The 57,671-nt window shown below is 48.3% G+C and carries 41 protein-coding genes and 2 rRNA genes (2 of these 43 cut by a window edge); 20 read left to right on the top strand and 23 right to left on the bottom strand.

Going from position 1 to position 57,671, the window contains the following annotated elements; all coding sequences use genetic code 11:
- From EL628_RS27965 to EL628_RS27975, 3 genes are all read left to right on the top strand, one after another.
- Positions 1-748, top strand: partial view of an APC family permease gene (locus tag EL628_RS27965; RefSeq protein WP_126583264.1) — the 3' end only. 845 nt of this gene lie to the left of the window's left edge; 748 of the gene's 1,593 nt are visible here — the last part of the coding sequence; its start codon lies off the left edge, out of view; it ends in the stop codon at positions 746-748.
- A gap of 592 nt (positions 749-1,340) precedes the next feature.
- Positions 1,341-2,267, top strand: a complete 927-nt coding sequence (locus tag EL628_RS27970; protein WP_126583265.1) for a class I SAM-dependent methyltransferase — start codon at positions 1,341-1,343, stop codon at positions 2,265-2,267.
- 351 nt (positions 2,268-2,618) lie between these two features.
- On the top strand, positions 2,619-3,518 hold the full coding sequence (locus EL628_RS27975; protein ID WP_126583266.1) for a DUF7452 domain-containing protein: 900 nt from the start codon (positions 2,619-2,621) through the stop codon (positions 3,516-3,518).
- 120 nt (positions 3,519-3,638) lie between these two features.
- Here the strand turns inward: EL628_RS27975 and EL628_RS27980 are convergent, their stop codons facing one another.
- From EL628_RS27980 to EL628_RS27990, 3 genes are all read right to left on the bottom strand, one after another.
- Positions 3,639-3,848, bottom strand: coding sequence for a hypothetical protein (locus EL628_RS27980; protein ID WP_126583267.1), 210 nt, complete (start codon positions 3,846-3,848; stop codon positions 3,639-3,641).
- Positions 3,849-4,236: 388 nt separating this feature from the next.
- On the bottom strand, positions 4,237-7,344 hold the full coding sequence (locus EL628_RS27985; RefSeq protein ID WP_126583268.1) for a hypothetical protein: 3,108 nt from the start codon (positions 7,342-7,344) through the stop codon (positions 4,237-4,239).
- A 184-nt stretch (positions 7,345-7,528) separates the two neighbouring features.
- Positions 7,529-8,920, bottom strand: a complete 1,392-nt coding sequence (locus tag EL628_RS27990) for a substrate-binding domain-containing protein (protein WP_126583269.1) — start codon at positions 8,918-8,920, stop codon at positions 7,529-7,531.
- Positions 8,921-9,184: 264 nt separating this feature from the next.
- Between EL628_RS27990 and EL628_RS27995 the strand changes: the two genes are divergently transcribed.
- From EL628_RS27995 to EL628_RS28010, 4 genes are all read left to right on the top strand, one after another.
- Positions 9,185-9,721: a DUF1697 domain-containing protein gene (locus tag EL628_RS27995; RefSeq protein ID WP_126583270.1), complete on the top strand. Its 537-nt coding sequence runs from the start codon at positions 9,185-9,187 to the stop codon at positions 9,719-9,721.
- 240 nt (positions 9,722-9,961) lie between these two features.
- Entirely contained in the window at positions 9,962-10,432 is a 471-nt protein-coding gene (locus EL628_RS28000) for a group II truncated hemoglobin (RefSeq protein ID WP_126583271.1), read from the top strand.
- 276 nt (positions 10,433-10,708) lie between these two features.
- Entirely contained in the window at positions 10,709-12,469 is a 1,761-nt protein-coding gene (locus EL628_RS28005) for an NAD(P)/FAD-dependent oxidoreductase (protein ID WP_126583272.1), read from the top strand.
- Positions 12,470-12,476: 7 nt separating this feature from the next.
- A complete protein-coding gene (locus EL628_RS28010; RefSeq protein ID WP_126583273.1) occupies positions 12,477-13,844 on the top strand; it encodes a spermidine synthase family protein in 1,368 nt (455 codons plus the stop codon).
- Between the two features lie 131 nt (positions 13,845-13,975).
- Here EL628_RS28010 and EL628_RS28015 read toward each other — a convergent pair whose 3' ends face one another.
- A complete protein-coding gene (locus EL628_RS28015) occupies positions 13,976-14,806 on the bottom strand; it encodes an LLM class flavin-dependent oxidoreductase (protein ID WP_161975835.1) in 831 nt (276 codons plus the stop codon).
- A 409-nt stretch (positions 14,807-15,215) separates the two neighbouring features.
- Between EL628_RS28015 and EL628_RS28020 the strand changes: the two genes are divergently transcribed.
- From EL628_RS28020 to EL628_RS28030, 3 genes are read left to right on the top strand one after another with little or no spacing between them, the layout of a single operon-like run.
- Positions 15,216-15,971, top strand: a complete 756-nt coding sequence (locus EL628_RS28020; protein ID WP_126583275.1) for a glycosyltransferase family 2 protein — start codon at positions 15,216-15,218, stop codon at positions 15,969-15,971.
- Positions 15,968-16,972, top strand: coding sequence for a radical SAM protein (locus EL628_RS28025; protein WP_126583276.1), 1,005 nt, complete (start codon positions 15,968-15,970; stop codon positions 16,970-16,972). The genes EL628_RS28020 and EL628_RS28025 overlap by 4 nt, the downstream gene beginning before the upstream one ends.
- A complete protein-coding gene (locus EL628_RS28030; protein WP_126583277.1) occupies positions 16,972-17,424 on the top strand; it encodes a hypothetical protein in 453 nt (150 codons plus the stop codon). The genes EL628_RS28025 and EL628_RS28030 overlap by 1 nt, the downstream gene beginning before the upstream one ends.
- A gap of 242 nt (positions 17,425-17,666) precedes the next feature.
- Here EL628_RS28030 and EL628_RS28035 read toward each other — a convergent pair whose 3' ends face one another.
- From EL628_RS28035 to EL628_RS28070, 8 genes are all read right to left on the bottom strand, one after another.
- Positions 17,667-18,413 (bottom strand): sugar phosphate isomerase/epimerase family protein, encoded by a 747-nt coding sequence (locus tag EL628_RS28035; protein ID WP_161975836.1) that lies wholly within the window; start codon positions 18,411-18,413, stop codon positions 17,667-17,669.
- Positions 18,414-18,680: 267 nt separating this feature from the next.
- Positions 18,681-21,635: ribosomal RNA gene (locus EL628_RS28040) — 23S ribosomal RNA — on the bottom strand.
- A 254-nt stretch (positions 21,636-21,889) separates the two neighbouring features.
- Positions 21,890-23,368, bottom strand: a 16S ribosomal RNA gene (locus EL628_RS28045).
- Together the 16S and 23S rRNA genes form the textbook arrangement of a ribosomal RNA operon.
- Positions 23,369-24,107: 739 nt before the next feature.
- Entirely contained in the window at positions 24,108-26,468 is a 2,361-nt protein-coding gene (locus EL628_RS28050; protein ID WP_126583279.1) for a phosphoketolase family protein, read from the bottom strand.
- 584 nt (positions 26,469-27,052) lie between these two features.
- On the bottom strand, positions 27,053-27,793 hold the full coding sequence (locus tag EL628_RS28055) for a response regulator transcription factor (RefSeq protein ID WP_126583280.1): 741 nt from the start codon (positions 27,791-27,793) through the stop codon (positions 27,053-27,055).
- Positions 27,794-27,833: 40 nt separating this feature from the next.
- Positions 27,834-28,661: a sensor histidine kinase gene (locus EL628_RS28060; protein ID WP_126583281.1), complete on the bottom strand. Its 828-nt coding sequence runs from the start codon at positions 28,659-28,661 to the stop codon at positions 27,834-27,836.
- A 308-nt stretch (positions 28,662-28,969) separates the two neighbouring features.
- On the bottom strand, positions 28,970-29,620 hold the full coding sequence (locus EL628_RS28065; RefSeq protein WP_126583282.1) for a DoxX family membrane protein: 651 nt from the start codon (positions 29,618-29,620) through the stop codon (positions 28,970-28,972).
- Positions 29,621-29,907: 287 nt separating this feature from the next.
- Positions 29,908-30,147, bottom strand: coding sequence for a helix-turn-helix domain-containing protein (locus EL628_RS28070; protein ID WP_245994509.1), 240 nt, complete (start codon positions 30,145-30,147; stop codon positions 29,908-29,910).
- Between the two features lie 407 nt (positions 30,148-30,554).
- Here EL628_RS28070 and EL628_RS28075 point away from each other — a divergent pair, with 407 nt between their 5' ends.
- Positions 30,555-31,187 carry a LysE/ArgO family amino acid transporter gene (locus EL628_RS28075; protein WP_126583284.1) on the top strand — a complete coding sequence of 211 codons (633 nt, stop codon included), beginning with the start codon at positions 30,555-30,557 and terminating at the stop codon, positions 31,185-31,187.
- 94 nt (positions 31,188-31,281) lie between these two features.
- On the opposite strand, the gene EL628_RS28080 is transcribed toward EL628_RS28075, so the two are convergent.
- Positions 31,282-32,259 carry a COX15/CtaA family protein gene (locus EL628_RS28080; protein ID WP_161975837.1) on the bottom strand — a complete coding sequence of 326 codons (978 nt, stop codon included), beginning with the start codon at positions 32,257-32,259 and terminating at the stop codon, positions 31,282-31,284.
- A gap of 241 nt (positions 32,260-32,500) precedes the next feature.
- On the opposite strand from EL628_RS28080, the gene msrB reads away from it, so the two are divergent.
- Positions 32,501-32,911, top strand: coding sequence for a peptide-methionine (R)-S-oxide reductase MsrB (gene msrB / locus EL628_RS28085; protein ID WP_126583286.1), 411 nt, complete (start codon positions 32,501-32,503; stop codon positions 32,909-32,911).
- Between the two features lie 152 nt (positions 32,912-33,063).
- Here msrB and EL628_RS28090 read toward each other — a convergent pair whose 3' ends face one another.
- Both EL628_RS28090 and EL628_RS28095 read right to left on the bottom strand, forming a co-directional pair.
- Positions 33,064-34,206 (bottom strand): hypothetical protein, encoded by a 1,143-nt coding sequence (locus tag EL628_RS28090; RefSeq protein WP_126583287.1) that lies wholly within the window; start codon positions 34,204-34,206, stop codon positions 33,064-33,066.
- A 307-nt stretch (positions 34,207-34,513) separates the two neighbouring features.
- Positions 34,514-35,497 (bottom strand): DUF4352 domain-containing protein, encoded by a 984-nt coding sequence (locus tag EL628_RS28095; RefSeq protein WP_126583288.1) that lies wholly within the window; start codon positions 35,495-35,497, stop codon positions 34,514-34,516.
- Between the two features lie 349 nt (positions 35,498-35,846).
- Here EL628_RS28095 and EL628_RS28100 point away from each other — a divergent pair, with 349 nt between their 5' ends.
- The 4 genes from EL628_RS28100 (at position 35,847) to EL628_RS28115 (ending at position 41,964) form a co-directional block, all read left to right on the top strand.
- Positions 35,847-37,301, top strand: coding sequence for a hypothetical protein (locus tag EL628_RS28100; protein WP_126583289.1), 1,455 nt, complete (start codon positions 35,847-35,849; stop codon positions 37,299-37,301).
- Positions 37,302-37,521: 220 nt separating this feature from the next.
- Positions 37,522-39,426, top strand: coding sequence for a serine/threonine-protein kinase (locus tag EL628_RS28105; protein ID WP_126583290.1), 1,905 nt, complete (start codon positions 37,522-37,524; stop codon positions 39,424-39,426).
- A gap of 156 nt (positions 39,427-39,582) precedes the next feature.
- Complete coding sequence (locus EL628_RS28110) at positions 39,583-40,776, top strand: DUF4097 family beta strand repeat-containing protein (protein WP_126583291.1); 1,194 nt, start codon at positions 39,583-39,585, stop codon at positions 40,774-40,776.
- A 207-nt stretch (positions 40,777-40,983) separates the two neighbouring features.
- Positions 40,984-41,964 (top strand): 2-hydroxyacid dehydrogenase, encoded by a 981-nt coding sequence (locus EL628_RS28115; RefSeq protein ID WP_126583292.1) that lies wholly within the window; start codon positions 40,984-40,986, stop codon positions 41,962-41,964.
- Positions 41,965-42,036: 72 nt separating this feature from the next.
- On the opposite strand, the gene EL628_RS28120 is transcribed toward EL628_RS28115, so the two are convergent.
- The 6 genes from EL628_RS28120 to EL628_RS28145 all read right to left on the bottom strand — a co-directional run bounded on the left by EL628_RS28120 (position 42,037) and on the right by EL628_RS28145 (position 49,380).
- On the bottom strand, positions 42,037-43,617 hold the full coding sequence (locus EL628_RS28120) for an ABC transporter ATP-binding protein (protein WP_126583293.1): 1,581 nt from the start codon (positions 43,615-43,617) through the stop codon (positions 42,037-42,039).
- Positions 43,618-43,629: 12 nt separating this feature from the next.
- Positions 43,630-44,577: an ABC transporter permease gene (locus EL628_RS28125; protein ID WP_126583294.1), complete on the bottom strand. Its 948-nt coding sequence runs from the start codon at positions 44,575-44,577 to the stop codon at positions 43,630-43,632.
- Between the two features lie 2 nt (positions 44,578-44,579).
- The gene (locus EL628_RS28130) at positions 44,580-45,902 is read right to left on the bottom strand and encodes an ABC transporter permease (protein ID WP_126583295.1); all 1,323 of its coding nucleotides are present in this window, start codon (positions 45,900-45,902) and stop codon (positions 44,580-44,582) included.
- A gap of 203 nt (positions 45,903-46,105) precedes the next feature.
- On the bottom strand, positions 46,106-47,164 hold the full coding sequence (locus EL628_RS28135; RefSeq protein WP_161975839.1) for a BMP family lipoprotein: 1,059 nt from the start codon (positions 47,162-47,164) through the stop codon (positions 46,106-46,108).
- Positions 47,165-47,695: 531 nt separating this feature from the next.
- The gene (locus EL628_RS28140) at positions 47,696-48,652 is read right to left on the bottom strand and encodes a phytanoyl-CoA dioxygenase family protein (protein ID WP_126583297.1); all 957 of its coding nucleotides are present in this window, start codon (positions 48,650-48,652) and stop codon (positions 47,696-47,698) included.
- A gap of 146 nt (positions 48,653-48,798) precedes the next feature.
- Positions 48,799-49,380, bottom strand: a complete 582-nt coding sequence (locus EL628_RS28145) for an HNH endonuclease (protein ID WP_218029015.1) — start codon at positions 49,378-49,380, stop codon at positions 48,799-48,801.
- A gap of 142 nt (positions 49,381-49,522) precedes the next feature.
- Between EL628_RS28145 and EL628_RS28150 the strand changes: the two genes are divergently transcribed.
- The 4 genes from EL628_RS28150 (at position 49,523) to EL628_RS28165 (ending at position 54,099) form a co-directional block, all read left to right on the top strand.
- Complete coding sequence (locus tag EL628_RS28150; RefSeq protein ID WP_161975840.1) at positions 49,523-50,383, top strand: helix-turn-helix domain-containing protein; 861 nt, start codon at positions 49,523-49,525, stop codon at positions 50,381-50,383.
- A gap of 562 nt (positions 50,384-50,945) precedes the next feature.
- Positions 50,946-52,217: an ABC transporter substrate-binding protein gene (locus EL628_RS28155; protein ID WP_161975841.1), complete on the top strand. Its 1,272-nt coding sequence runs from the start codon at positions 50,946-50,948 to the stop codon at positions 52,215-52,217.
- Positions 52,214-53,200, top strand: coding sequence for a carbohydrate ABC transporter permease (locus EL628_RS28160; protein ID WP_126583300.1), 987 nt, complete (start codon positions 52,214-52,216; stop codon positions 53,198-53,200). The genes EL628_RS28155 and EL628_RS28160 overlap by 4 nt, the downstream gene beginning before the upstream one ends.
- Before the next feature lie 32 nt (positions 53,201-53,232).
- On the top strand, positions 53,233-54,099 hold the full coding sequence (locus EL628_RS28165) for a carbohydrate ABC transporter permease (protein ID WP_126583642.1): 867 nt from the start codon (positions 53,233-53,235) through the stop codon (positions 54,097-54,099).
- 51 nt (positions 54,100-54,150) lie between these two features.
- On the opposite strand, the gene EL628_RS28170 is transcribed toward EL628_RS28165, so the two are convergent.
- On the bottom strand, positions 54,151-54,816 hold the full coding sequence (locus tag EL628_RS28170) for a class I SAM-dependent methyltransferase (protein WP_161975842.1): 666 nt from the start codon (positions 54,814-54,816) through the stop codon (positions 54,151-54,153).
- Positions 54,817-54,997: 181 nt separating this feature from the next.
- Positions 54,998-57,671: the 3' portion of a VPS10 domain-containing protein gene (locus EL628_RS28175; protein ID WP_126583302.1), read on the bottom strand. The gene runs 389 nt beyond the window's last position; only the last 2,674 of its 3,063 coding nucleotides appear in the window; its start codon lies off the right edge, out of view — the gene reads right to left on this strand; its stop codon occupies positions 54,998-55,000.

A 57,671-nucleotide genomic window follows, 5' to 3' on the forward strand; every position in this document is an offset into this window, starting at 1 on the left:
GTTAAACAATGCCTCTGGTTTCCTGGCTTCCTTCCAGTTAGTTGCGACTATCCTGCCAGCGCCTGTTGCGGTGACTCTGGGTGCACTCGTAGCTCTGGGTGCGATTATTGCGGTTGCCTCTAGCGGTGGCTCGTGGCTTATTGGTGCCGATCGCACGATGGCCATCTCTGCCCTGGATCGCAATGCTCCAGCTTTCATTGGACGCTTCAGTAGCCGGTACGGAACGCCTATTGTGGTGAATACGATGTCGGGCATCGTGGCCACAATTGCAATGGGGGCCGCAATTGCAATCACTGCATTCTCTACCGATCCTAATATTGGAACATTGTTTAGTCTCGTGATGGGCTTCTCAATCTCTACCAGCACGCTCTCTTATCTCTTTATCTTCCCTGCCTACCTGATCCTCAAGTACAAATATCCCAACGTGAAACGCGTCTATGAGGTCCCCTTTGGGAAGTTGGGAGCCTGGATTGTGACACTCTTGCCATTCGCGTATGCAGCCCTGGCCAGCTACTATCTCTTGATTCCAACAGACGCTACTATCAGCAAGTATACAGGTATTACCCGCCTGACCTACGAACTTACTCAGTTCTCACCGCTTATCTTTATTGTCTTGCTCACCATTGTCTTCTTTATCTTAGGGCAAAGAGAGAAGAAGAATAAGTTTGTAGAAATCGAACTGAATCTGGACAGTGTACAGCTTAATGAACCAATTCTGGAGGGCAATGCTGCCGCTTTAGGAGATTAAAAGTCGAAAATCGTTATTACCCTGACGGAATATACGCAACGTATTCATAGACAGTATAAGATGAAAAGGACTGTATTCCGCTTCATCTCATACTGCCAACAGCCTCTTCTCATCTCTTGAGAGGAGGCTGTTCTGGTACTGAAACGACCAGATGACTGGCTGAGGCTTATCCCTGTCAAATCCAGTGAGATCGGAATGCTCACTCAAGCACCAGCTCATTTTTTTTTGAGCTTCCAGCACAACGTTATGCTTCGCTCAACGACGTTTTCACCAGGATGGAAAAAAATGCCCACCTCCTTGAACAAGCTTTGATGTATCAGAAAAAGGGTAATTTACTTTTATAGTAGATCAGATATGGAACATAATTATAACTACTTATTTAAACTCTATATCCCGCCGCCATATGTTTCTATTTTTTGAACTATTTGACATTAATAATCATTTTTGATTAGAATGGAAATGTATATTTGCTATCAAGCTCTTATCCAAACTCGAGAGGATTGATGATGCTTCAATACAAGTGGCACAAAAGAGCTATCTATGATCTCTATATCATCCTCTCCTCTATGATGGAAGGAAACCAACTCTTATTATGGCTTTTCGTTTATTTGGTAAAAAGAAACTTCCTGCCGCACAAACGACTTCTCGTCTGACCTCTCTTCCTCAAACAATTGCCCAAGAAGACCCAATACAATCTAAAGAGAAGATCATTAGCGGTCGGCGCTTCCTTTCTAATGAAGATTATGTCTTTCCGAAGGATTTTCCTGAAAGTGAACGCTTGAACTTTCAGCATTTTTTCTTGCGCAGCCTCTTAAAAGGAAATTATGCAGCTCCATTCTCAGTGAGTGCAAGAGCAATCCTGGATGTAGGGTGTGGAACGGGGATCTGGGTTCGTGAGCTTGCCCAGGAGTTCCCAAACGCTCATGTGACGGGGGTAGATCTTGAGGTTTCTACAATTAGCGCATCAAGTCTACTGAATTGCCACTATGTATCTGCGAATGTTGTACAGGGCCTTCCATTCCCAGATCAACAGTTCGATTTTGTCCACCAGCGCCTTCTCGTCGCCGCCCTGCCAGCCAAAGATTGGCCTCGCGCTGTCTCTGAACTCGTCCGTGTGACAAAGAAGGGTGGCTGGGTTGAGCTTGTCGATGCTGCCGATGCGTTTGTGAAAACTGGTCCTCTGACGGAGAAAATGATGGGCTGGTGGCGTCTTGCTGGAGCAAAAACCGGTTTTGATGCCTCACAACTTACGCGCCTGGATCTCTTTCTGCTCAATGCTGGTCTGCAATCTGTCAAACAAGAAGTGGTTCCCGTTCCTCTGTCATGGGGAGGACATGTTGGCGACTTGATGGGGAAGGACATGCTGGCAATCTTTGGGAATCTCAGGGCACTCGTCTGCACACGTCTCCAGCTTGTTTCTCAAAAAGAATTCGACCAGACATTAGATGCACTTCCAACGGAATGGGCTGCCTATCAGACGCAATTTCACTTCTTTGTTGCGTATGGACAGAAAGTCTAAGCACCCATTCATCTCTTACCTGAACAGATTCTAGCGTCTCAGCCAGATAGACTCTACCTTTCCAGACATAGCCAGGAAGTAGATCTGTTAGCCATACTGCAAGAGGTATGTACTTTTTTCTGATGGAGATTGCAGTATGGCCCTCTTCTTTCGCTGCTATGCCGATTCTTTTTTACTACACCTTTCCAATTCTATCTACACCTCTCCAACTAAAGTAGTATTCTTGCCTCCTGCAAGAGAATACACCTCTAGTTGCATCACCTTCTCTCTCCTATACGCTACACTAAGGCCATCGAGATAAACAATCTCACAAAGATACATACAAACTTTTATGCAACTGAGAGGAATACAATGCTAGAATTACACCAAAAACGCTCTTTATCATGGATGCAGCGAATGAGCTTAGTAGCGCTCGCTGGTATCTTGCTCTCTCTACTCATCACACTAACCCAGACACATCTGGCACATGCCTGTGCCATTAACAATGGCTGTTTTAATGTCCTGGATGGAGTTGTGAGTGAAAACACGCCTTATGAATCTCTCTTAGACATCAACTCGTCCGTTGTCAACAATAATCCAGCGGCCGCCATTATTGTCACTCCTAATGTGACACCATTCGGTGATTTTGAGGAGACGCTTCTCAATGAGGACAATATTGGAGTGTATTACCACGCGGGAACGTGGTCCATCTTCAATCAAGACCATACCAATATTCAGCAACTCTCATCTTTCAACGTCTATGCGACTACAGACCCCAAAGGGAGCCTTGTTCATACAGCCAGCGCTGCCAATATCAGCAGTTATATTACCTATATTGACAACCCTTTGACCAATAACCACCCTGATTTAGAGCTCTTTGTAACGCCTAACTGGAGTGGAGCGTTCGATGATCATCCTCTAGGTGTCTGGTACGATGGCATTAAATGGAGCATCTTCCATGAGGATCTGACACCCATAAGCAGCAATGAGTCATTCAATGTCGCCATCAAACCCAAAAATAGTGGGAAGGCCTTCATCCATACAGCCACGGCTGCCAATACCAGCAGCTACCAGACCTGTATCAATAACCCTATCGTCAATAACAACGTGAGTTTACTCTTGCATGTCACACCAGATTGGACGACAGGCCCAGTCTATACGAATAGCAATTACGCCGTTGCCTACAATCAATTCACGAATGAATGGTGCATCGAGAGTATCAATCTCAAACCGATTCCAGTCGGAACTGCCTTTAACGTCTTCTCCAATTAACATAAAATCTCCCTCAGGTGCCGCCTCCCACAATCGTGGGAGACGGCACCTGAGGGAGATTTTGGGGCAGGAGACAGGCAGGAGTCCGAAGGTTACACAGTCCTCGTTTCAAAACGAGCATCAGCCCAACAGTTCAAGTTGGAAATGCTGAAATCCTCGAGCAGACTCGCTCTCTTCACGCTCAAAGGTGAGATAATAGATGATATCATGCTCTGCGGTTGGTTGAATAACGCTCGTTACCTGAGCCACACGATTGATATCCTGGCTCTCATCATCGATAACACGGACAAGATCCCCTACCGCGTGGGGTGAAAAAGAATTTGTTGCCATACCATCCTCTTTAATAACATGCACATAAAATAGAAAAACTGCATGCCAAACAATAGTGACTATAAAATTATTCTCTCCGCATCCAGGCAGGGGTCAACTTCATATCTTCAGATTGTACACTATTTCAGGTATTTTGATGAGAGGTGAGACAGGGCAGATTTTTTTGAGGCGTCAATCTGGGGTTGGGTGAGATGAAACACGAAGACATGAGTATGAGACAGAATTCTGCCCCTTTGCATATGCCAATGTTATGCCAATGTATGGGCCACCTATCCTCCTCTGGTAGAGAAGACCTCCTGATGAGCGAAAGGACTTCAACCAGTGTTTCGTCTTTCTCATCAGGAGGCGTTGATAGGTAAGGGCGGTTACTCACCCCTTACGACTAACATCAGTTCACAGGAGTCACGGCTGCATAGCTGGTGCCAATGCGGAACTCGTCAAATGAGCTCTGATTGGTGCCATCACCGCCATAGTAGGTGAGACTCTGGAATGTTACAGCCAGATTCGAGGTAGCCTGAGCATTGGCGCTGCTGGGAGCACCATTGCCCAATGAGCCAGGATTGACAAACAGACTTGCGCTGGTGTTAGAGCTAAAGTCGATACGCAAGACCAGAATGGCCGTCTGCCCAACCTGAACCTGAACATTGCTATTGAAGACCGTCCCACCCAGTCGCACGCCCCAGTAGCGTAAGCCCCCGGAATTAGAGGCCGAGCCAAAGTAGCCAAAGCCAATCGACGAACTGGCACAGCCTGTACACCAGCTAATGCCAGAGTTATGGAGCGTCAATGAGTTCTCCTGATCATCGCTGGCATCTTTTCGTATCAGGGCACTCACCCAGAGAGTTGAACCCGACTGACCAATCAGACCATTTGTCAGATATGTGCTGAATGGTCCAGTTGCGCTCACATTCAAACTGCGACCAGCAGACTCATAGCTTAGCCCACCAGTTGCATAGTTTCCGGATGTCTTTAGCGTTGAGAAAGAGAGCGCCGAACCTGAACTTACATTGTAGCCAGGAACCGTCGTTTTTCCACTCTGCTCGGTCCAGGCGCCAGACCAGCCTGTGCCTGTATTCTGACCCTGAAGCGCACCAGTGCTTCCGCTGAATGGATCGGAGGCCAGGAGGGTTCCGCTGCCTCCACCACTGCCACCAGAACTTACACTCACATTGGTAAAGGTTGAGCTATTGAGCAGGCTGGAGTTATGAGCGGTTACCGCCAGACCAACGTAAGCACTACTCCCCATTGTCACGGTATCAGAACCGATCTGCGTCCAGATGCTGCCATCGCTGGAGATCGAGCCCGTAAAGGTTGTGCCACTGCGCACCAGTCTGACCCAGTACGGAGCCGTCGTGGTTCCATTATTAGTGTTGCTACTACTTCCACCAGTCGTTGTGCGCCGTTGGAACGCAGCTCCATTGCTAGAAGTCAGAGCCATAAAGGCATGTGCAGAGGAATCAGTGAGCGTTTCACGAATCATCACGCCAGCTTTGGCCCAGCCATCAGTATTCTGAACGCCTGTAACCTTAGCGGTGATCGTACCATCACCATTAAGAGGCTGATACACATACCGGAAACCATCGTTGCTGCCCCAGATATCGCTGCCCGAACCAGTAACTGTAAAGGTTCCACCTGTATAAGAGGCCGAACCGGTCTGGCCCACTGAACCAATATCTTGCGTCTGCCAGGGTGAAGGCAGACCTGGTGTTGGCGTTGGTGTCTGAGTAGGTGTCTGCGTTGGCGTTGGTGTAGGAGTGCTCCCACCTGAAACGTTTACACCATTCTGCACAATCGAATCAATGGCCTGGAGCTTGGGAGTAGAATCTAGAACGGTAGGGATGGCCAGCCCATAATTTCCACTTGAAGAGTCAAAGTACATCAACAACTCGCCACCAGCCTGGGTAAACAGAGTCTGAGCCTGAATCTCCATCGCCGTTGCACGTGGATCAAGATTGGCCTGCTTCTGCAAACTACTGATATTGTCTCCACCAATCTGAAAACCACCCTCATAAGCAATATCATGCAGACCATAGGCACGCGTAAAGGTGACGTCGGTAACCACCGTTCCATTCACTACACCATCATCAAGTCCTGAATTATACATGTCGTCAATGGTACTGGCACTGGCATTTTTCACACCGCTGTATGCAGCCCCTCCCCCTCCATAAAGGAAGTAGTTCACTGGATGAGGATTTGAAACATGCTGCCCATCGGCGTTATTGTAGTAATTATTCAGGAATGATAGCTCCACATTCGCTGTATCCTGTGCGTTTCCATACTGCCACTCCAGGATTGGTCGAATCTGTGGATTGCTGTTGGGAGGCATAGCGGCATCTCCAAAGGTCGAACGAAAGATATCGCTCATCTGCTTGATCCGTAAAGCAATACGGCGCCATGCCCACGTCCAGTCGCCTGTATTTCCATCATAATTGAGCGGGGAGCCACCAGCATTGACCTCGGCTACCCCTGCATCATGATTCTGATGCATCTGGAGGAATGACCCATTCCAGAGCTCATTGCTGTTCTCAATATAGAGATGCAAAGAAGCATTCAAAGGCGCATGAACCGGGTTGCTCTGGGAGCTGGAATAGACCGATCCATTCGCGTCGCTTCCGTATTTAAACAGCTTCGCCAGTTGGGTAATGTAATCATTGGTCGCCAGCTCGGGAATGTTAATATAAGCATCCTTGCCCGTCTCATTGCAGAGCTGAATCACATACTCCCAGGAAGCCTGCCCCTCCTGACTATTCTGTGGCAATCTGCGATCCGACCAGTTTGACTCAAGCGAACCATTGGTATTCGTGGTATCCATAAAACGAATCGCCTGGAAACGACCGACAAAGTTTTTAATGGCAGCCGTAAAGGTGGTACTAAAACTATAGCTGGTTGTAGCCCCCGGCGAGGTAGGGCGCATCAGCTGAACATTGGTAACACCTGTATTGATGGCACTGCTACTATTCCGCTGGGTATTGGTAAAGTTCAGACGTGGGGAGCTCTCACCATCAATCGAGACGGTCGCAGTCGTTGTATTGCTATTCGCATCATATACCTGATTCGTAATCGAACCAGCTACCAGCGAAAGCGAAAGGGTCGCCTTCCCGTTAAAACGGACAGCGTAACTTCCGGTTGTGTGGATGAGAAAGCCGCCGTCCCATAAGAAAGCAGCAAAATCACCTTGTGGCCAGCCATTGGCATCTACGGATGGAGGAGCACTCTGCCCAGGAGCCGCCTCTAAGCGCCAGGTTTTAAAGGCATCAGCAAACAGGAAATCGCCATTCGAATCACCTGACCAGGCTAGATTCACCCCAACCGCAGGATAGACCGTCGCAGCAGGGACAGACTGTTGCTTTCCACTGGCCAGAGCCGGAGAATGCTCTACAAACAGCCAGAGACTGGTACTCCCAAAGGAGAGAAGGAAGAAAGAGAGAAGGAGAAACACCCATCCAGTGGGTTTTCTTTTAGCAATCATGCCAGAACAGTCAATGCTACCTTGCATTATGGTATTCCTTTCCTATCGCAAAAACTCATCTTTGAAGTTTTTCCAACGAATTGCTTACCCGAAAAACAGATTGCCTCCTTTCTTATGAGCACTACAAGACAGGTCGACATGACAACACTTCATTATGTTGTATATATCAAAGAGGCCTTAGAGAAGGCCACAGAAGATGTCTCCTGGATAGTTAATGCTTCAGGCGGTCAAAATAATCCTTTTGAAATTGATGGCTTTGGAGATGTGGTTGCTCCAGTCGGGCAGTTGTCGTCAAAGCGGAAAGTCTCGCTTCTTTCGGCTGCGCATCTGTAGAAGTTCGAGCTATCAGATGTGACTGAAGTGCGGTATATGGCGCGATGGTCTCTCCACGCAAACCTCGTAAGAGTTGTTGAGCCATCTCCGCACCAATCTCTTCCAGCGGTGGACAAAGACTCGTTAGGCCAAGCTCACATGAAGGGCCAATATCATCAAAACCAATCAATCCAAAATCAATACCTGCTTGCTTATCAATCTCAACGGCTGCTTGCAATACCCCATGGGCAATTGAGTCGGTTGGAGCAATGATTCCAGGCTGCCGGCCAGACATACGTGCGAGAGAACCATTGGCAAGTTCCTTAAAAAGAGCTCGCCCTTCTGTCAGACCAACGAGCATGCCTTCTCTCAACGAAGGTGGATGATCTTTCTCCTGTTTATCTTGTTGCCGGATCAAAAACATTTCATCCGGCAACCCCGCAGCCTGCAAGGCCGCCTGGGCACCACGCAACCTCTCTGCTGTCCACCACTCATTCCAACAGTCAAGAAAGATTAAGGGACTATACCCCATCTGTAGCAGATGTTGCGACGCCTGATACCCTGCCTGCATGCTATCATAACTGGTATGAGGTAATGAACTCTGGCCTGTATGCCAGCCATGCAGAACGACTGGAATCTGAGTCGTATCAAGAAACTCCGACACTCTTGCCGAGACACGTTGGATATCAACAACGTTCACGATTGCTAAAGCCTCAACACCATTGAGTAGTAAGGTGAGCATTCCTTCTTCCAGAGTCGCAAGTTGCTGATCTGGTCCAGTGAAGCGCTGAAGAAAATGGACGCGACCACCTGCCAGCGAAAAAGCTCGCTCCAGCGCTCGCACCACACGAGACGACCAATCATATAAACTATCTTTATCATACGGAACTACGGGGAAATCAGCGGCAATTATTCCGAGAATAGGGGCGTTACGACGATCAGGTAGACCTTCAACGGCTGGTCGAGGTGTTGCAAATGGTGTCAACAACATCTCCTGAGAGAGATCCTGCACTTGCATGTTTGCCTGTGCCATCAGTCGTACCTGTGCATCTTTTGTCACAAACGTCCCTCTTCGAGACTCCGCACGGATGAAGCCATTCTCGATTAAGAGGTCTATCGCATGCTCAATTGTAGGTAGCCCCACGCCATATTCTTCCGCCAATTTAAGACGACTGGGCAGAAGCATATCCGCAGGCCAGATTCCATGGAGAATCTTTGTTCTGATGTCCTGCTCAATACGACGATAGACAGGAATAGCAGCAAGCCGCTGTACGCGTTTCCCCTGTGTCATAGCTTCCTTATTCTCTATACAACCTGGTATATATAACTATGTATATAAATATATATAGTCAAATGCCGCGTTTGTCAAGTGGTCGCGCAATCCTTTTCACTCTTCACTTTGTCGTCATCCTTCTTTTGGAGTATCTCCCATCTTTTTGACCTCCTCTCGCTCAATAAAATGATATAATAAAGATGCATTACTCTTTTTTGCATCGTTTTACCGATAAAACATCAGGGTGAAGATAAGAATTAGATAGAAACGCAAGGATGAAAGATGACAATATTTCTGGCGCTTTTTCGCGGTATCAATGTCAACGGACGAGTTGTCAAAATGGATATGTTGAAAGAACTTCATGCTTCCCTGGGCTTTACGGATGTCATCACCTATATTCAAAGCGGCAATGTGATCTTCACGAGCAACGAGACGGATAGCTTAACGCTTACTCAAAGGATTGAAGAGGGGTTTCAACAAAAATTTGGTTTTCGCTCATCAGTGATCATACGTACGGTAGACGAGTTGCAGCAGATCATCGATAACACTCCTTTTCATGATCAGCCTGAAAAAGAACCCAAATGGATTGTGGTTACTTTTTTTTCTTCGCCTCCTCGCGAGGATGCTGTGGAGCAATTTCAAAAGCTCTACCAGGGTCCTGAGGAGCTCTATCTCAAAGGTCGTGATCTGTATACATACTATCCCGAGAGCATTGGACACTCAAAACTTCCAGCTCATCAACTGAGCAAAATATTGCAGGCCGATGGCACTGCTCGCAATTGGAATACCATCCTGAAACTCCAGAAATTGATGGCATAAGTACCTTTTGCTTACGCATTCCTGTTTCAACAGAGCGACCACTACAGACAGGCTACATTTGTTGTTTGCTTCCTACCTTAATAAAGACCCTATAAAGAGAAACAGGGCATTTCCTGTAGAAATCACCAGTGACAAAGGGTTCAAGATCAGCAATAATGGTCATGGCGAACTTCCAGTCATTATTGTGCTCTTCATCAGCACATGAAGAGCTATTCAGAAGAAAGAGATGGAATATATTCTATGACCCTGGAGAAGACTCCTCCTACTTTATATGAATGGGCTGGTGGAGATGAAGCATTCAAACGACTGACTTCGACTTTCTATGGCAAAGTACTTGAAGACCCCCTGTTGGAACCGCTCTTTGGTACCATGGCTCAAGAGCATCCAGAACGAGTCGCATGGTGCCTGAGTGAGGTGTTCGGTGGGCCAAAGACCTATACAGAGCAACGTGGAGGTCATCGCCACCTGATTCAGCAACATCTTCACCGCCATCTCAGCGAACAGCAACGAGCCCGCTGGGTTAGCCTCTTATTAGAGACCGCAGACGAGATCGGGCTCCCATCAGATCCTGAGTTCCGAGCCGCCTTTGTCAGCTATATTGAATGGGGCAGCCGCATTGCCCTCTCAGTCTCACAATCTGATGGTGAAATTACTGAAGATCTGGACCCTATGCCCCAATGGAATTGGATTGTAAAACCGTTTCAGGATTAAATATCCACAGACAAACAGCTCACTTCTTCTGTTCAGGAAATAAGTGAGCTGTTTGTCTGCCTGTTTGAAGCCGTACGCTATTCATCAGCAACCTTCAACGCTCCCTAAACGTCTCAGCATCAGCAAACACTCTGGAAAATTGATTGATAGATGTAAATTTTCTTTCATTTCTGCGTGCAAGAGAGAGACCCATTCTCAATCACTGTGTTCATGCTCAACAGTACGTATGTCCTTACAACAGGTCATCCATAATAATTCCGATAGAAAGGATACGTGATGCGCTTTCTTTTACATCGTGGTATCATTGGCCTCCTCGCGGGCCTGCTGAGTAGTATCGCTTTAAGCGTGACCATTACGCCTTCATGGGTGGGTGTCTTGCTTGGGCTTCTGTTTGGGGGCTGCTACTCCCTCTTCTTTCGCCCCACCCCACGCGCCTATGGTGATAGCCTGATGGTTGCAACTGGCCTTGGAATAGTTCTGTGGATGTTGTTTACTATCCTCTTGTTACCACTACTCTCTGGTACGCCACCTCAATGGACTGCTACGGAGATGCGCAATCATTTTCCTGCGCTAATCGGTTGGTGCATCTATGGAACAGGTCTCGGACTCCTGGTTCAGGTGGGAAATGATCTCTCGTTGCGCTATCTCGGTACAGAGGTTGCCCAACCAGTACCACAACAGGCAACAAAAACGCACGTTGTGATTCTTGGTGGTGGATTTGCCGGAGTAACTACTGCGATGCAGTGCGAGAAGTTGTTTGCGGGCGATCCTTCGATTGAGCTGACAGTAGTTAGTGATACCAATGCTCTTCTGTTTACGCCTATGTTAGCAGAAGTGGCTGGAGGAAGCCTTGAAGCAACTCATATTAGTAGTCCATTACGAACGAGCCTGCACCGCACGCAGATTGTCAAGGGACAGGTGCAGGAGATCTGTCTGGAGAAGAAACAGGTTACATTGGCTTCGCATGACCAATTTTCCCCCGAAAAGACCATTCGTTATGATCACCTTATCCTGGCCCTGGGCAGCGTTTCAAACTACCTTGGACTCAAAAATATTGAGCAAGTGGCCTTTGACTTTAAAAGTCTTGCCCATGCCATTCGTATCCGTAATCATGTGATTGATCTCCTTGAACGTGCTGATAGAGAGACCGATGAGGCGACACGCCAGAAACTCCTCACCTTTATCATTGCAGGTGGCGGGTTTGCCGGAGTCGAGTTAGCAGGCTCATTGAATGACTTTATTCGTGGCTCGCTTATTTACTATCCAACGATTCATGTACAGGACATCAAAGTTATTGTCGTGCACCCTCGCGAACGGATACTGCCAGAATTAAGTGCTTCTCTTGCTCAGTATGCGCTTGAACGTATGCAAAATCGTGGTGTTACATTTAAGCTTAACACACGCGTCTTAGACGCTGATTCTAACCTTGTTCGTTTAAACCCATCAGAAGAACTTCCCAGCGCAACGCTTATCTGGACGGCTGGCGTTCGCCCCCATCCATTGGTCGAGAAGCTTTCACTAGAGCACAATTCGCGTGGTGCCATCTGTGTAGATAAACATTTAGCAGTTCCAGGAGCCTCTCAGCTCTGGGCACTGGGCGATTGCGCTGCGGTAATCGATGCTAAAACAGGTCAGGCAGTCCCACCTACTGCTCAATTTGCGTTGCGAGAAGCAAAAACGCTGGCTCAGAACATCTATGCCAGTGAACACAAACAAGCTCTCAAGGCTTTTCACTTTGATGCGTTGGGAACACTCTGTGTTGTAGGCTATCAGACTGCTTGTGCTGAGATCAAAGGGCTATGCTTCTCGGGCTTCTTCGCCTGGCTTATGTGGCGTGGCATCTATCTGGCAAAGCTTCCTGGTCTGGAACGAAAATTACGCGTCTTAAGCGACTGGCTGATTGAAATCATCTTCGCGCGCGATATTGTGCAGACGCTAGATGTCGATGAGACATATTCACCTGCAAAGATTCAGCCCTCCATGGATCAACCTGTGCAACAAGCACAACTCCATCCATCTAGCTATCCACAGGAGTAGTTCGATCATGACACATCCCTACCGCTATAGTATGGGCTTCTGCATTGGCTGCTTAGGAGGGCTTCTCGTGGCCATGACTGGCTCTTCGCTTTCACTTTTAGCCACGCTTCTGCTGGGAGGATTAAGTGGTTTATTCTTTGTTTTCATCAGTTTATCACGCCTCACAAGCGTTGGAGCCGGACTTATCTGGAGCCTGGGGTATGCATTCTGGCTCTGGATTTTGATCCCTGCGGGCATTATCCCTTTACTTCAAGGTGCTCCCCATATGGGGATGCTCGATATGGCACGAGCACATTTCTCTGAACTGGTCGCTTATCTTCTCTTCTTCGGCCTCCCTCTGGGCATCGGTCTAAGCATAAGACCACCATTCTCATGGCATCCAAGAAGGCTGATTGAAGGAGGACTGGCAGGACTGCTGAGTAGCTGGCTCCTTGGCCCATGGCTAGTACGCCAGAATGCCTCTGTGTTTATTGCAGGCATTAACGCAATACCATCACCCGCGATGAGGCTAACGCTCCATATTATGGTGGCACTAGTGATCGGGATGAGCTTTGGGTTGCTCTTTCAGCAAGATATTCGGGGTCCCGGCTCTGGTCTCTGCTGGGGAGTAGCTTATAGCATCTTCTGGTGGTTCTCAGGTTCCCTTACGATCCTCCCACTTTTGCAACACCAGACGATCTCCTGGTCATATCAGCACGCGAGTTCTCTGTTTGGGGCGCTAGTTGGCTCTGTTCTCTATGGAACTGTACTGGGTTTACTCTATACGCTTCTTGATCGTTTATGGGTGGGACTCTTCATTGACTCAGACCCACTTAATCGCAATAGGGAGGGAGTAGGCACGCGTACCGCTCGGGCACTTACCTGGGGAGCTATTGCCAGTCTGGTTGGAGGGCTCCTCTTTAGCATTATCATGTATGTCACAGGGATTCTAGCTCAGGTTGCTGCGCTGGTTGGCAGTTCTTCACTTGTGCTTGGCTTCTTCCTCCATCTCGTCATTAGTATCCTCATCGGGATGAGCTTTGGACTCTTTTTTGTCTATGAGGCTCCTAATGCTGGCGATAGTGTCATCTGGGGAATGCTGTATGGTCTGATCTGGTGGTTTATTGGGCCCTTAACATTACTCCCACTCTTACTTGGTGGCACTCCTACATGGTCGATTCAAGCGGCTGAGGTGCTCTTACCATCCTTGCTGGGACATCTCATCTATGGTGCAACTACTGGTCTGTTCTTCCTTCTCCTCCAACGACGTTTTATACACAGCCAACAGGCTGTCGGACAAGAACAACAACTACGTCGACCAGTCGGTACACCTATCCCTGCCCTCTGGCTCTTTCTCCTTGGTCTGGGACTGATGCTCCCACTCCTGTTAGTCTGAGGATTCTGAGCAAGCCAGGACATATCCTGGCTTGCTCGAATCGTTGCAATGCGAAAAGAACTGACATCAGAGCTCCTTTTGCAATGAATAACATATCTGGCTTCACAAGAAATGTCTGAATGGCTTATCTGTTATGAACATGGCGGGCCACTGCGAATACGCTGGCGAAATTCTTCCAACGACCAGCCCAGACCTTCTTCCACCCACCAGGTAGCTCCTGCCCCTGCAAAAGGTGATGTGATCTTGCTCGCTTCCTGAGGATTATTAGGCGTCTCACCACTGACGATTATATCAAATTCTGAAGAATGCTGTGTACGTTGAGACTGTAGATAAGACAGGCACTCTTGAAAGTCAGCAACGGTAAGCCACTTCTTTGTTTTGGCATTAATCGACTTCAAGCAAGCCCCATCCCACTGGACAGCGCGGCGAAAAGGTGCGTGATTGGGCCAGCCTCCTGCAACCCAGAGTGGGATACGCGGTTCTTGCACCGGTCTGATATGCAAATTCGCTTGCTCCAGAGCATAATATTCACCAGTAAACGAAAAAGGATCACCTGTCCATAGGCCAGCAAGGATGGTCATCCCCTCCTCCAACTGTCTTGCTCGAACAGAAAGAGTGCGTTCTTCACCAAAGGCTGCAAAGACCTCCTCACCGAAGCCCAATCCAACAGTACAGATCATACGCCCATGAGAGAGCTGGTCCAGATTTGCTAAACGTTGAGCCACCAGATAGGGACGATGTCGAGCAAGTGGTATAGCCAGCAAGCCAATCTTAATGTGAGACGTCTGCAAAGCGATGGCTGTCAGCGCAATCCAGGGATCAATCACTGGAGCTTGCTGAGGTAGTACATCCCAGATAAAAAAGCCATCCCACCCTGCGTGTTCAGCATCAACCGCCAATTGAGCCAATACACGAGCATCTGCATATTCACCAGTTGTAGGAACATCAAGTCCAAATTTCATGTATTTCATTCCTATCCTAAAATAAAATATGTAGTTATTTTAACACAATAAAGTAATACAGTACAGTAAAAGTAGATGATTGGTATTCCGTCTCTTCTTTGAGAAAAGGGAGAGCTTTTAGACAGCACATATCCAGGCCTTCTCTCAAATAATGGGGTCGCTACTCTCCAGCCGAACCGAGGCATTGACTGAAGGCACGCTCAGGACCTTTGCAAGCGGTCTGGCGTTTTTAGAGAAAGCCAGGATCTGTCTGAGAGCACACAAAAATAAGAACGATTAATTTTTGAAACGTGTTCAACGTATCCATCTTTTTTCAGCATGGCATTTTTCCGTAAATATATACAATCCTCAGACGTGATAAAGATAAATGGGATGATTCCATTTCTGCTGATAAAGTGGAAGGTATTGTATGAACACGAATACTATCGCAATTGTAATCCCAGCTTTAAACGAGGAAGAAGCTATTCGCCATCTCATTCCAACTATCCCTCCAGACATTGTTGACTGGATTATCGTGGTTGACAATAACAGCACTGATGGTACGGCTACTGCAGCCCGTTCTGCGGGTGCGATTGTTGTCAGTGAGCCACTACGTGGCTATGGACGGGCCTGCGCAAGTGGCGTCAAAGAAGCGACGAAGCTTGGAGCAGACATCCTTGTATTTATGGATGGAGATGGTAGTGATGATCCAGCCGATCTCTCGCTCATGCTTGCTCCCATTCTCGAGGGGCGAGCTGATCTTACGATTGGATCACGTGTAAGCGAGCGAGCAGAAAAAAAGGCTGTTCCTCCACAGGCTCGTCTGGGCAACTGGCTCGTCAGCCGCCTCATTAGCAGACGGTATCATACTTCTTTACATGATGTAGGTTCCTTCCGAGTTATCCGACGAATGGCATTAGAGACGCTACAAATGCGTGAAATGACCTTTGGCTGGCCCGTCGAGATGCTTGTGAAAGCTGCCCGCGCTCAGTATCGCATCGTTGAAATACCTATCCACTATCGCTGTCGCAGCCATGGACAATCAAAAGTAGCTGGCACACTCATTGGGAGCGTCAAAGCAGCTTATTATATGTTGCGCACGACGTTTCGTTACCTTGGAACGCAAGAAACTATGGACAATGTGTGTACCAGCTTATCAATAGAAAAAAAGGGGACACTTGGATGATTACGACTCCAGTTATGACGTTGCCACGTTCAATTTATATTGAACCAACCAGTCGATGCAATGAGTTTTGCCAGCAGTGCCCACGTACCTTGCTATCACGAGAAGAAGATATCGACTTGAGCTTTGATAAATTTCGCTATATTGTCGATCAATTTCCTGTGTTAGAGCGGGTGGTTCTCCATGGCCTGGGAGAGCCTCTGCTTAATAAAGAGCTGCCACGCATGATTCGTTATCTGAAAGATCGGGGAACCTACGTCCTGTTTAATTCAAATGGGATCGCCCTGACAGAGAAAGTTGGACAGGCTTTAATCGATAACGGGCTTGATGAGTATCGACTTTCAATGGATGGCTCAACCCGCGAGACATATGCTCATGTGCGTGGAGTGGATGCTTTCGACAAGATCTGGCGCAACATTCGCCGCTTTGTTCAGATGCAGCAAGAGCAAGATACGCAGAAGCCTGCCGTTTCGCTCTGGTTTACTGCTATGCGTGAGAATCTTCATGAGTTGCCCGGGCTGATTGATCTGGCCAGTGATGCAGGTGTTAAAGAAGTCTATATGCAGCGCCTGGTCTACTTTGAGGAAGGTCTGGCAGACTCCAAACAGGCTCTTTTCCGCCGCTCCTCTCCTGAAGAGCTGGCTCTGATTCACCATTGTGAACAGAGTTGCCAGGAGAAGGGGATTCGCTTTAAAGCCGCTGGATCGGCAACGCCCGTCGAAAGTATTGTCCGTGATTTCGGAGATCGACCCTGGTCCGGCTGCCGTCGCCCCTACACTCATACGTACATTACCTCTAGCGGCAATGTCCTTTCGTGCTGCTTCGCTCCCTTTGGTCATAAAAGCGCAAAAGAATATCGTGAAGAGCGTGTCCTGGGCAATATCTTTCAGGAGTCGATCGAGCAGATCTGGCATGGTGAGACATACGAAGCTTTCCGCCGCGCATTTGAGAGCGATCATCCCGCTCGGCATTGTTCGCAATGTGGAGTGAATTGGAGCTACTAATGGAGTCAGATACGTGGTTAGATCGTTATACCTTCGAGAAATATGTGCTTGACGTTGCCATCTCAACGTTAGAACATGGAGGAGTGACCTCCAAAGTGGATACATATCAGTTTCTTCCGCCTATCGATGCATGGGGATTCCCTAAGTATCCAGGCAAAACTGTGGTTTTACAACCAGACTCTGATATTGCAGCCGCTCTAAAACTGTTTATCCACAAAAATTCTGTGCACCTCCATGAAAGTGATGCCTGGCTAGGTACCTGGGTAAACCCAACAACAGGATGTTGTTATCTCGATATTACGGTCATCTGTACACGCCTGGAAGATGCTATTCAGGATGCGATTGAACGCAGCAAAAAAGAGCGCCGCAACATCGAGGCGCTCTACAATTTTAAACACAATCGCACTGTCTACCTTAACCAGGCGGTTACATATCGAAAAGATCATGAATAATCCCTATCTGGATGAGTGAAGGCATGCTCCAGCACCCATAGTTTGCTGGAGCAAATGCTTCCAATCTTTCTTCAGCCAGAAAAAATAGTTATCCACTATACCCCCCTCTCCCATGAAAAGGCCGATCAGTCCTTTCTCTGTCTACAAGACATGGTTCTTCTCGTTTGGAGAGAGCATATCCACTTTAGTACTATTATTTTCAAGACTATAGGATAAAACAGGGAGAGGAGGAGAAGATCAGGCTATGATACACCTTTTTCTCGTAAGTAGGTTCGGCTCATGGCCATACTTTGAAACGGATCAGCAGGACCAGGATCTTGTTCAACCACAACGCCTCTTAGCCCGGGCATAGCCTCAATCTGTCGCAAGATGGCCGGTAAAGGCATCTGACCATGCCCCAATTCGGTCGAGACATCCCCGGCAAAATCACGAAGGTGAACATAACCAATCTGATTCAAGTGATCTTGTAAAAAGGCGACCGGATCAATCTTTTTCCACCAGACCCAACCAAGATCAACACAGAGATCAACAACTCGGAAATCTAATTTCTCCAGTAAAATGTCCATTCCTGTCGTTGATCCCTCGATCGGGGAGAACTCAAAGTCATGATTATGATAGTGAAGATGGATACCTTCTGAACGAAAGGCTGCTCCAGCTCTATTTAGGAGGTCGCTAGCTCTACGATAATCTTCTGGAGAACGTTGATACCATTCAATCAGGCCGCTCACAATGATATCCTGTACGTTCATAGCCTTCAAATAGACCATAAGAGGCTGAATATCTTGCAATCGCCCTGTAATAGTATGAGCAGCACAGAGAATGAGATTTCGTTGCTCTAGCTTTGGCCGATAATAATCAGCATCCTCAGGACCACCTTCAATCCCTTGATAGCCAGCCTCAACCAGTCCATCCAGGAGCTGATCGATATCCTTATCAATATCAAATTGCTTACTGAAGATATAAAGTTGTGCTCCAATAATTTGTTTCATACATCTATCCGTTCTCTCACTTATTCGTTCTATAAGATATCTGTCTGACGAGAAAGAGGAAACAGAGCAGATATGCACATTTACATTGAAGTATACTATTTTTTGTGAATACAAAAAGAGCCAGGATGATGAAATCCTGACTCTTGTTTGCTGCTTGTTGCACCTGATGGTACCAACTGTTGAGGATATTCTCTCAATTTTGCCGAGCGCGCCGCTTGCAACCACGCGTTCAAGCCGATTTCCGCTCATTCACCCATGCATGACCAGAGTGACAAGCCGTACGATCATTAGGGCGACTTCGCTTCACCTGTTACCAGGCGTCCACGTGTCGTCTATCGACCAGGTCTTCTTCCTGGGATCTTGATCACACAAAGTGATGGGAAGACTCATCTTGGGTGCGGCTTCGCGCTTAGATGCCTTCAGCGCTTATCCCTTCTGAACATAGCTATCCAGCTGTGGCCCGGGCAGGCCAACTGGCACACCAGCGGTTCAGCCATCTCGGTCCTCTCGTACTGGAGATGACGCCCCTCAATCTTCCTACGCCCACGACGGATAGAGACCGAACTGTCTCGCGACGTTCTGAACCCAGCTCGCGTGCCGCTTTCATGGGCGAACAGCCCAACCCTTGGGACCTACTCCAGCCCCAGGATGCGACGAGCCGACATCGAGGTGCCAAACCTTGCCGTCGATGTGAACTCTTGGGCAAGATAAGCCTGTTATCCCCGGGGTAGCTTTTATCCGTTGAGCCACACTCCTTCCACTCGGGAATGTGGGATCACTAAGTCCGACTTTCGTCCCTGCTCGGCGCGTCTGCCTTGCAGTCAAGCTCTCTTCTGCCTTTACACTCGAAAAGGGTGATGTCCATCCACCCGGAGAGAACCTTTGAGCGCCTCCGTTACTCTTTGGGAGGCGACCGCCCCAGTCAAACTACCCACCTGGTCCTGTCTGCCAACCGGTTCACGGTCTGGCGTGAGACACAAAACACAACGAGAGTGGTATTTCACTGCTGCCTCCTCCACCCCCACAAGGATGGATTCTTCGGCTCCCACCTATGCTACGCACGCTGTCCCTCGTATCCAGGCCAAGCTGTAGTAAAGCTCCACGGGGTCTTTTTGTCCTGTCGTGGGTAACCCGTATCTTCACGGGTACTTCAATTTCGCCGAGTCCTCTGTCGAGACAGTGCTCAACTCGTTACTCCTTTCGTGCGGGTCGGAACTTACCCGACAAGGAATTTCGCTACCTTAGGACCGTTATAGTTACGGCCGCCGTTCACCGGGGCTTCACCTCGTGGCTACGAACACCACTCAGCTTAACCTTCCGGCACTGGGCAGGAGTCAGCCCCTATACTTCCGCTTTCGCGTTCGCAGAGACCTGTGTTTTTGGTAAACAGTCGGTTGAGCCAATTTCTTGCAGCCCCCTCACGCATCGAAACACGCTACTGGGGCACCCCTTCTACCGAAGGTACGGGGTCAATTTGCCGAGTTCCTTAACAGAGGGTCGCTCGATCACCTTGGGGGAGTTCCCCCTGCCTACCAGTGTCGGTTTGCGGTACGGGTAGCGTCAGCTCTCACGAGAGGCTTTTCTTGGCAGCCTGGGGTCCGATGACTTCCGCACGATTGCTCGCGCTCGGTGCCGCTGTCATGCACAGGAGACCGGGATTTGCCTCGGTCTCGCACTTCAAACGACACGCCGATCCTGTCCATTCGATCGGTTCACCTTCCCTACTGCGTCCCCCCATTGTTGATCACGATCTGACGCTAGTGCAGGAATCTCTGACCTGCTTTCCATCGCCTACGACTATGACGTCCTCGGCTTAGGGCCCGACTCACCCTGGGACGATTGACGGTGCCCAGGAACCCTCAGGCATTCGGTGTCTCTGGTTTTCACAGAGATTGCGCTACTCATTCCGGCATTCTCACTTCTCGTCGCTCCACCAGTCCTTCCGGTCTGGCTTCTCTGCTTGAGAACGCTCCCCTACCATCCTGGTCAAAAACCAGGATTCACGGCTTCGGTACACTGCTTAAGCCTCGCTACGTTGTCGGTGCCACTACACTCGACCAGTGAGCTATTACGCACTCTTTCAATGATGGCTGCTTCTAAGCCAACATCCTGGCTGTTATTGCGTACTGACTCCCTTTGACACTGAGCAGTGATTTAGAGACCTTAGCCGGTGATCTGGGCTGTTTCCCTTTTGACAATGAAGCTTAGCCCCCACTGTCTCACTTGCATGCTCCATTCTGCTGGCATTCGGAGTTTGAGAAGGGTTGGTAACCCGCACAGGGCCCCGAGCCTTTCCAGCGCTCTACCTCCAACAGACAACACATGCAGCTGTACCTCAATACATTTCGGGGAGAACCAGCTATCTCCACGTTCGATTGGAATTTCTCCCCTATCCACAAGTCATCCCCCAGTTTTGCAACACTGGTGGGTTCGAGCCTCGACGGACTGTCACATCCGCTTCACTCTGCTCATGGATAGCTCACGTGGTTTCGGGTCGCATCGCCGCAACGCGCGCCTACTTCAGACTCGGTTGCCCTCTGGCTCCCCAGCTTTACCGCTGGTTAACCTGCTACGACGATGCACTCGCCGGATCATTCTACAAAAGGCACGCCATCAGCCCTTGGTTCCTCCTGGAACAGTGGCCTCTGACTGCTGGTGAGTACGTGGTTTCAGGGTCTCTTTCATCCCCCTCTCGGGGTGCTTTTCACCTTTCCCTCACGGTACTTGTTCGCTATCGGTCACGAAAGATGTTGAGCCTTGGAGGGTGGTCCCCCCAGCTTCCCACAAGGTTTCACGTGCCTCGTGGTACTCAGGATCCCGATCCACGCTCTCCGGCTGTTCACTACGGGACTCTCACCCGCTCTGGTCCTGCTTTCCAACAGGTTCGTGTAGCTAGAGATTGTTTGTTATCGGTCCTACAACCCCGCCCGTTCCGAAGAACGGATGGTTTGGGCTCCTCCCGGTTCGCTCGCCACTACTACGGGAATCTCGGTTGATTTCTTTTCGTCGAGCTACTGAGATGTTTCAGTTCGCCCGCTGCCCTCTGCCCTGTCTATGTGTTCAACAGGGAGTATCCAGACATCACTCTGGATGGGTTGCCCCATTCGGAATCTCGAGGTTCATGGCTTGTATGCAGCTCCCCTCGAACGTTTCGCCGGTCTCCGCGTCCTTCATCGGTCTTTCGTGCCAAGGCATCCACCTCGTACTCTGTGTAGCTTGTTCGTTTCTACGGTCTTGATGGTGTCTTGCTTGCTCTGCTTCAACTCGTGCTTGCAATCTTCATCGCTCAGCAAAATTGAAGGAATATCCTCTTCAGTTGTTCAGGTGCACGTGATCAGGGGAAACCCCAACCACTGGAGAGTGGAAACCAAACGCAGTCCCTGGTCGCTCAAAGCAACCATCAGTATCCTGTTTCGACCTAGGAGTGGATGGAGGTGCTTGCTCATTGCTGAGAAAGGTCCATCAAAGCTCCCTAGAAAGGAGGTGATCCAGCCGCACCTTCCGGTACGGCTACCTTGTTACGACTTCACCCCAATCACCGACCCCACCCTCGACGCTTGCCTCCCCGAAGGGTTAGCCCAGCGGCTTCAGGTGTTGCCGACTTTCGTGGTGTGACGGGCGGTGTGTACAAGACCCGGGAACGTATTCACCGTAGTGTGCTGACCTACGGTTACTAGCAACTCCCACTTCATGGAGGCGGGTTGCAGCCTCCAATCTGAACTGAGGCCGAGTTTGACGAGATTGGCTCCCCCTCGCGGGTTCGCAACTCTTTGTCTCGACCATTGTAGCGTGTGTGTCGCCCAGGACGTAAGGGCCGTGCTGACTTGACGTCATCCCCGCCTTCCTCCACGTTGATCGCGGCAGTTTCGTTAGATCATTCAACTAACGACAGGGGTTGCGCTCGTTGCGGGACTTAACCCAACATCTCACGACACGAGCTGACGACAGCCATGCAGCACCTGTGGAACCGCCCCGAAGGGACAGCGCGTTACCGCTGGTGCAATTCCATGTCAAGTCCTGGTAAGGTTCTTCGCGTTGCATCGAATTAAACCACACGCTCCGCTGCTTGTGCGGGTCCCCGTCAATTCCTTTGAGTTTTAATCTTGCGACCGTACTCCCCAGGCGGACCACTTCAAACGTTAGCTCCGGCACTGAGAGGGTCGAACCTCCCAACGCCTAGTGGTCATCGTTTACGGCCAGGACTACCGGGGTATCTAATCCCGTTCGCTCCCCTGGCTTTCGCACCTGAGCGTCAGGTACTTCCCAGGACACTGCCTTCGCCATTGGTGTTCCTCCGGATATCTACGCATTTCACCACTCCACCCGGAATTCCGTGTCCCTCTGAAGCCCTCAAGTCGGGCAGTCTTCATACACCCTCTCCAGTTGAGCCGGAGATTGTCAGTACAAACTTACCTGACCGCCTGCGTGCGCTTTACGCCCAATAAATCCGGACAACGCTTGCCCCCTACGTATTACCGCGGCTGCTGGCACGTAGTTAGCCGGGGCTTCTTCCTTGGGTACCGTCCGTTCTCGTCCCCAAGAAAAGCAGTTTACGATCCGAAAACCGTCATCCTGCACGCGGCGTTGCTCGTTCAGGGTTGCCCCCATTGACGAAAATTCCTCACTGCTGCCCCCCGTAGGAGTCTGGGCCGTTCTCAATCCCAGTGTGGCTGATCGTCCTCTCAGACCAGCTACTGATCGTCGCCTTGGTAAGCCTTGACCTCACCAACTAGCTAATCAGACGCAGACCCATCCCAAAGCGCCCTTGCGAGCTTTCCTCTTGCGAGCATATGCGGTATTGTCGGCGATTTCTCGCCGGTATTCCTCACTTTGGGGCAGATAATCCACGCGTTACTCACCCGTCCGCCACTCACTCATTGCTGAGTGCGTTCGACTTGCATGTGTTAGGCACGCCGCCAGCGTTTATCCTGAGCCAGGATCAAACTCGCCATCCAATTTATGTTCAAGAGAGCCACAGCGGGCCTCCCGAAAATGCATTGTGTAGTTCGCGATCCAGTCCAAGTGTTTATTGCTTGGCTTGTTCGCAGATTTGCATCACTTAGCTCACGCTAAGTGATTGAATTGACAGGAACTGGTGTCTTGTTACTCTGTAAAACCAGTTACTGTTCTGCTTTCCACTCTTCAGTTGTCAAAGTGCGACTGATCGAGAACCGTAGCTCTCGGGTGTCTCGCTCGATTGCGTTGTTTTGGCGTTCTCGCGACGACTGCTGTAGTATCTCACATTCCTCGGGGTCTGTCAAGCGTTTTCTCGTTGAGTTTTTTCGCCTGTCCCGAAAGTCCTTCTTCTCCGTGGTGTGGACGCTTCCGGCCTCTGAAGAGGGCTGAAAGACCTACGGACGAACCGTGTGGTCGTGCACATCATCGGGAAGGAATCTTCCTGAGGGGCCACGTTACCGTGGCACAGCCGGGGGTTTGCGGACAGGAGCACCCTCCAGGAGAGTGATTGTCTGGAAACGACAGCTCACGGAGTATACCATGAAAGAGAAAGGCCGTCAAGTGCTTTTCCAGGCAGTATTCCTAACAACAAAAAATCAAGTACTTAAGGTAAAGGAATAGATCCCAAACGGCCTGATAACTCCTCTTCATCTTCTCTTCTGGATGCGGTACCCTATAGCTAGAAAATCAGAAAGCCCTCGACCTGAATAGCAGATCGAGGGCGTCAAGAATAGTAAGTTAGTCTGTCCAGACCCAATCACGAACTTCTGGCATATCCTCCAGGTTTGTTCGAACATATGACTCATGCTTGACCAACAGATCTTCACATTCAGCAATCAAGCCAGGAGTTAGATTTCGAACGCGCTTGGCATGCTTCAATGCTTCAATGCACAGGTGATAGCGGCTCATACCATTGCGAACAACCATATCAAAGGGGGTTGTTGTTGTTCCTTCCTCAACAAAACCACGAACATGGAAGCGATGCGTGTTTGGACGGCCATGAATAAGCTCATGGATGGCACGTTGATACCCATGGAAGGCAAACACAACTGGCTTATCTTCTGTGAAGTTTTCCACAAAAGCTTCATTGCTCAGGCCATGCGGATGGTATGCTGGTGGGTAGAGTGTCATCAAATCAACAACATTGACAACACGAACCTTTAACTCTGGCAGATGCTGACGGAGCCACCAGGCTGCCGCAACTGTCTCCAATGTAGGAACATCTCCAGCACAGGCCAGAACCACATCTGGCTCAACTTGATCATCATTACTGGCCCATTTCCAGATTGAGAGGCCACGATTACAATGCTCAAAGGCTTCTTCAATGCTCATCCACTGTAACTGAGGCTGCTTATCAATAACAATCAGGTTCACGTAGTTGTGGCTGCGGAAACAATGGTCAGAGATGGACAGCAATGAATTTGCATCCGGTGGCAGATAGATACGAGCTACATTGCCTTTCTTCGACAACACAATATCAATGAGTCCAGGGCCCTGATGGCTAAAACCATTGTGGTCATTACGCCAGCAGGTTGAGGTAAGCAGAATGTTCAACGAAGGAATGGGCTTACGCCACGAAAGATGCAAGCTCTCCTGCAACCATTTAGCATGCTGAACGGTCATTGAGGCAGAGACCATCGCAAATGCTTCATAGGTTGCAAACAATCCATTACGACCTGTAAGCAAGTAGCCTTCTAGCCAACCCTGACAAAGGTGCTCGCTTAAGACCTCAAGCACACGGCCATCTGGTGTAACATGATCATCAACAGAGAGCAGTTTCCCAGTCGAACAACGATTCTCCACCTCAAATACGTTGCCTAAACGGTTGGAATTGGTCTCGTCTGGACAGAACAGCCGGAAGTTCTTGTTCTTAGCGTTGCGTGTAAAGATATCACGCATAAATTTGCCTAGTTGGCGCGTTGATTCATAACGCTCGGTGCCAGGTTTGGTCACCGCCAGAGCATAATCGCGAAATTCAGGAACATCTAAAGCTGGCAGATCAGCCGAACCGCCGTTTGCCGCAGGGTTGGCGCTCATACGCAATTCGCCCTGAGGAGCAAGTGCTGCCAATTCAGGCTTGAGATGACCATTCTCGTCAAAAATCTCTTCTGGTTTATAGCTACGGAGCCACTGCTCAAGAATACGCAAGTGGCTTGCATTCTGTTTTACTTCCGAGACAGGGACCTGATGCGCACGAAAAGTTCCAATCACTTGCGTGCCATCAACTTCGCCTGGGCCCGTCCATCCCTTTGGCGTGCGCAAGACAATTGCTGGCCAGAAGGGTGCCTTACTAAAGCCATTTGTACGAGCGTCGATCTGATACTCACGAATCTTCCCATAACAGGTATCAAGCACTTCAGCAAATGCTTTGTGCATAGTCATAGGATCATCGCCCTCAACAAAAAAGACTTCATACCCATGACCTTCCAGAAGTTTGCGAATCTGATCATCTTCTTCGCGACCTAGTACGGTTGGTCCAGCAATCTTATACCCATTCAAATGTAAGATTGGCAAGACTGCTCCATCTCGAGCAGGATTGATAAACTTTACGCTCTTCCAGGCACCCTCCAGCGGAGCTGTTTCTGCTTCACCGTCGCCAATGACTGCCACTGCAAGCAGATCCGGGTTATCCATAATTGCACCAAAGGCATGTGAGAGCACATATCCTAACTCACCGCCTTCGTGAATCGAACCAGGTGTAGGAACGCTCACATGGCTGGGAATACCGCCCGGCGTCGAGAACTGGCGGAATAAACGGTGGAGACCCTTTTCATCCTCCGAAACCTCAGGGTAAATCTCTGAGTAGGTTCCTTCTAGATAAGCACTGGCTACCAGAGCCGGGCCCCCATGGCCGGGACCCGCCAGATAAATGGCACTGACATTGTTCTCCTGAATCAACCGATTCATGTGGACATAAATAAAGCTAAGACCAGGAGATGTTCCCCAGTGACCAAGCAAACGAGGTTTGATGTGCTCGGGGCGGAGCGGTTCCTTCAAGAGCACATTATCTTGTAGATAAATTTGTCCTACAGTCAGATAATTGGCTGCGTTCCAATATCTGTCCATTAGCTCAAGTTGTCTCTGGTCAATTACTGACATCCTATCCTCCAAAAAAACCTTACAATAACTTCGCTTCATTGGTAACCATGTATTTGACAGTATCTTCTTTCACTCCAGGCAGGCATCGTTTTCTAAAAAACGGTACTCCGCTTTGAATGAATAAGTCCACTCATTTATATCGCTTCAGGAAAGGTGGAATTCATTCCTACGCCAATCAATATACTTCCATGTTCAATCTCTAACCCGATTATATACTATGATTCTAACCTTTGTCCTCGCGTATAGACAAGTTCAACTTTTGCTATATGTATCTTACTTACCTGGTATCACACTATTATCACCCTGTCATTCTGCCAGATCACAATACTATCACAGACTATTTTTATTTTTACATGTCATACTTCTCAAATATATTGAAGGTTTTTTGAATAATGATGCATTTTTTACTTTCATGCAACAAGTTTTTTTTATGAATTATAAGAATGAGGGGCACTGAATTCTTATTTTGGGGTGTGAAAATTATGGATATTCTTCCTATACTGGACAAAAAAAAGTGGTGACCGCATAAAAGTCACCACTTGAAACTGAAGGGGCATTGAGTTTTTTTCACGCTTTACGTGTTTTTATGGCTTTATTGCATGCTCTTCGGATTGATTTACGAACATATATCCAATACCAACCTTTGTACGAATGTAACGTGGATGGGAGGGATCAATCTCCAATTTTCGACGCAAACGATTGATATTTACCTGCAACATATGGCTTTCGCCCATATATTCTTCACCCCAGACGTGGCTCAATAAAAGATCTTGTGTGACAACACGTCCCGCGTTTTGTGCTAAATAGAAGAGCAGACGATATTCTATCGGTGATACAGGTACATCTTGACCGGCCATAAGGACTTGATGTTGCGCGGAATCAATGATCAGATCTCCAACTTTGAGGATTGTCCGCATATGAGCGTGATTTGAGGCACCATCATTTGATGCAAAGGTAGAACGGCGCAAGACAGAACGAACACGTGCGAGCAGCTCTTCAATGCTAAACGGCTTGGTTAAATAGTCGTCGGCCCCAAGATCAAGTCCATAAACCTTATCTTGATCCTGACCACGTGCGGTAATAATAATGATGGGAACAGTTGAAAATTCGCGCACTTTTTTACAAACGGTAAAGCCATCCATCCTTGGCATCATCACATCCAGCAGGACCAGATCTGGAGTATACTCTTCAATCATTTCCAGTGCTTGTTTTCCATCGCTAGCCGTCAAAATAGTATAATCCTCAAATTGAAGATTCCGCGTGATTAAGCGCAACAATTGGGGATCATCATCAGCAACTAACACTGTTATTCTTTTTAGAGGCATACAAAAAGAGACTCCTTACAATGTGTATACAAGAGATGTCCTATCTCTCACGCAATGGCAAAACAATACGAAATATACTTCCTTTACCTTCGAGGCTTTCTGCCCAGATGAGCCCATTGTGTAGCTCAACAATATATTTACAGATCGTTAATCCCAATCCCAGACCACCAACTTCGCGTGTTAAACGTGTATCGACACGATAAAAGCGATCAAAAATATGGTGAAGATGTTCAGCAGGAATACCAATACCAGAATCACGTATCCAGATCTCAATCACTGGTTTGAATGACAATGACAGCAGCTTTTGCTGTACAGACTCCTCTTGTCCTCTAAGAAATCCTCCATCTATGGCTTGACACTGAAACGATTGGAGAGCAGAGATCCCTACTTCAACATGGCTATTATCCGCAGCATACAGGACCGCATTCTCTAGCAAGTTATCAAGGACAATTCTAAAGAGCTGCCGATCAACTTGAACAATAGTGCCTTGCTGAGAAGCTATCTGTACGTCAAAAACAGTCTGTTCAGATGTTAAATTCCTCCCATGAGCACGTGCAATGCTCGTCTGGCGCTGTCCGAAAGACTCAATTGCTTCTTTCATAAGATGGCCCAGATCAACTGTTGTGAGATGTACTGAAGTGGCTCCCGTTTCAAGCCATGATAACTGTAACAGGCGCTCAACCACAATCTCCATCCGATCGCTCGCTTCACTAATTGCAGAGAGATATTCTTGCTGCTCATCAGGTGAAATGCGATTTTTATGGAGTAAGAGAGTTGATGCGTAGCCTTTAATTGCTGTTAATGGGCTACGCAACTCATGACTTACAACAGCTAATATTTCTGCGTTAAGGATCTCAGTTTCATGCATTGTTTTATGCTCAATATCCCTTGCCAACACTTGAATGTACTCTACAACTAATTAGTTCTGCACTGTCCCTACTCATCAGTCTCAATTATAGAGTGAAGGCAGTCACAAAGAAAGCACACACAAAGCATAGATATCACAATGAACTCACAAAAGCTCAACCTTTGTACCATCGCTACACTTTTCTCTCCACCAGATGTCGCTCACTCTCTTAATAGCGAGGCTGAGATGAGACTTGAAGGGGTCTCATCTCAGCTCCTTGTGTGAGCTCCACGAGAGCATGGTATCTCTCTCGTTAGCTATCATTGTGCTTATACCGTTGTACTTGCAGGTTTCGCCGTGGCCAGGCGGGCTTTCCCTTTCTCAGTAGCGAGAGAACCAGTCCATGGTGTTCCCAGAAGAGGGAGGATATAGCGGTCTCCACCATAGTAACCAGCAATACGCCAGGCCAGAATCAGGAAGAGAGCCAGGAAGCCAAGGATCGGGTTGGTACTAACAGTACCCGCCAGCAGGTAGTTCAGGTTCATCGTGACACCAAAGAAGGAGGCAATACCAGTCAGGATGCCGAAAATCAGACCCAGACCTACCAGTACTTCACCAAAGGTAACAAGGTAAGCGAATAAGGCTGCATTTGGAATTACAACATTCTGCAAAAACGAAGCGTACCAATCTTGCACCGCAGGATGGGCTCCAGACGAGAGCTTGATAGCACCAGTAGCAAAACCCGTGATCGCTGCTCCATCATGACCGCTAAACACCCACGCTCCACCCTTCTGTGCCTGACCAAAGAGGCTATAGCCAGTCATTTTCTCAAAACCGGCTGTTAACCATTCATATCCAACATAAAGACGAACTATTAGCCAGACCCAGGCCATTCGCGTATCAGCAAACAAGAATTTAGCAATCGGAGGCTCAGGAATCTGGGTGGCCGAACGAGGACTAACAGCATTGAAAGCACGCATCTTTTTTCTCCTTGTGAATCAATAACTTCTATAATGACACGTAAATTTTTTATGATTCAAGCAAAACCAGAAATAAATTTCTCTTTATATTGAATCGATTTATGTCTTGCTCTACTTGACAGTTTTATAATAATTTATATGCATCACTCCGATATCACAGCACGTAAAATGAAATCACAGCGATATCTCAAAAAGAAATGGACAAAGAAAAAGCCCCTGTTCCTACTGAGTCTCATGTGACGATGCAGTAGGAACAGGGGCTTTTCCTCTTTCAAGCCTGGGAAGTATCAAACATCAGTGAGAGGTGGCCCTGCAAGCAACTTATCTAGCGTCTGCTTTTTAATACGATACCCTTGACGCTTGCCTCGATGAGGAAGGGGGATAGCCTCTAATAATCCATGCGTAATCCAACGCCTTACAGTGGTTGTATCTACACGTAAACGCTTAGCAACTTCACGCACTGTTAATAATTCACCACCACGCAGACCACTTTCGCCTTGTTCTTGAGGTTCGTTTTGAGTAGCCACTACACCTTTGCTCCATTCTTTCTCTCCGCAGTTCCTTGCAGCCACCAAACGGTGCACTCCCTGTCCGTCCATTTTTTATCAACTCATTTGTTCTATTATGGGAGAGCTTTTCAACAAGGCTCCTTTAAAAAGGTTAAGATACAAGAAACACGTAAGAAAGAACAGAAATGATACATATCATTTCATCTTTCTCGCTTCGTAAAGAGGGCGCAACATAGTTGAATAAGCCTCAATCGCGGGGAGAAAAGAAACGGGAATAATCGAAACTTGATTTGTTTCGATTTGATCAGCTATGGTGAATACAACACTATTCATCTCGATTTATCCTGGCTCTGAGTTATGGGCCCTCTTGCTTTACATCTCCTTGCTTGATATGCTAGAAAAAAAGGGGCGAAAAAACAATCGCAATGATACCTATCTCTCTCTCCGCTCTCCTCAGTGGCTTTACACTTGGGGCAAGCCTGATTATTGCTATTGGTGCTCAGAATGCGTTTGTCTTACGTCAGGGACTCAAACGACATCATGTCTTTGTGACGGCATGTATCTGCACGCTCTGCGATGCTATCCTGATTACGCTCGGAGTTGCTGGCTTTGGGACAATTGTTACCTCTATTCCGCTCTTAGCATTGATTGCGACCTGGGGAGGTGCGGCGTTTCTACTCATCTATGGGCTACGGTCTTTCCGTTCAGCTCTTCATTCTGCCTCCCTTGAGGTGGATGCAACGCAACCACCTCCACCCAGTATCCAAGCAACCGCTCTCACTATTCTGGCGTTAAGTTTGCTTAATCCGCATGTTTATCTCGATACAGTTGTCCTCGTTGGAAGCATTGGAGCCCATTATCCTCTCGAGCAACGCTCGTCGTTTGCGATTGGGGCTATGTCCGCCTCCTTCTGCTGGTTTTTTGGCCTGGCCTATGGAGCAGCATGGCTGACACCGCTCTTTCGCAAGCCATTGGCCTGGCGCATCCTTGATTGCATTGTGGGCGTCGTCATGTGGGGGATTGCAGGATCTCTTATCTGGTCAGCGCTGGTCCACTAACAGGCAAACAGAAAAGCGCTTTGATTGGACAAACTCCATCAAAGCGCTTTTCTGTTTGCTTATCCCTTTATCCAGGGCAGGAGAAACTGGACACTTAAGCGATCTGCCCTTGATCCTGTGCAACGAGACTCTTTTTCTGCTGCCATCTCAATTTCCAGGGCCAACCAATCTGCATACACAGATAGGATAACACGACAAAAAGGAAGGCGATCAAGGTGGTATGGATAATGCCCCAGATCAACTGAACTCCTGTCAAGACGGTCATAGCGCCGCTTACTGCCTGAAGGCAAACAAGTAAAAAGGCCAGCCAGCTCCCTATCACAAGATCACGACGCACTCCATAATTTCTGATAATAATGATCAGAAAGGCCAGTAAGAGGAGCCAGATGCTCGCCGCACCATACCGATGCAACATCTGAATGCCTGCATGAGAATCAAAACCTGGCAGGTATGTAGAGCTACAGGCAGGGAACTGGGTGCCACATCCTAACGCCGATTCTGTATGCTGAACTAAGGCACCAGAATAGATGACCAGATAGATATAGGCCATCAGGGCCCAGATGGTATATTGTAGCCCCTTTGTCGCTGGCTTGCTCGCTGTCAACAAATCCAGGCGCCTGGCATCTTCAATCTGAAAGAGGCGTACGGTTAATAACATGACACTAGCAAAACAGATAAGGGCAAAGCCAAAATGAAGAGCTAGCAGAGGGTATTTGGCAAAAGACCCCTCAAACACAACCGTTAAAGCTCCCAGACCACCCTGTAAGACGACAAAAAAGACACTGAGAAAGCCCAGAATTTTGACATGGATGTCTTTCCGATAACTTAACCAGGCCCAGAGAGCTAAGAGAACAATAAGAAAACCTCCGGTTCCAGAGGTAATACGATGCCCATACTCGTAAAAGGCATTTACACTCATGGAGTCTGGCAAAAGTTGTCCATGGCACAATGGCCAGGTCTGCCCACAGCCCTGACCAGAATCTGTTTTTGTGACTAATGCCCCCAACAACACCATCGTAAATGCGCCAAAGGCAGTTATAATAGCCAGTGTCCTTAATAAATACTTATTCATGATCTTTCCTACTAGAGATGGATCCTCTGACGCCCCTACTTCTTTCTCAGAACAGTTCATCCATCCGCCGTGAATTGTCTCTCTTACAATAGTAACAAAACCAGGAGGAAAATGTGAATAGTCCCCCCATGTAGTACTTCAGATTTAGACGCGGGGAACAAAGAAGTGGTAAAAAGGAAACAATTGAGACGTGTTTAGTGTTATCTTCTATGGAAGAACTGATGTTGAAAGGAACAAGGTTATGACAGAGAATCTTCGCGATAAACCTGACGCTTATTGGAGAGAACGCCTTACCCCAGAACAGTATCACGTTGCGCGTGAAAAGGGAACTGAGCGTGCCTTTACGGGGGCGCTGTATAAAAATCATGATAACGGAACCTATGAGTGCGTAGCTTGCGGACAGGCGCTCTTCTCGTCTGATGCTAAATATGATTCTGGCTGTGGCTGGCCTAGCTTTGATGACCCTATTCATCGTGAACATGTTGAGCTACACGAAGATAATTCTTTTTTTATGAAACGTACAGAGGTCATCTGCAAAAATTGTGGTGCACATCTGGGGCATGTGTTTAATGACGGTCCACGTGAAACGACTGGTCAACGCTACTGCATTAATTCTGTTTCGTTGCGCTTTATTCCAAAACCAAAAGCGTAATTCACTCCTACGCTCCTCAAAGTCTCTTCGTAGCTTGAACTCACCATGTTTTTTTATGAAGGCGCATCAGGTTGCGCCTTCATAATCTTCACAGAGGCAAAAGTATTTTATATAGCATGAAAATAGAGACTTTCAAACTCCAGCAAGACGCGTTAGTTCGCTGGTACCCGCTTATTCATCTGCTCAGCCTCGGCAAAACACTGTTCTGCACGATTAAGATCAGCACTTTCTGCTGTCACTCCATAACGTGCTTTAAGCGTGTTGCCCAGGTTATTTAAGTTACGAATATGCTCCTCTGAATTGGGAAGAGAGAGCTCAACTGCTTTCTCAGACGCCTCTATCGCCTGATTCAGGTTATCCATCTCATCCGTATAGACATAGCGCATAAAGCAACAATAACTTAAAAAAGTATAGCAGGCTGATAGGATAGGGGAGTGCCGCGAAAGTTGCGCGGTAATACGCTGCCAGAAGGGAATAGCCTCTTCCAGGGCAGCATGAGATTGAGAGAGCTCATAATATTGAGCAAAGGTCGCACCAATATTTTCAAGCAGGCCAGGGGCATCTGGCTCGTATAATTTCATTAGATCTAAGGCCGCATGCCAGGTATCAATGGCCAGCTTAAGATCTTCATTATTATCGCTATAGCTATAACGTTCACGAAACATAAAACCAAGAAGATAGAGCGCATCCACTTTTTTGCGTGATGTTTCACGATCCACTGAATCTTGCAGATACTCGATTGTCAGTGTAAGATCCTCGCTGCTCCTTGTTAAACGATAACGTTCTTTATAGTATTCACCAATAAAATAAAGGTATTGTGGATAGGTAGAGGTTGAAGCCACCAGCTCTGCCGCTCGCTTCAATGTCTGAAGAATGGCATCGAGATCCGTCAGATCCTTTGTTTGATTGTAGCGCATCCCCTGCACCAACCCCAACCCCTCTAAACGCCGCAATAAATCATCCGAGTCCTGTGTTGTTTCGCGCACCGCTTCCTCATAAAGCCGTAAGGTCAGCTCGAGATCATCTGCTGAACCCTTCTCTTGATAGCGCTGAAAACACAGGCCACTATAGCTATCAAGAATGGGCAATAATAATTTTAATGCATGTTTGCGATAGCGAGAATGAGCAAGATGTTGACGCCAGGCCGCAAGAATATAGGCCCACTCTTCAACCTTTCCATCAAGAGTGGAATCTGTTGGCCGATGCAACACAGCCTCGCGGAAATAGCGAAACTCTTCAGGTAACTCCTGACTATGGGATGTCGACGAATCCTGTGCACTTTCAGACGTGTTCACGGCACACTGCCTTTCAAAATCAAAATATCAGCCCTCAATAGCACTAGAGAGCTCCCCTCTTAAAGATTTTTTTTAAAAGTAGAGGTTGTTTTGTAGAGCAGTATAACATATCTCTACTGCTTTCAGACGAGAGTTTCAAGAAATTTTGCCCACAAGATTCTACAGGTATCCTGTGATCTTCTGATGAACCTGCAAGCCCGTTCTTATCCAGGAAAGGTTGTAGATCCTATCTGCTCTACAACCTTTCTCTATTGCCTTTATTCTTTAGCTCGATCATGCTCTCGATTAAAAATCCACCACCTTCAATCTATCGCCTGTTGGCAATATCATCACCGATATTCCATTCATATCGGGTGAATGAAGGAGAGCCTTCAGGAGTCCAACGAAGTTTTGCTCCGGCATCGTCGTCTGGTGCCTGAAGTATAATATCCCCCTCTATATATCCATCTTCAATGAGGCGCCCGGAGTCCAATTGATTATCATCAGTATAGGTAAGAGGAGTAACCCCATCATTTGTTAATACGACACCATTAGAAGTGATGACTTGAAAATCATCTAGAGAATAGGCTATTTCTTGTGAACTTGTATTATGTATTTTTACATGAATGACAATATATTCTTTATTGGGGCCAGCTAGATTTGTAGAATCGTCTGGCAACACCTTTACTGAGTACAGGGTACACTTGACGCCAACAGCGTTGTTTGTCTTACCCACTTCGGCAACGGTTGGTGTTGCAAAAAAAACATTTGAACGACTGGCCGATGAGACAATACTCGCAACAGCCAGACCACCCAGTCCACATGCAGCACAGAACAATAACAGGGTACCTCCCAAAATTGAAATGACAATCCAGACCCACGCCGGCGTTTTCCTTACGGGTGCAGTAAAAGTATATCCATATCCAGGGGCTGGCGGGGCAAAGACTCCTGGCATACTGGCCTGCCCTACAGGTGGACGCTGGTTCCCTGGCCGCGCACCTGCTGATGGATGGCCTTGAGATGGTGGTTGGAGAAGAACTGGTGGGGGAACCGCAGGTGCTATCTCCTGTAAAGGCTCATTATTTGCAGGTGGCGCTGCTATTGGCTCTTCCTGACTGGCGATCACATTTGTCTGGTTGACAGGCGGCTGGGATGCATCTGGTTCAGATGGCTCTTGAGCCGGTTCTGATGCCGTACCTGCTGGAAAAGGTGAGGAAGCGGATTTTAATTGATCGTCTGTAGCTGAATACTCTGAATGTACACTATCATCATGATTGGCTGGTGGTTGAAGCTCTTGAGGATTCTGGCTCATCGAGTTGATATCCTTATCTCATTTTTTAAACTCATCAATCATAGAACCTTTTCTACTGGTGAATAAACTAACCACTTTTAAGTATAAATAAAAATGCAAATATACACAAGCAAACGTAGAAAAGTACAGGAACGGTCACCTCTCAAATCTATGAAAGATCGCATTTTTTGAAGGGAATTGAAGAGGCATTCTTTTTTTTCTGGCTTTGTGCTATGCTATTTGTGAACTTAGGCATGGTTCAAATGGAGTGAGAACCATGTGACACATAAGCGCGACGATTGACAAAAAGAATCCCTGAGAGATAAGGTGATTTTGACAAAAAAAACAACACCGTTCTCAGGGAGGAAACATGAATCATTGTAGCACGATTGAGCAGCGCGTTGATATCATTTCTCAGATGTTGGCCCAGCCACGTCATGGATTGGTGAGTCAGTTGAGCCGAATGTATCAGGTGTCCCGTCAGACCTTGTATCGGTGGGCGGCAAGCGGGCGCAAAGCGCTGCATGAAGCGATGGGTGCACCGCTGGTCCCACTGAAGCAAAAAACGTCGCTTGCCACACTGGTTCTGACCTTGTTGATCGAAAACCACGCCAGGTATCGAGGCATCCAATCGACGCTCAAACGGTTGCATGGCATACGCATCAGCATAGGAAGTATTTGCACGATCATCCAAGATGCGGGGCAACGTGCGCAAGCGTGGATGAACCGACAACGTGCACAAGCACCACGAACCTTGGCTCTCGATGAGCAATACAGTAGCCAGCGCGGCAAAGCCTATCTCAATGTCATTGATGTTCACAGCGGACAAGTGTGGGCGAGCATCCCTCCCGTGGCGGTCGATGGCGAAAGCTGGACGCTGGTGTTGTGGTCGTTGAGCGAACAAGGCATTGAGCCCGTTCACACCGTCAGCGACGGAGGCCGGGCCATTGCTGATGCATTGAGCCATCTGGAACTCGACCAGACCCATCAAAGAGATGTGTGGCATCTCTTTCACGTCGCGGCACAAGTTCAAGGGCGTCTTGAGCGAGCTGTGAAAGCCGAACAAGACCGCCTGCCAGCGCTGCAACGGCAAGCCGAACGCGTCGCGGCGGGAAAACACGTTCAAGGAAGACCATCGGGCAGAACGCTGCACCAACAGCACATCGTCCTGGCTCAAATGCAATCGGTTGCCGATGCGGTGCGCTATCTGTGTGAACAGTTGCATGCGTTGTTGGATGTGGTCGTGTTGCATGATGGGGCTATCATGAGCAGTTCGTTTCGAGAACAGGAACTGCAAACCATCGTTGCCCTGCTCGACGAGGTGGCGATGCTGGCGCAACCGGGCTTGCAGCAGCACCTTGCGATGCTGAGTAAGCAACTGCGTTTGGCCTTGCCTCATGCCTTGTTGTTTGCCCGACTGCTCGATGGCAGCCAGGAGCAGGCGCTTTCGCGGTTGGGCTCTCAAGCCGTCGCGTTGCTGGCATGGGCATGGCAGCGGCGAAGCGTGCTTGGCCCAAGCAGCCAGGATCTCTTGCGTGATCTTCCATCGCTGTGGCAAGCGCAAGCTTCCCTTCTCTTTACGGCTTGGGATCGAGCGGTTCGAGCCAGCAGTGCGGTTGAAAATTGGCACAGCATTGTGCGGCCTCATTTGGCCGTTCATCGCACGCTTTCTGCAGGAATGCTTGCACTGCTGGCTGTTTGGCAGAATCATCGGATTGCACCTCGTGGACTTCATGAGGGGCTCTCCCCTTTACAACGAACAGGATCGACCGAAGATCAGCCTGATTGGCTTGCCGCGTTGGGCTATCCTGTTCTTGTCGTTTGACTGTTCAAAAGTGTCACATGGTTTTGAACCATGCCTTATCAATAATGTAACACATTTGAACTTACATTCCTTTATATGCTTTATTACTCGCTGACGCTCAGATGAGTTATAGCCTGAGCAGGATGTGACGATATGCATAAAAATCTCTCATTTTGAGTATCATCGCATATCTTTCCTGTCAGAAGAAGAAGGGACAAGCATTTCTCTAGAGAGGGTGCATATGGTTGACTATCTACAACGGCAGATCGGCAATTACCAACTTACACGTTTATTAGGAGAGGGCTCATTTGCCGAAGTGTACCTTGGAGAACATATCTATCTTGGCACTCATGCCGCCATTAAAATCATTAAAACGCAAACAGAGAATTATCCTATAGATCTGTTTTATACAGAGGCCCGCAATATTGCCCGTCTTGTTCATCCTCATATTGTCCGTGTCCTGGAATTTGGGATGGAAGATACTATCCCATTTCTTGTGTTAGACTACGCTCCCAATGGTACACTCCGTCAACGTTATGCCGATGGGGCAATTGTCCCTCTCCCTTCTATTATCGCCTATGTAAAACAGATGGCCGATGCACTACAATATGCCCATGATGAGAAGCTGGTTCATCGAGATGTAAAACCAGAGAATATGTTATTAGGCAGACGGAATGAGGTTCTTCTCAATGATTTTGGAATCGCTCTTATGGTGCAATCATTGCAGTATAAAAATCTTCAAGATGTTGCAGGCACGCTTCATTATATGGCACCAGAGCAGATACAGGGGAAACCTCAACCGGCCAGCGATCAATATTCTTTAGGGGTGATTACATATGAATGGTTAACAGGTAAACGACCCTTTGATGGCCTGGTAAACGAGATCATTGCACAGCATCTTGCGGCCCCTCCCCCTCCCATGCGCAAAAAAGTACCAACTATCTTACCTGCTGTAGAGCAGGTGGTGATGACGGCACTCGAAAAAGATCCAGCGAAACGCTTCACCAATATACGTGCATTTGCGGTCGCTTTAGAACAAGCCAGCCAGTTAGATGATACTGGCACAAGGCCACTCGCTGGACCAGCCAGTCTTCCTTCAACCGTCGGCACAGTGACTCCCTTTCTTGGTATAAGTGTCCCATGGACGAATGAGAAGATCGCTATCACCCCATCGGCATCAATGATCCCTGCAATGCCAGCTGGAAGCGTCGTCTGTAGCTATCAAGGTCATACCAACCCGATCTCGTCTCTCTCCTGGTCCCCTGATAGTATGAGCATTATGTCTGCCAGTCAGGATCAGATGGTCCATGCCTGGGACGCGATGAGCGGAAATCGTCATCAGGTCTATCCAGATGCCTCGGAAGTGGTGCAACGACTGGCGTGGTCCCCCGATGGCTCACGCCTTGCAACAGCCGGGGCGGATGGCATCATACGGGTCTGGGATTTTGTAAACAACCGCTTACTCGTCAGCTATGAAGGCCATCATGGACAGACTATTCGCGCAATGGCCTGGGCCCCCCAACAGCTTATCATAGCATCTACGGCAAACAATGGCATCATCCAGGTGTGGGACGCAGTAACGGGACAGACATTAACTATGTATAGAGGGCATGCAGATAAAGTGAATGCGCTGGCATGGGCACCCCATGGGCCAACTTCAACCTCTGGGCGCGGCTATTATATTGTGTCAGGCGGAGATGATACCTCTGTGCAGACCTGGGAGGCCTCAACAGGCAAAAATATTGCGCTCTATCTGGGGGCTCCGACGAAAGTGTTGACGGTGGCCTGGTCGGCAAACGTTTATTCTTCCTCCTCCGTCTCATCCTCAAGCGTCTATAATGGGTCGCGTGTGGCGTGTGGCAGAGAAGATGGTCTGATTCAAATGTGGGATACAACGGTCAATCGCGAGGTACTCAATTATCGAGATTTCGCTCCGCTCTCACTTGTCGCCTGGTCTCCCGATAGCAGGCGTTTTGCTTATGCCAGTAATGAGCGAACGATCCAGATCTGGGATACGATGACAAATTACAAGCTGGTGACATTTACTCATACTGCGCCAGTACGTACTATGGCCTGGTCACCCAATGGCAAATATATGGCATCCGGCGGTGATGACAGACTAATCCAGGTCTGGGTAGCCCCTTGAGACGGAACTAGATTTACTAGACTCTGAGCAAAGTAGGTGGCTGGTTCGTATTATAGAGAAGAACTCCATGATGATAATGGAAATGATTTTATGCGTGAAAATGTAAATCTATAAGGGAAGCTCCCATATCTGCTAGATTTTTTGGAGTAAAGAGTAATGTCAAACAATGATCCCTGGTCGGCTCCAACTGAGCCGCACGTTCCCCCTCATTCCGATGCTACGCGCTGGGCTGCCCACTCTGAGCCAACAGAGCCTCATTCTCCAGATTCCACTCTCTACCCATCTCAGCCTCCTCTTGCGCCAACGCAGAGACCGACCAATCAATCTGCTGACCAGCATATTCCTTATCTACCTTATCAGCCAGTCGAGCAAACACAAAGATCTTCTGGGACGCAGACTGGCTGGGGAGCACCACCCTCGCTCAAACAACCCAAAAAGCGCAGATGGTGGTTATTTCTGGCGCTGGCAGCAGCTGCTTTGATCATGATCGTGCTTATCTTTACCTCGCTTCAACAAGTGCATGGACCATTGAATCCTCCTCCGGCGGCGGCTGACAATAATCCGCGCATGTTTCATGTTGGCGATCATGCCCTCTTAAAATTAAAATTGCATGCCGGAGATGTGAGCGTACAGACCGCAGATAGCGACACTCTGACGGTAGAACCACGCAAACATGGGACGCTCAATGCTCCCGATTATACGAGTGTGCATATTCTTTATGATCAGATTACCAACGCCCAGGGGCATCAGGAACTGACTGTCCATACCGATCCCTGGCTACGCGAGATTGATTTTGCCATTACGATTCCTCAGACAACATCCTTACAACTTGCGTTGGATTCTGGCTCGATTGATGTTCACGGCGGACAGGGTATTACAGCATCTACAGAGAGTGGAACGCTGGATCTAGAAGATATCAATGGCCCTGTCGATGTCCATACCACAAATGGTGATATTACGGCCAAAAATATTCATGGTGCCGTCAAACTCGATGGACAGAATGGATCGCTTCATCTCCAAAAGATTCAGGGAGCGGTTAAAGCAACAACGACGAGTGGTGATGTCATTGCACGAGAGATGGCGATGAGTGGTCAGTCGCTTCTACAGACACAGAATGGCTCGATCCGCTTTGATGGGTCTATCGATCCGAAGGGCGCATATACTCTCACGACGACTAATGGGGATGTCGATCTGACACTTCCCTCTACGAGCTCCTTCTCTCTGGATGCCACCACAACAAATGGTTCAGTACAGAACGCTTTTGGCAGTACTAACGTTGGCACTTCTCCTCAGGCCCTCTTAAAATTACATACCCAGAATGGCTCGCTTCATCTTATCAGTCAGCCATGAGTATCTACTTTTGCAGGAAAGGCGCGAGAATTATCGTTGAGTTATGAAGTTCGCAAACACTTGACGAATAACTATCGTATGTTCAAAAAATAGGGTAGCATTTTAGAGAATTTTATTCAGTTGCGTCTATTTATTGATAGAGTAACGTGAGATTTCAAACAGAAGGCTTACCCTTTTACTTGTATAAATATAGAAGAGGGACATGGTATGCGCATTCTTTTCTGCAAGGAATGGTTTTCTGAAGGCTGGCGGTGGGAGGGCCTTGCGCCTCTTTTACCGGGCCATGAAATCCTGACGTGTGCACGTGAGGCTGTGATCGATCATCTGGATGGAGTTGATATCATTGTGCCTTTCTGGGCTACTTTAGGCAAAGAGATTGTAGAAAAAGGCCAGTTTGGTCTGATCCAACAGTTCGGCGTTGGCTTAGAGGCCGTAGATATCCAGACGGCAACGGAGAAAGGGATCTGGGTTGCACGCTTACCAGGGGCGGGAACAAACGGAGAGGCGGTAGCAGAGCATGCGATCCTTCTGATGCTGGCCCTCTCACGCTCTCTCCCATCAGCACAACATCTCCTGGCCACAAGAACCGGATGGGGGCGGCCTGTTGGAAGCGCACTTCTGGGTAAGACGGTCTGTATCATCGGCCTGGGAGATATCGGGACAGCCCTGGCACTGCGCTTGCAGAACTTTGGTATGACGCTCATTGGAGTGCGCAAAAATCCAGCCAGAGAACTTCCTCAAGGCATACAGTTTCAACAGATCTATCCAGCAACTGAGCTAGCGCTAGCCTTACAACAGGCAGACTACACCATTATCTGTGTCAATTATAATCAGGAGAGCCATCATCTTATCAATCGTGAACAATTGGCGGCCATGAAGCCTCAATCGTATCTCATCAATATTGCTCGCGGCGGTCTGATCGATCATACTGCACTGGAGGAAGCTCTCAGTAGCGGACATCTTGCCGGGGCTGGCTTAGATGTCTTCTGGCAAGAGCCTGTTGATCCTCAGCATCCTCTGTTCAAACAGAATGTTATTGCTACGCCGCATATTGCTGGCATTACTGATACCTTCTATCACGAGGGCGGCAAACTCTTTGCCGCCAATATTACACGCTATATGAAAGGCGAAATGCTCCAGTATCTTGCGAATCAGCCCCCACATCCGCGCCGTCAACTTTACTCATAATCCAAAAAAAGAAGAGAGAGAGACATACGTCGTTCTCTCTCTTTTTGAAAGCCTGTTTTAACGACCTGGCCATCAGGCCTGAACGGGACTCTCCTGATGAATACCGCCAGCCATTAAGATACCTAACTGCTCTTCTGTCGCCTCTGGTGAGACAATGTCAACAATCCGGCCCTCATACATGACAGCAATCCGATCAGAAAGCGAGCGAATCTCATCTAGCTCGGCAGAGATCAGCAGAATCGCTTTACCAGCATCTCTCTGTTCAATCAGGCTGCGATGAATAAACTCAATGGCACCAATGTCTACGCCACGTGTTGGTTGAGCTGCGACAAGCATTTTTGGGTCACATGCAAGCTCACGAGCAATAATTACTTTTTGCTGATTGCCACCTGAGAGCGAGCCTACCGGGACGCTTCCCGATGGAGTACGGACATCAAAGTCTTGAATTAACTTCTGCGCCCAACGAGCGATATGATTTAAGCGTAAAATAAAGCCGCTGCGCGAGAAGCGCGGCCAGCGCTGGCGACCAAGCACCGTATTATCGATGATCGACTCCTCCAATACCAGACCACTCCCACGCCGATCCTCTGGAATATGCGCCACACCAACCTGTTTGACTTTCTTAGCACCCAATCCCGTTAGCTCGATCATCTGCCTCTCTGATTGAGATGACAGAGTGATAGTCCCAGCAGTAGCCTTCCGCATGCCCGTTACAACTTCAATCAGTTCAGACTGACCGTTGCCCTCAACCCCTGCAATTCCTAGAATCTCACCAGCACGAATCTCAAAGCTGATAGTGTGCAATGCCTCCAGGCCCAGATCTGACTGTGCCCTGATCCCCTGCACATTGAGCACAACTTCCCCTGGCTGTGCAGGGGTCTTATTCACACGCAGGAGCACTTCACGACCGACCATCAAGCGTGCAATCTCATTCTGATTGGTCTCACGGGTAACCAGGCTACCAGCATTTTTACCACGTCGCAGAACGGTAATCGTATCTGTAATGGCAAGAATCTCACGCAATTTGTGGGTGATGAAAATAATTGTCTTGCCCTGCTCAACCAGTGTGCGTAGTACCGCAAAAAGATCGTCCGTCTCCTGTGGCGTCAGAACGCCTGTGGGTTCATCCATCACCAGGATATCAGCTCCTCGATAGAGCATCTTTAAAATCTCGACACGCTGCTGCAAACCAACCGACAGCTTCTCAATCCTGGTGTCAGGATCGATCGGCAGGCCATACTGCTTGCTCAAAGCCAGAATATCTGCTCGAGCTTGCTGGAGCTTATAAGCTGAAGCGATCCCCCCTGGCTCATTGCCAAGCACAATATTTTCTGCCACTGTCAGGGGAGGAATCAGCATAAAGTGTTGATGGACCATTCCAATACCCAGCTTAATCGCAGCACGGGGGCCGTTGATCTGCACTGCCTGACCATGAATACGTATCTCTCCACTATCAGGATGAACCAGGCCATAAAGGATATTCATCAAGGTTGACTTACCCGCCCCATTTTCGCCAACGAGAGCATGGATCTCACCTTTGCGCACACGCAGATTGACCCGATCATTTGCCACTACGCCCGGCCACGCCTTACAGATATCGCGCATCTCTACCGCAAAAGACTGGTTTGTAGCGCTTGTCGTACTCTCTTGCATGAATAGTCTCTCCTAGTGTGAACCGGGCTCATAAGGAACACCATCCGCCGCCGGGGCAGTGGTTCGGCCAACCAATCCGATCAGCGCAATCAACGTCAGTAGATAGGGCAGGGTACTTAATAGATTGGGAGAAGTCCCTGTGTCCTGCAAGCGTGTGCTTAAGGCCTCACCCAGACCAAAGACCAGACAGGCACCAGCCGTTCCAAAGGGCGTATATTTACCGAAAATCATCGCAGCCAGTGCAATAAAACCACGACCAGAGGTCATATTGGAATTGAAAATCCCTGCAATGCCCAATGAGAGGAACGCTCCAGCCAGGCCAGATAAGAGGCCGCTTGCAACCACACAGAGATAACGGACCAGACGCACATTCACCCCGGCTGTGTCGGCAGCCTGCGGATGCTCGCCAACTGCGCGGATGCGAAGACCAATATTCGTATGGAACAATAGAACATGTATTGCAATCAGAATGACAATTGCAATGTAGAACATAATGTTCTGATTAAACAATACCGACCCAACAAACGGAAGATTTGTCAATGGCCCCCAGCTTAAGCGAGGCAGACGGAGGTTATCAGTCAACGCCGAGACGCCAGCTCCTCCTGTTTGAATCGGCAACAGAAAGTTTGTTAAACCCAGGGCAGCGATATTAATGGCAATACCGCTCACAGTCTGATTGGCATGAAAGTGAATGGAGATGATCGCATGCACAAGAGCTAAGATGCCGCCAGCGATCATTGCCCCCAGCACACCCAGAAACACATTCCGCGTTGCCAGTGCTGTCATCACGCCAGCATACGCGCCCACCAGCATCATTCCTTCCATACCAATGTTGACGACACCGCTGCGCTCTGAAATAACACCGCCTAATGCAGGCAAGAGAAGCAACGAGGCAATCAGTAACGCGGCCTGCCAGAGATCGGCAGAGACTATAACTCGTGAAAACACCTCAAAGAACATTGCTATTCCTCCTGACTGGCAGCACTGGCTGCTGGCTCGCCTGCATCTAGTGCTGTATGTATCTCAGTATCGACAGCGGGCAGAGGCTCGTCTTGTTCAATAGTCGAAACCTCAGTCACATTGGGGGCCAGAGCTGAACGACGATTGCGACGTAACCACTTTGGCATCACTCGCTGAAGTGCAGGCAAAAATTCTGCTGCCACAGAGAAGAGCACCAGGGCCTGGATAATACTGACGAGATCACCAGGAATATGGGCAAACATCTCCATACTCTGAGCAGCCTGTTGCAATCCACCAAATAGCAATGCTGAGAGCAAAATGCCAAGAGGGGTCGTGCGCCCAAGCAGAGCTACACCAATGGCATTGAAACCTGTCTGATCGCCACTAAAAGCAGTGCCATATAATTGATAAGGAACCTGACCCATCAGGTGAAAAGCTCCTGCAAGACCAGCAAAAGCGCCAGAAAGGGCCATAACAGCAACGGTATTCCATTTCACTGAGATACCTGCATATCTAGCCGCCTTTAGATTCTGTCCCAAGACACGCAGTTCATATCCAAACGTTGTTCGCGCAGTCAAAAACCAGTAGAGAAGCAGAGCAATCAAGGCAAAGAAGAAACTCACATCGACGCGATAGAGGGTAGGATATTGAATAGCTGGCAGAAACTGACCCAGAGTCTGATTATAGAAGGTAGCAATCGACGGCAACGTTGCCTGGGGAGGAAGTGGTAACGACTGTTGAGGCATCCTGGGAGCTTTTAAAGGGCCATCATTAATCAGATAAGCAGCGACAAAGAACGCAATCCAGTTCAACATAATGGTTGTGACTACTTCATGGGCTCCCCGCCAGGCCTTTAGAAACCCAACGATGCTTCCCCATAGCCCACTGGCAAGTGCGCTCCCAATAATCATCACGGTAATCAATAGTGGACCAGGTAAGCTTGAAAATTTTAGCCCGATTGCACCAGCAATAACGGTTCCAACGGCCAGTTGACCGGCAGCTCCAATATTAAAAAGGCCCGCTCGGAAAGCCAGCGCAACCGAAATACCGGCAAAAATGAGCGATGTCACCCAGACAAGGCTAAAAGAGGCGCTTTGTATATCGCCAAAAGACCCGGTGTACATAAACTGAAAAGCCGTGAGCATACTCGAAAAACGGTCTACCAATGTTCCCGGCGAGGTAAACATGATGAGTATTCCGCTCACGAATAGCGCAATAAGCACTGCAAAGAGGGGGCGGCCCGCAGAAGCAACGAGTTTCTGGGTCCAGTGCAAAAGTTTGGACGCGAAAGATGGCGTCTCATGCTGCACTATTGGCTCTGCCATAGTGGCATCCTCCTGTGCGAAAAAGTGGCACCTATACCAGCCATTGTGGGCGATAAAGCTAGCCCTATCAAAACAGTAGACGAAAAGCAACAAGTTGGCACAAAAGCCACTTTATCAAACATTCCAGATCTTAGTCAGCAAGAAAGATCTGAGATGAATTTCCTCCATCTCAGATCCTTGCAGGTTCGCCCTGGATAGAATGCTTAGCCTTTGATCGAATCAGGCACCGTCAGGCTGCCATCTTTGATCTTCTGAGCATACTCATCAGCCTTAGCTTTTGCATCGGCTGGGACATCGCTGCTAACAGTACCATAACCAACGCCATCCATCTTCAGGTCGAAGGTTGGAGGAGTGGCCGTAAATTTGCCGGCCTGGAAATCAGAGATGGTATCATAGACAGCAGTATCCAGACGCTTCACAGCACTGGTAATTACGTTGCCGTTGATCTGAGACTGGTCGCTATCAACGCCGATACCATAAACGCCTTTATCCTTGGCAGCAGCTAAGGCACCAATACCACAACCACCGGCAACCTGGAAGATGATGTCTGCCTGGTGCTGGTTGATCTGGCTGGTCGCTGCATCGTTACATTTGGTGGTATCTTCAAAGGACTGCGCATAGTTGATCACTACTTTAACGGCTGGATCTACCTGCTGAGCGCAGTATTGATAACCAGCAATGTAGTGCTGTACTGGAGGAATCTCCAGACCACCTACAGCGCCAATGGTGCTCTGACCCAATAATTTCGATACTTTGGCTTTACCATCAAGCTCCATCTGAGCAGCCATAGCACCAACCAGACAACCAGCTTCCTGCTCTTTAAAGAACAGAGGAGCAACGTTTGGCAGATTATCGCAAGCGCCGCTAGCATCCTTCGCAGGACAGGCATCAATCAAGGCAAAGCTTTTATTTGGATTGGCTTTGGCAACCTGATCCATGGCATTTGCCATCAAGAAACCAACACCAATGACCAGATCAGAGTTCTGAGCCGCCTGAGTCAGCTCACTGACATATTGATCCTGCGATTTGGTCTCAATGACCGAGCGGGTAAAACCATATTTATCCAGCGCCTTTTTATAGCCTTGATAAGAGAGCTGGTTAAAACCCTGGTCGTTCAAACCACCAATATCAGTAATCAAGGTTACCTTCTTAGCAGATGAGGGGGTCGTGGGTGAAGAAGTGCTGCCACAACCAGCGAGCAGTAATGTACAAGCAATGCCCAGTAGGGTTGCTACCCGGCTAATAGTGCCAAACCTTTGCATGAGGTTGGTTCCTTTCCGCATCGAGCTGAAAGCCTGGAACTACACATACACCTATGTGCAGTTTAGTACAGAAAGAAAGCCGCAATCTGCCTAAATAAAGGGGCGCTTTCTTCTGTCAATCTAAACAATACATCTGTTTTAGATCTGTGTCACAGATAAAAATAGGTTAATCAATGATCAAACAGATCTCCACCTCTCGTTATGTTCTGCATGCAAATATCGTCTGTTAGAGAGACAGACAGATATAGCACACGAGGCTGCGCTTTGCGAAGATGACCAGGTCAATGGTGTATTCGCAGAAGGGCACGCACAATTACAGAGGGGTCCTGTTACATATATACGTTGACTTATATACAATTCTCACAAATCTTTGCTTGCCTGGCAAGAGTTTGATACAAATGTACTGGTTTGAATCGAAAAATGGTCTTCCTCCAATAGCATAAAAGCAAGCCCCACAGCCATCTGGTACTGTGTCGCCAGATGGCTGTGGGGCCCACGCTTTTACGCTACTGGATTGACGCCGGGCAGGTGCTATGCTTCTTTTTTGCCTGCATCACCTGCACTACAGAACGTGCCTCCGGTATGGGTACCGTGTTCAACTTTCAGTTCAACTTTGTCGCTTGTCAGGTTCTCTGGTCGAAAATCTGGTGTCACGTTCCAGGTAAAAGGTTCAACCTGGGGGTAACGCTGCCGAAAATGACGCTGCGCCTCTGGAAGCAGACGGAGACGTCGGTCAATCCATGTACGATCCCAGGGACCTTCTTTGATAATCTCTTCGGCTGCACGAAACTCGTAATAGATGGTCCGACGCAGATTTTTTCCTTCAACTTGCGGAGAACCATGTACGACCATAACATCGTGCAATAAGACATCTCCTGGCTCCATCTCGACGGTGATCACATTCTCTGGCTCCCACCCAAAACGGTCGGTCAGATCACAGATATCCTGGCGTCGTTTCTGGCTACCGGGAATCACGCGCAATGCTCCGCCATCAGCGGTCGAACGATCAAGATAGAGATCATAATTGAAGATACGATAAGAGCGAGGGTGGACGGCGTCCTGATGCCAGCGAATAGCCGCCCCATCCTGCTTCTCTTTAAAGACCATCGATTCATATGTTGGCACAAAGTTTGCACCCGTCAGGCTCTCAGCTACAGCCTGAACATAGGGACTTCCGAGAAGTTCTAGCGAAGCCTCTTGCCCTTTATTATGCAAGTACTCAACCCGAAACATCACGCGCCCATGAGGACGTTGCGTAAAGGCGTAATCCTTATGAAGCGGCTGACCCTCCTGACTGGCATACCCTTGCTGAATCCAGGCTTCACCAGCATTCTGTAGACGCTGTAATAAATCCTGGGGAATCCAGTTTCGCAGAATAAGATAACCGTTATCATCAAAGAATTGAATCTGTTCTTCTGTTAAATGAAAGGGGGATCGTCCGGCATATTCATGGGCTTCAGGCATAACAGCAGTGTTATAAGTGGTCATTATAGTCTTCCTCCCGGCAGATTGAAAAGGCTAGTTAAACATCTCTCTGCTCCTGACTATACAAGACTATTCTGACATCATCCTCTTGCATTCAATGGAATCTATCCTGTATTCTAAGGTCAGGAAGAATCGTTTTCATCTGGATACTAAGGCATAGGGCGTTGCGCTACCTCTTTCTGCCAATGAGGATTAGCCTTAATTGCAGTGGCGCTCTGATGACTGTAGAGCTTTGTATCTTCTCGTACACGTTTGTTATACGATTCCCAGTCATCAAGATGACCAATGAGCAGGTGATGTGTGCGACCTTTAATTTCACAGAGAGTAATCAAGTTATTCGGATCAAGTTCGAGCTCTGGGAAGAGATGGAATGGCTTGATATGGTGAACCTGTAATCCTTTTCCCAGGTGACCACAGACTACACAAGCTGGCTCGTGTCTGAGATGCTCATGGGCGACTCGGGGCCACTCTGGACTACGAGCTCTGCCATACTTATTCGCAACTCGGGCACCAGGGTCTTTTTGCCAGGATGGGATGCGCCCATTTACCTTTGGAATATCTTTTTTGCTGATCGAAGGACGTTTCCGTATGGGAGCTTGACCACGGACCGGGCTCTGGCTCCGTTGACGCCGGGGACGCGGCTCAAGATGAATAATAGCAAGCCCCCAAACGAGCAACATCACGATTACAAACGTAGCAACTAAAAGTGGATTATTGACTACAATATGCATATTTCTTTTTCTCCACTATGGGCAAAAACATTATGTTTTTTGCAGATCGTTTCTTAAGAGAATAGATGGATTCAGAAGAAAATGCAATCCTTCAAGGCATATGACTATTGCATGCATAATGTCTCATAAAAGGAGGCGAGAGATGTTCTCACTCAATGACGAATTTGTTGAAAATCAGATTATGGGGTTAGCTGGTGAGTGGAGACCTGCCACGATTATGCCTCGACCTCATCGTCATAATGAGATCGAACTGAACGTCGTTGAAACTGGCTCAATTACGTATCTCTTTGGCGGCTCGCGTATAAGCATCAGACCCAATCATCTTGCCATCTTCTGGGGAGCAACCCCTCATCAGGTTGTTCATATCGAGCCAGATTCACATTTTCATTGGATCACCATTCCGTTCTCGCTATTTATGCAATGCCATCTCCCAGATACGCTCCTCCAACAGATTATTGGAGGAAAATTTCTACAATATGTGCTTGAAGAACTGTGTCAAGAAATTTGCATACGGCTCCATCAATGGCACCATGACATGAAAGCTCAGACACCTGAACATAATAAAATCATCTTGCTCGAGCTTGAAGCCTCTCTACGCCGCATCTTACTCTCCGTTCCTCATCCCAGCTCTGAACAGGATCAGCACCATGGGACAGCCTCTACCACGCTCAACAAAGTAGAAGAGATTGCCGCTTTTATCGCCGAATCCTATACCCAGCCCTTAAAAGTTGAGCAGATCGCCTCCCATGTTCATCTTCATCCAAACTATGCGATGAGCCTGTTCCGTAAACATGTTGGCATCAGCATCACCGAATATATCAACCAGTATCGCGTTGCTCATGCCCAACGTCTCCTGCTAACAAGCGATGCCAATGTCTCTGAGATTGCACTGTCAGCGGGATTTGGCTCCGTTAGCCGCTTTTATAGTGTCTTCAAAGAAGCCTATGGACAGGACCCCACAGACTTCCGCAAGGGCTTTTCTCTTTCGACAAACAAGAAATAAGGGCCTTTCGCAAGGCATTGAAGTTGATAAATACAACAAAAAATGCCATAAAGGGATTACTTGACCTCTCTACAACAAGGCAAGCGCATACCTTCCAACAAATCGTATCATGCTCATGATTTCACCAACATATTTCACGAAATTAACCGGTTAAATATGGTCAATACATCCAGATTCAACCGAGAATAAGATCCTCATTGCAAGCATAAAAAGAAAAGCTAGCGTTGTCAAGTAGCCTCATTAGTCACGATGTTCAGTCCCTGATATCCTCCAATTTGTTTCAATTGCCACCATATTTCCACAGGCAAGCGCTTGACAATTCCTCATTTCTCTCTTATTCTTAAAACAAGAACCGAAATTAACCGGATTAAAAACTGGTTTTTTCATCCAAAACAACCGGTTTTTTCACAATTCTTTTAGGGAACAACAGCGATTGTTGTTTTTATCCTACACGCAAACATTGGTGTTGTGTTCCAGTCTATCAGATATTGGTAGCGCTTTACTAGCGTCCAGGATCTTGCGCGGGTAGATTGGCTTGTTTATTTAGGACAGGAGTATAGTTGTGAAACTTCCATCAAAGACGCTTACTCTATGGCTTGTAGTCTTCTGTGCGCTTCTGCCACTCTTAAGCAGTTGTGGCGACAGTGCAAGCAGTTCCAGCAGTGATACATTGAGTATTTTGCATATTACTGCCAAGGCTACTCCTAATGGAGCAGTTTTTCAGCAGATCTTGCACGATTTTGAGACTCAGAACCATGTCACTGTGAAGCAGACGATCGCAGCCAGTGATGCCACGCAGGTCTATGAAACCTCACTAGTGGCGGGAAAAGAAGCTGATGTGGTGATGGTAAATCTGGCAGATAAAGCAACTGAATGGTCAAAAGAGGGAGCGGTTATTGATGTCAAAGACCTGGCACAGCAATGGGGCATTAGTTCACAGCTCATTCCAGAAGCCACAAAAGAGTGGACTCAAGATGGCAAGCTAGTGGCCTTTCCTTACAACGGTTTTAAATGGCCGGTCTGGTACAATATGGACCTCCTCAAAAGCGTTGGCATTACACAGGCCCCTACCACGACTGATGAGCTGATTGCTGATGGGAAAGCCTTACAGGCCGCTGGCAAAGGTGGCTTTGTCGTTGGTGGCAACGACTGGTCTGGGTATACGCTCTTTACACAGTTTATGGAAGCGTATATGAAGGCAGATGAGATCGGCAATGTGCTCAAAAATGGTACGTTCTGCTCTAACCCCAATGTCATGAAGGGCATTAATCTCTTCAATCAGATACGTGATTCAGGTGTGTTCGTCAAAGACGTTGCAGGACTGACCGCTGACCAGATGAACTCTCAATTCTATACTGCTGGCGCCTCAATGATGTCTGCTGGTTCCTGGGCGTTTGCTGGTGCATCCAGCGATCTGGCCAATCACATCTATCTTGGTGGTCTGCCTATTCCTTCCGGTTCAGCCTATGACAAACCGACGGCGTATCAGGGATATACAAGCATGGGTATCTGGATCAGTCCGAATGGTCAGAAGCATCTTGATGTAGTCCGCAAGTTTGTGCAATATATGTTCTCCTCCAGTGTCATTGCCAAACAGGTCTCAACTGGCATGATCCCAACATTGAAGTCGGTGCAACCAGATCCAAATGCGAGCCCCTTGCTCAAACAGGCTACCACAGAACTGGATAACCGGGTCTCTTATATCTCCACCAATGATGTCTCTGTACCTGGTAATGTGCAGCAGAACTTAATTCGAGCCACTGGTCTGGCTTATACTAAAGGACAGAGTAGCCCCCAGATCTGCCAATCATTAGAAGGAGCCTACAAACAATGAGTTCGTCCTTCGATCTAGACACTCAAAGTGCGGAGCTCACAGTAAAAAAAACGGATGCCTTTAAGGCATCCGTTGGCCAGCCTAAACGCAGCAATTCACCGTTTTCCTCAAAGAGGTGGCGGCGTGACCTCATCGCCCTGATCATTTTTACCGGACCTGCTATCCTCTGGTACCTTTTTTTTATGGTCGGTCCCTTTGCAAGTATGTTCTATTATAGTACGCTAAACTGGGGGAGCTTACTGGCTCCCAAGTACTTTGATGGCTTGCATAACTACACCTATATGTTTAACGATCCAACGTTTTACATCGCATTACGCAATACAGCCGTCCATATTGGAGTTACGATCCCAATCCTGATCCCTATCTCTTTCCTGCTTGGCTACTACCTGAGCTTGCGCCCACCTGGCTACCAGTTCTTGAATGTTGTCTGCTTCACACCTACCCTCATGTCTGCAGTTGCTGCAACGATGCTGTTCATTGGCATCTATGCTCCCAATGGGATTATTAATGCGCTGTTGAATGCGGTTCATCTCCAGGCTCTGACGCACCTATGGAATGCCGATACATCAACGGCACTCGGTTCTATTATTGGTATCAACCTCTGGGGAGGAATTGGGTTTTGTGCGGTGGTCTTTGCGGCTCGCCTATCAGGTATCTCGTCAGAATTATACGAGGCGGCGCAGATTGATGGAGCTACTCATTGGGAAAAAATACGGTTTATCGCTTTCCCTATGGCACGTGATTTCGTGGGCGTGATGACGATGCTTCAGTTTCTCGGACTATTGCTGGGTTCAGCTCAAACGGTTCTCCTGCTCACGAAAGGCGGGCCTGGTACATCTTCAACGACTATTAGTTTCTTGCTATACAATGAGGCTTTTGTCAGCTCTCATCTGGGGTATAGCCAGGCAATTGGTACCTTTCTTTTCTTTGTAAGCGTCCTGGGCATGTTGCTGATTCGTTCACTCTTCCGCCCTGCCTACTAGCCTTCTACGAAAGGATCAAGATTGTGGGAAGCATGTCTTTGCAACAGAGCCCGTCAAGGCAACGTTCACGCAGATCAATTCGCTCTTTGATCAGTACAAATCTTGTACGCTTTCTCATTATAGTGTATGTCATCATTATTCTGTTGCCGATATATTATCTCATTATCTCTGCATTCAAGAGTAATGATGCCATTTTTACACAACCTTTGAGTTTGCCAACCTCATTTTCGCTGCAAAATTTCTTCAGGGCCCAGGATGATGCAAATCTTCTTTCCGCCATGGGCAATTCTGTCTATATCACCATCTGCTCGGAAGTACTTACGCTGGTGCTCGCCCTTCCAGCTGCCTATGGAATCGCACGCATTCCCATTAAAGGGACTGCATTCATCGAGAGTGGATTTGCGACGGGATTTTTGATCCCAGGCTTTGCGGTGCTGGTTCCAACCTTCCTGCTTTCGATCCAGTTGGGGCTCTTTCACTCTACGCTGTTTCTGATTCTGTTCTATCCAGTTGGAGCCTTGCCTCTTACAATTATTATGATGGTTCAATTTATGCGTACCATTCCATATGAGATTGAAGAGGCGGCGGTCATTGATGGTGCTACTCGTTTGACGATTCTCCTCCGCATCATTCTTCCGCTTTCAACATCTGGTATTGCGACGGTGTTGATTCTGAATTTCCTGACGTTCTGGAACGAATATATCTTTGCACTTGTCATTCTCGGTGGAGATACACAGACGGTTCAGGTCGCTCTTCCTCTGCTGAAAACGCTCAATATTGTTGACTACGGTCTCCTCACGGCTGGAACGCTGTTCACACTGGTGCCAGTCTACCTCGTTTATGTTCTGGTTCAACGACGTATGCAACAGGCCCTCGTTGCTGGCTTTATCAAAGGTTAAGAGAATCTCTGGCTCTCAATGAGAGCACTTCACAACAGGTGAGCCACTCTTTCACAGTGGCTCACCTGTTGTGAGTTTGGGGTGCATGTTTCTGATCACGGCTACTCGCATCCTGGCAGGCGGATCATACTCTAAAAAACTCTCTCTGACTTCTTCAATTGTATACCCCCACTGCTGGAGAACGTCGTTGATTCTCAGTGCTGGTATACCTGTCCTTCCACCCAGATACTCTGTAACAAGGAGATATCCACCTGGCTGTACATAGAGATCCAGGCACCTTTGAACATACGCTTTTTGTAACCGTTCAGGAACGTATTCCAATCCGGTATTGACGTAAGCAAATTTCTGAGGTGGCGACCAGTTCCAGGCATTGCCGACAACTATATGATCAGCATAGTCTGAAAGGCGCTTTCTCGCCAACGCAACCAGTTGATCAGAAAAATCAAGGCCATACGGAATGATGTGAAGATGTCGTTCGTACGTCCAATTGAGAATACATTCTAATAAATAGCCATTCGCACATCCAATATCGAGAAAGCTTCCAGAGGTAGTGATACAATCAGCAATTGGCCTACGCAGAACCTCCCAATCCTGGGCGCTTCTGGGAGTGTTCAGGCCAACTCCCGACTGCTGCCAGGGCTGGGCTGCGGCCATATAGGAAGTCTGAAGAAGCATCTTCTGCGCTTCAAACCAGTTGCTAAGTTCCTCATGTTCCATCACTATACTCACCCAATGAAGATTATGCAAATAAAATCTAATACTACGACCCAATAGTAGCATATACCAGAAAGAATCTCAACAGATTGCACTATCACTCATGATCTGGCAAACGACTATGGAGGCTTTCGCAACTAGTATATAGGTTGCGAAAGCCTCCATAATCTTAAAGACGCGCTTTTTAACGGGTGCTCAAACTTACATCATCGATGTAGAGCGTTGGCTGAACAGCGCCTGTTCGGTCGCTGATTACGATACGACCAATCGTGTCTGGATTGCCCAGGGCACTCATGGGAATCGTAACCAGAGTCCAGGTATCGGCAGGAGCATCAAAATTCGCCGATGGGCTGGATACACCTGATCCATCGGCAAGCGTATTGGTAAAGACTTGCATCTGGCGTACGCCAGGAGTTGTACCACCATTGACCCAGAAGCTGATACCACCATATGCAGGTGCATCAATAGGGGGTTTCCAACGAGCAAACACAACGGCCCCAAATCCCTGCGTGCCAGTCAATGAAACAGAGTAGGAACCACTGTGCACAGGGCTGGTATTGAGAATGCTGGCATCAGAGTAGTAGTTGAACCAGTACCAGCCATCGCCCACCGCATCATCAAAGATAGTCAATGGACTGGTTGCTGGTGGCACCACTGTTATTGTCGGCTCAGGCAATGGAGTAGGCGTAGGTGTTGGGGTAAAAGTACAGGCCTGCGAGGTGCTCGAAGCCGTTGCTGTACGTGTCACCCCATCCGGTCCTGTCAGAGTCCAGACCAGGTTTGAACCATCAAAGGGAATAGAGAACGAGTCTTGCTGGCGTCCTGGTGCAAACGTAACAATCTGCCCCCGATCTTGTGGATCTGGCGAGAACTTATTAGCCGATCCGACAGGAATGGTTACAGCCTGATTGTTATCATTCTGTGTTCCAAAGTAGGCTGTATACGTTTTTCCATCACTATTAGGAAGTACACACTCCAACACTGGCTTCACAGCTTTTTTAACCGTTGGCTTTGTCAGAGACTGATCATCACCATAGACAAAACCATTACCACCAAAGCCAACGTAGACACGTCCAGGGATATTCATATCACCATTGACTGAATTGACTTGATCATAGATACCAGCAGGCGCAGCAGAGAGTAAGGTCCAGGTTGCTCCCTGGTCAGCAGAACGATAGATGCCATAATTTGCATCGCCGTTGGCCTTACCATTGAGATAAATGGCTGGATAGGTCGACCCAGGCAGAGCCTTACCAAATCCAAACGAACGGGCTTCCTGAACGGCTGGAATCTGATGCCAGGCCGTGGCTCCGCCATCGGTGGTATACCAGAGGCCGCCTTTTCCGCCACTGGACCAGACATGACCGGCCTCGCCTGGAGCAGCATGCAGCTGACCAAAGACGTGACAATCATTCGCCTGTGAACATGAAGGAGAATTGGCTGCTTGAGTGAAAGTGGCGCCACCATCATGAGATACATAGAATGTTCCAGTACCGTCAAAGGTTACGACATAGAAGGTCGCTCCAAGTACTTTGTCGGCATCCAGAGCCCGTTTTGACCCCCACCAGAAGAGCCAGTGCGTATTCGACGAAGTAATACCGCTACTGTTCCCCCAGATCGTACCACGATCAACGGTATAAGCTGGCGTATTACCTTTGCCAAAGTCTCCTGTACTTGGCAACCAGACAATATTATTGGGATCAGTCGCCGAAACGGCAATATTGCCACCTACATTCTGCGCTGGCACCTTAGGGAACAGAGTCCAGGAGCGGCCGCCATCAGTTGAGTAGGCACCACGTCCTGTCAGTGCAGGATAGTAGTTGTTCTTGGCCTGAACAGTTACCAGAAAGTTTGGATTCCCACCGCTATAGTTTATGCTGGTCCCTCCCCAGAAGCCATCATCCAACAGAACATGGGATGGATATGTATCGGGATTGGCATGATACACGCCCTGCCGGTCATAGAAGGTACTAACTGGAACCTCACCTGCTGGTGCAACGAGATCAGTGGTAACCATTTCTTCAATACCCTGACTCCCGTTAATCCAGGTCACGCCTGTCCCTTGCAAGTCATCTGCATGCCAGAGACCGGTTCCCTGCGCTAACCAGATCCGTGTTGGCATGGTTGGATCAAAGGCAAGCGTCGCAGTTGAGAAGAAGTCTTTCTCGTTCGTTGCAGCTACCCAGGGAATATTTTCTGGTGAGACAGTCATGTCTAATCCCTGCCAGGTAACGCCACCATCAGTTGAACGAAACAGATTTCCAGAGCTCAGTCCTCCCGGTGCGGCAAAGAGGAAATTTGGATCAACCGGAGAGACCGCAACCTGCCAGCTATTGTTTCCAGTTCGTGGACTGATATCGGTCCAACTATCCTTGATTGGATTATAGCGACGAATGCTCGAGACAAAACCAACATAGAGCGTCTGGTCTGATGCAATGACGGAAGTAAACGCCAGGTCGGTTGAATTGACGATCTGACGCCATGTGGCTCCTGCATCATCCGAACGATAGAGACCCTGACCAGCAACGCTGGCGTAGACACGTGTACTGATTCCATGCACGACCGGACCGGTTGGATCGACGCGGACAAATTCGACTCCTGCGGGGCTCGTTCCCGCTGGCACCGAAGTCAGGGGAACCTGCGTCCAGGTTGCACCTTCGTCCTTGCTGATCCATAAGCCCTGTGCTCGAGAACCAAAATAGACAATCTTGTTGTTCACAGGGTCAATTGCAAGACGCTCAGTGCCCTGACGAGCATCGCCATTCCCTTGCATCCAGAAATGTTGAGCACTTGACTTCCAGGTCCGCCCACCATCATTACTTCGCAAAATACGGCCCTGACCTGTATCAACGGTCCCG

Origin of the sequence: Tengunoibacter tsumagoiensis, from assembly GCF_003967535.1 — a bacterium.
GTDB lineage: Bacteria > Chloroflexota > Ktedonobacteria > Ktedonobacterales > Ktedonobacteraceae > Tengunoibacter > Tengunoibacter tsumagoiensis.

Excerpts from the sequence above, each read along its gene's own strand:
- EL628_RS27970 (WP_126583265.1), top strand. The coding sequence starts at position 1,341 with ATGGCTTTTCGTTTATTTGGTAAAAAGAAACTTCCTGCCGCACAAACG.
- EL628_RS27975 (WP_126583266.1), top strand. The coding sequence starts at position 2,619 with ATGCTAGAATTACACCAAAAACGCTCTTTATCATGGATGCAGCGAATG.
- EL628_RS27980 (WP_126583267.1), bottom strand. The coding sequence starts at position 3,848 with ATGGCAACAAATTCTTTTTCACCCCACGCGGTAGGGGATCTTGTCCGT.
- EL628_RS27985 (WP_126583268.1), bottom strand. The coding sequence starts at position 7,344 with ATGCAAGGTAGCATTGACTGTTCTGGCATGATTGCTAAAAGAAAACCC.
- EL628_RS27990 (WP_126583269.1), bottom strand. The coding sequence starts at position 8,920 with ATGACACAGGGGAAACGCGTACAGCGGCTTGCTGCTATTCCTGTCTAT.
- EL628_RS27995 (WP_126583270.1), top strand. The coding sequence starts at position 9,185 with ATGACAATATTTCTGGCGCTTTTTCGCGGTATCAATGTCAACGGACGA.
- EL628_RS28000 (WP_126583271.1), top strand. The coding sequence starts at position 9,962 with ATGACCCTGGAGAAGACTCCTCCTACTTTATATGAATGGGCTGGTGGA.
- EL628_RS28005 (WP_126583272.1), top strand. The coding sequence starts at position 10,709 with ATGCGCTTTCTTTTACATCGTGGTATCATTGGCCTCCTCGCGGGCCTG.
- EL628_RS28010 (WP_126583273.1), top strand. The coding sequence starts at position 12,477 with ATGACACATCCCTACCGCTATAGTATGGGCTTCTGCATTGGCTGCTTA.
- EL628_RS28015 (WP_161975835.1), bottom strand. The coding sequence starts at position 14,806 with ATGAAATTTGGACTTGATGTTCCTACAACTGGTGAATATGCAGATGCT.
- EL628_RS28020 (WP_126583275.1), top strand. The coding sequence starts at position 15,216 with ATGAACACGAATACTATCGCAATTGTAATCCCAGCTTTAAACGAGGAA.
- EL628_RS28025 (WP_126583276.1), top strand. The coding sequence starts at position 15,968 with ATGATTACGACTCCAGTTATGACGTTGCCACGTTCAATTTATATTGAA.
- EL628_RS28030 (WP_126583277.1), top strand. The coding sequence starts at position 16,972 with ATGGAGTCAGATACGTGGTTAGATCGTTATACCTTCGAGAAATATGTG.
- EL628_RS28035 (WP_161975836.1), bottom strand. The coding sequence starts at position 18,413 with ATGAAACAAATTATTGGAGCACAACTTTATATCTTCAGTAAGCAATTT.
- EL628_RS28050 (WP_126583279.1), bottom strand. The coding sequence starts at position 26,468 with ATGTCAGTAATTGACCAGAGACAACTTGAGCTAATGGACAGATATTGG.
- EL628_RS28055 (WP_126583280.1), bottom strand. The coding sequence starts at position 27,793 with ATGCCTCTAAAAAGAATAACAGTGTTAGTTGCTGATGATGATCCCCAA.
- EL628_RS28060 (WP_126583281.1), bottom strand. The coding sequence starts at position 28,661 with ATGCATGAAACTGAGATCCTTAACGCAGAAATATTAGCTGTTGTAAGT.
- EL628_RS28065 (WP_126583282.1), bottom strand. The coding sequence starts at position 29,620 with ATGCGTGCTTTCAATGCTGTTAGTCCTCGTTCGGCCACCCAGATTCCT.
- EL628_RS28075 (WP_126583284.1), top strand. The coding sequence starts at position 30,555 with ATGATACCTATCTCTCTCTCCGCTCTCCTCAGTGGCTTTACACTTGGG.
- EL628_RS28080 (WP_161975837.1), bottom strand. The coding sequence starts at position 32,259 with ATGAATAAGTATTTATTAAGGACACTGGCTATTATAACTGCCTTTGGC.
- msrB (WP_126583286.1), top strand. The coding sequence starts at position 32,501 with ATGACAGAGAATCTTCGCGATAAACCTGACGCTTATTGGAGAGAACGC.
- EL628_RS28095 (WP_126583288.1), bottom strand. The coding sequence starts at position 35,497 with ATGAGCCAGAATCCTCAAGAGCTTCAACCACCAGCCAATCATGATGAT.
- EL628_RS28100 (WP_126583289.1), top strand. The coding sequence starts at position 35,847 with ATGAATCATTGTAGCACGATTGAGCAGCGCGTTGATATCATTTCTCAG.
- EL628_RS28105 (WP_126583290.1), top strand. The coding sequence starts at position 37,522 with ATGGTTGACTATCTACAACGGCAGATCGGCAATTACCAACTTACACGT.
- EL628_RS28110 (WP_126583291.1), top strand. The coding sequence starts at position 39,583 with ATGTCAAACAATGATCCCTGGTCGGCTCCAACTGAGCCGCACGTTCCC.
- EL628_RS28115 (WP_126583292.1), top strand. The coding sequence starts at position 40,984 with ATGCGCATTCTTTTCTGCAAGGAATGGTTTTCTGAAGGCTGGCGGTGG.
- EL628_RS28120 (WP_126583293.1), bottom strand. The coding sequence starts at position 43,617 with ATGCAAGAGAGTACGACAAGCGCTACAAACCAGTCTTTTGCGGTAGAG.
- EL628_RS28125 (WP_126583294.1), bottom strand. The coding sequence starts at position 44,577 with ATGTTCTTTGAGGTGTTTTCACGAGTTATAGTCTCTGCCGATCTCTGG.
- EL628_RS28130 (WP_126583295.1), bottom strand. The coding sequence starts at position 45,902 with ATGGCAGAGCCAATAGTGCAGCATGAGACGCCATCTTTCGCGTCCAAA.
- EL628_RS28135 (WP_161975839.1), bottom strand. The coding sequence starts at position 47,164 with ATGCAAAGGTTTGGCACTATTAGCCGGGTAGCAACCCTACTGGGCATT.
- EL628_RS28140 (WP_126583297.1), bottom strand. The coding sequence starts at position 48,652 with ATGACCACTTATAACACTGCTGTTATGCCTGAAGCCCATGAATATGCC.
- EL628_RS28145 (WP_218029015.1), bottom strand. The coding sequence starts at position 49,380 with ATGCATATTGTAGTCAATAATCCACTTTTAGTTGCTACGTTTGTAATC.
- EL628_RS28150 (WP_161975840.1), top strand. The coding sequence starts at position 49,523 with ATGTTCTCACTCAATGACGAATTTGTTGAAAATCAGATTATGGGGTTA.
- EL628_RS28160 (WP_126583300.1), top strand. The coding sequence starts at position 52,214 with ATGAGTTCGTCCTTCGATCTAGACACTCAAAGTGCGGAGCTCACAGTA.
- EL628_RS28165 (WP_126583642.1), top strand. The coding sequence starts at position 53,233 with ATGTCTTTGCAACAGAGCCCGTCAAGGCAACGTTCACGCAGATCAATT.
- EL628_RS28170 (WP_161975842.1), bottom strand. The coding sequence starts at position 54,816 with ATGGAACATGAGGAACTTAGCAACTGGTTTGAAGCGCAGAAGATGCTT.